The sequence below is a fragment of the Caulobacter sp. genome, assembly GCF_035254145.1.
Classification (GTDB): domain Bacteria; phylum Pseudomonadota; class Alphaproteobacteria; order Caulobacterales; family Caulobacteraceae; genus Caulobacter.
On record NZ_DATFAV010000169.1, the window covers coordinates 1 to 50,077 of the forward strand.

Here is a 50,077-nt window from a genome sequence, read left to right on the forward strand (position 1 = left end):
CGGGGCGAGCGGGCGGCGTGGGTTTCGGTCTGGCTCATGAGATCAAAGCATGAAGCCGCTGGGAGCACCGGGGATAAGAAACGTGCGTTTTTGTCTAAGCCATTATCGAGGAACGGAAACGTTCGTTTCCAGGCGGGGAAAGGAACGGGAATATCCCCTCTCCCCTTGCGGGAGAGGGTGGCCCGCGAAGCGGGGCGGGTGAGGGGTCGCACCGACAGGCGCGGCGATGGCGGACAGGTCAGGCGGCGGGGAAGGGTCCATCAACCCCTCATCCGGCCCTTCGGGCCACCTTCTCCCGCAAGGGGAAAAGGGCGGGGCTGTGGATAACTTTCAGCGGCGACGCGCGGCCCGGACCAGCGCGGCGGTCGACAGCAGGACGCCCGCGACCAGGGCCCCGTAGACCAGCAGGCCCAGCGGCGTGACGCTGACCTCGGCGCGGGCGCGGACGGGGCCGGCCTCGAACTCGGCGACGGCGGTCTGGCGCTCGCTTAGCGGACTCATCGGATCGGACATGGGGGCCTCCGCGCGGTCAGCCCTGTGGATAACCTCGCGCGCCGCGCAAAGCAAAAGCCCCGCGCCTTGAAGGGCGCGGGGCTTTCGAATTCAAACCCGCCGAAAGGATCAGGCGATCTTTTCGACCTGGGCGTATTCCAGTTCGACCGGGGTGGCGCGGCCGAAGATCGAGACGGTGACGCGCAGGCGGGCCTTTTCCTCGTCGACCTGTTCGACCGAGCCGTTGAAGCTGGCGAACGGACCGTCGATGACGCGGACGTTCTCGCCCACCTCGTACAGCACCACGGCCTTCGGAGCGGCGACGCCCTCCTCGATCGTGCCGATGATGCGCTGGACTTCCTTTTCGGAGACCGGCATCGGCTTGGAGCCGCTGCCCAGGAAGCCCGTGACCTTCGGGGTGTTCTTGATCAGGTGGTAGGCTTCGTCCGAGAGGTTCATCTTCACCAGGACGTAGCCCGGGAAGAACTTGCGCTCGGCGTTGACCTTGCGGCCGCGGCGGATCTCGACGACCTCCTCGGTCGGCACCAGGATCTCGGAGAAGTTCTCCTCGAGGCCCTGGTTCTTGGCCTGCTCGCGGATGCTTTCGGCCACCTTCTTCTCGAAGTTCGAGTAGGCGTGGACGATGTACCACTTGTGGTTCGGGTTCGACGCGGTTTCGGTGCTCATCGTCTCTATCTTATCTCGCTGTGGCGAGCTTCAGAAGCTGGTTCACGCCAAAGCCCAGCCCGCCGTCGACGGCCAGGAAGAACAGCGACGCCATCACCACCATGATGAAGACCATCACCGAGGTGATCCAGGTCTCCTTGCGGGTGGTCCAGGTGATCTTGCGGGCCTCGGCGCGAACCTCGCGGAAGAACTGCACCGGCGTGGTGCGCTTCTTGGGTGCGGCGGGAGCGGCCGAGCTCGCGGCGGCGCCGGCGGGCGCCATCGCCGCGGCCGTCTTGGCGGCGCGGGTCTTCATCGCGGACGGGCTGGATCCCGGTTTCCTGGCCATGCTCTTGAGGCTCACGACTTTCATATACGAGCAGGCCGGAAGGCGGCCCGTCGGAAACTATATAGTGGCAGGAGTGGGGGGACTCGAACCCACGACTTTCGGTTTTGGAGACCGACGCTCTACCAGCTGAGCTACACTCCTGCAGACCGACCGCCCTTTCGGGCCGACGGACATCCAGAGACAGACAGCGCGCCATAAGGCTTGAAGCCTCGGCGCGCCGTGTTCTGTCGCCAGAGCCGCGCCATTTAGCAGGGTCGCATCCGCCGGGCAAGCGGCGCGCGGGAGATTGCGCGGTTCGCGGACGCGGCGGATCCCGGATCTTGGCGGGAAAAGGCCCGGCGCGGTCGCCTGCCTCCCGCCAACTGCCTCCCGCCAAAAGGGGGCCGAGAAGGATCAAAGCCCGCCCGCCAGGCGTTAGACCGCCATGCCCACGATCTCGAATCCTCCGCAGACCTCGGACCGCCCGTCGAATCGGGAGGTCGAGCACGAAGACCAGCAGAAGACGCATCGGGACGGACAGCCGCCGCGTCCCGCCACCGAGCCGCCCGGCGCGGCCGACAGCGCCCGTTCGCCGAAGACCCGGACGGATCCGGGCTCCGGCGAGAACTGAGCGCCCTGAAGGCCGGTCAGCCGGCCTTTTCTTTGGCCTTGGCGTCCTTGTCCGTCGCGGTGGAGGCCGTTGACGGCAGGGTGGCGCCGCACTGGATGCCCAGATAGGACCACTTCACGTCGGTGAGCTGGCGCCCGCACTGGGTGTTCTTGCCGTTGTCCTTGCCACGCAGCGAGATCGCCACGCCCTTGGAGAGGTCGGGAGCCGGGCTGGCGGTGCTGATGTCATAATATCCGCCGCCGCGTCCCTTCACGACGAGGCAGTTGGTGTTCTCCACCGGGCGGACGCAGCCCGACGCCGTCACCGGCGTGGACTCGACGACCACCTGCTGGGCCTGCGCGACCTTCGTCTTCGCGCCGCCGTCGCTGCAGCCAGCCAAACCAAACGCTACTAAACCGGCCGCCGCGGCGGCCCCTACGAACCAAACCCGCATACGTTCCTCCGTATCGTTGGCTTCGCGAACGAAGCAAAGGGAAGTCTGCGCCCGGTTTCCGATAGCGGCAATCTTATTTTTGACACGTTCGAAAAAGCGGTTCGCCGTTTTCGACAAAGTCGAAAAAACCTGCCTTTCAGTCATCGTCGACGTTAATCTTGTTTCCACGCGCCCCAGCGATGCGAAGCAATCTCATCCCGACCTTCAACGTCGACTCGACGACTGAAGAACAGCGGCATTCTCGCGTCGCCTTGAAAGACGACAGACTGTCCCCGAACCGGAGATTTTCGGGACCACGCTTTAGACAACCGTCATTGACAGGGAGACTTCGTTGCTTCCATGAGACGCACGCCGCCTCGGGGCCGTGGCGGCTTTACGTCTTTCCCGCGCTCCTGCGCCCAGGATCAAAGAGTTCAGATGACGGCCACCGCCACCGCCGCCGCCCCGCCCAAGGAATCGCCCTACTTCATCGAGAAGGTGCTGTGGGTGAAGCACTGGACGGACCGCCTGTTCAGCTTCGCCATCACCCGCCCGGCCAGCTTCCGCTTCCGCTCGGGCGAGTTCGTGATGATCGGCCTGCCGCCGCGCGAAGAGCTGGGCGAGAAGAAGCCGATCCTGCGCGCCTATTCGATCGGCTCGCCCAGCTTCGCCGAGGAGCTGGAGTTCTTCTCGATCAAGGTTCCCGACGGCCCGCTGACCTCGCGCCTGCAGCAGATCCAGGAGGGCGACGAGATTCTCCTGGGCAAGAAGCCGACCGGCACTCTGGTGCTGGACGCCGTGCGCCCGGGCAAGCGACTCTTCCTGTTCGGCACCGGCACGGGCCTGGCGCCCTGGCTGTCGGTGGCCCGCGACCCCGACGCCTACAGCCGCTTCGAGCGGGTGATCGTCTGTCACGGCGTGCGCGAGGTGAAGGAACTGGCCTATCGCGACCTGTTCACGGCCGAGATCTTCGACGACCCGCTGGTCGGCGACGAGGCCCGGGCCCAGCTGACCTATTACCCGACCGTGACCCGCGAGCCGTTCGAGCGCCAGGGCCGCTTCACCGACCTGATCGCCAGCGGCAAGCTGTTCAGCGACCTCGGCATCGAGGGCGGCAAGTTCGACCCCGAGCACGACCGCGCCATGCTGTGCGGCTCGATGGCCATGATCAAGGACACCGCCGCCATGCTCGAGGCCCAGGGCCTGAAGGAAGGCTCCAACGCCGAACCCGGCGACTTCGTGATCGAGCGGGCGTTCGTGGGGTAGGGGACTGAGATCCCTCTCTCTGAGAGAGAGGGAGGGGCCCACGCGCCAGCGTGGGAGGGTGAGAGGTTACGCCCTCCCAGAACGAAACCCCGTCGAAACGAACAAGGCTGCGATCTCATTGAGATCCAGGACTTGCCGGCTAAAAGTGAAACCTCTCACCCTCCCACCGCTTCGCGGCGGGCCCCTCCCTCTCTCCAAGAGAGAGGGATTTCGTCCCGACCGGCTTATGAGGGGATGGACGCATGACTGACCTCAAGAACCTCACCGTCGAAGACGCCCGCGCCCGGATCCTGGAGGGCGCGGTGGGATCGGGCGTCGAGCGTGTCGCCCTGGCCGACAGCCTGGGCCGCGTGCTGGCCGAGCCCGTCATCGCCAGTCGCGCCCAGCCGCCGTTCGACGCCTCGGCCATGGACGGCTGGGCGATCCGCCGGGCCGACTATGTCCCCGGCAAGGCCTTCGCCGTGGCCGGCGAGAGCGCGGCGGGCAAGGCCTATCCGCGTGAGGTCCAGGCCGGCCAGGCGGTCCGCATCTTCACCGGCGCCCCCGTCCCGGCCGGCGCCGACCTGGTGATCATCCAGGAAGAGGCCGAACGCGACGGCCAGACGGCGCGCTTCCGGGCCGGCGACCATCCCAAGTCCAACATCCGGCCGGCCGGCGGGGATTTCCGGTCGGGCGACATCCTGCTGGACGCGGGGGTCGTCATCGATCCCTGGCGGCTGTCGCTGGTCGCCTCGGCGGGCCTGGCGACGGTCGCGGTCGCCCGCCGGCCCCGCGTGGCGATCCTGGCGACCGGCGACGAACTGGTCCCGCCTGGCGCCACGCCGCGGCCCGACCAGATCTTCGAGAGCGGCTCGTTCGCCCTGGCGGCCCTGATCCAGGCCTGGGGCGGCGAGGCGTTCCGCCTGACGGCCGCCGCCGACGACGCCGCCGCCATCGCCGCCGTAATCCAGCCTGTGGAAGCCGACCTGATCGTCACCGTGGGCGGCGCCTCGGTCGGCGACCATGACCTGGTCAAGCCCGCCCTGAAGACGCTGGGTCTCGAACTGGCCGTGGAGACCGTGGCCGTGCGCCCGGGCAAGCCGACCTGGTTCGGACGCCTGGGAGATGGCCGCGCGGTCCTGGGCCTGCCCGGCAATCCGGCCTCGGCCCTGGTCTGCGCCGAGCTCTTCCTGCGCCCCTTGCTGGCGGCGCTAACGGACGGCGACGCCGAGGTCCGCCTGGTCGCCGCGCGCCTGGCCGCGCCCCTGCCCGCCACCGGCCCGCGCGAGCACTGGATGCGCGCGGCCCTGTCGGTCGACGAAGAGGGCCGGATGACCGCCCAGGCCTTCCCGGATCAGGATTCCTCGCTGGTCGGGGTGTTCTCGCGGGCCGACGCCCTGCTGCGCAGACGGGCCGGGGCGCCCGCCCTTTCGGCGAACGCCGTCGTCGAGGTTCTGCCCCTGCGTCGTGGTTGAAACCGCGACGGCGACGAATTGGCGTGCTACTCCGAGGCGACTCTATCCCGGGCGATGACCCGGCCTTCAGGCTCAAGAGGCTCGTTTCATGGGGCATGTAGGCAAGATCGCGACCCACGTGTTGCTGGCCTTCCTGGCCCTGCTGATCGGCCGCTACCTCGTCATCGACATGCCCTTCACGGGCGACACCCTGCTGCAGGCCGGCTACTACGCCCTGGGCGCCCTGATCGTGGAGCTGGTGTTCCGCGTCGAGCGGGCGCCCTGGCGCTTTGTCTCGGCCAGCGACCACCTGCGCCTGCTGCGCTCGGCGGTGCTGACGGCGGCGGCCTTCATGGTCATCACCCGTCTGGTGCATCCCGGCGTCGACGGCGGCCTGCGGACCGTGGCCGGCGCGGCCCTGATCCAGGCCACCCTGATGTCGGCCCTGCGCGTCATCCGTCGCAGCCTGCATGAGCGCCAGTTACTGGATTCGTTCCTGCGCCTGGGGCCGGCCTCCATGCACCCGGCCCTGCCGCGCCTGCTGATCGTCGGCTCGACCGCCGAGGCCGAGGCCTTCCTGCGCGCGCCCGCCGGCCTTGGCGAGCGCTACGCCCCGATCGGCGTGGTCTCGCCGCTGGAGCGCGAGACCGGCGACGAACTGCGCGGCGTGTGCGTGCTGGGCTCGATCGCCGGCTTCGACAACGTGCTGGCCCGACTGCGCGACAGCGGCCTGCCGCCCTCGGCCATCCTGTTCCTGACCGACAGCGCCATGAGCACCTTCGGCGCCGAGCGCCTGGGCCGGCTGAAGACCGAGGGCGTGCGCCTGCTGCGCCGCCATGGCGTGGTCGAGATGGGAACCGGCGCCGCCGTCGGCCCGGTCCTGCGCGAGATCAGCCTGGAAGAGCTGCTCAGCCGTCCGCCGGTCCGCCTCGACCCCGAACCGATCCGGGCCCTGGTCTGGGGCCGCCGGGTGCTGGTCACCGGGGCCGGCGGCAGCATCGGCTCGGAGCTGTGCCGCCAGATCGCCGCCAGCGGCTGCGCCCAACTCACCCTGGTCGACGCCTCCGAATACAACCTCTTCCATATCGACCGCGAGATCGCCGAGTCCCATCCCGCCCTGCCGCGCGGCGAGGTGCTGTGCGACGTGCGCGACGCCGCCCGCGTCCGGCGCGTCTTCGACGAGCACAAGCCCGACATCATCTTCCACGCCGCGGCCCTGAAGCACGTGACCCTGGTCGAGAACCACCCGTGCGAGGGCGTGCGGACCAATGTGCTGGGCACCCGCAACGTCGCCGTCGCCGCCAAGGCCTGCGGCGCGGCGCACCTGGCCTTGATCTCGACCGACAAGGCCGTGGCGCCGACCAGCGTGATGGGCGCGGCCAAGCGCGTGGCCGAGGCCGTGGCCCGCCAGTACGGCGGCGGCGGCCACATGCGGGTCAGCATCGTGCGGTTCGGCAACGTCCTGGGCTCGGCCGGTTCGGTCGTGCCGATCTTCCAGAGCCAGATCGCCCGCGGCGGCCCCATCACCCTGACCGACGCCGAGGTCGAGCGCTACTTCATGACCATCCCGGAGGCCGTGCAGTTGGTGCTGCGAGCCGTGGCCCTGTCGATGATCGCCTCGGATGGCGACGAGGACGGGGTGCTGACCCTGGAGATGGGCGAGCCGGTCAAGATCATCGACCTGGCCCGGCGGATGATCGAGCTGCAGGGCCTGACGCCCGGCCGCGACATCGACATCCAGATCACCGGCCTGCGCCCCGGCGAGAAGCTGACCGAGACCCTGGTCGACGTGAACGAGGTCGCCCGCGCCAAGGCCCCCGGCATCATGGAGGCCGTGCGCATGTCGCCGGCCCCGGTGATCGCCGACGAAAGCCTCGCGACCCTCGACGCCCTGGCCGAGGCCGGCGACGAAGCCGCCGTCCGCGCCGAACTGTTCGGCCTGGTCGAAGCGTTGCGCCAGGTCGGGCCGTCCAAGGTGGTGAAGATCCGGGCTTCGTAGGGCTGGCGCCTTAGATGCTCCCCCCGCGATGCGGGGGAGCTGTCGCGGTAGCGACCGAGGGGGCGAGCTGGCCGCATGCCGCATTAGCCCCCTCCGGCCCTCTGGGCCACCTCCCCCGCGGCGCGGGGGAGGATCTTCAGACCCCCACCAGGCCCAGCAGCCCGCGCAGCGTCGGCGCGTCATCATCCCGTCGCCACACCAGCCCCGTCTCCAGCACCGGCGGCGCTTGAAGCTCGACATAGGCCACGCCCGCCCGCGCCAGGTTCCGCAGCGAGGCCGGCACGAGCGCCAACCCCAGCCCCGCCGAGACCAGGCTGATAATGGTCTGCATCTGGATCGCCTCCTGGACGATCCGGGCCGGCTGGCCCCGGGCGCTGAAATAGCCCGTCACCAGATCATGGAAGGCCGGGGCCACCGTTCGGGGAAACAGGATCAGCGGCGCGTCCAGCAGGGCCTCGGGCGCGAGAACGCCGTCCTTCACCGGCAATCGCCCATCCTCGACCCAGGCGGCCGGCGCGACCGCCACCAAGGGCTCGGACACCAGCCGGCGATAGGCCAGCGTCTCCGGCAAGGCGCGGTCGGGCGGCGGGATGATGATGCCGGCGTGACGCTCGCCCGCGACCACCGCCGGGATCTGCACGTCGCTGGTCGCCTCGACCAGGCGGATCTCGACGTCCGGATAGGCTTCGGCGTAGCGCCGCACGAGGTCGGGCAGGACGCTGTAGTCGGCGGTGCTGACGAAGGACAGGGTGAGATAACCCGACTGGCCGTCGCGCAGGCGCCGCGCGGTCTCGGGCAGGGCGTCGACGGCGGCCAGGGCGCCCTGCACATGCGGCAGCCACTGCTGGCCCAGAGGCGTCAGCGCGACGTGGCGCTTGGTCCGCGCGAACAGCGGCGCGCCCAACTCCTTCTCCAGCGCCAGGATCGACTGGCTGAGCGGCGGCTGGGTCATGCCCAGGCGCTCGGCCGCCCGTCCGAAGTGCAGGGTTTCGGCGACGGCGGCGAAATGGCGAAACTGCCGGATGTCCATGGCGATAGGCTTAGCGACTTAATGCGCGCGGACTAATATATTTTTCCAACGCCTCGGCCTGGCGTAAAAGATCCTACAGCCGACACTGGAATATCCCCATGCCTCCCTATCGCTCGCGCACCTCCACCCATGGCCGCAACATGGCCGGCGCCCGCGGCCTCTGGCGCGCCACCGGCATGAAGGACAGCGACTTCGGCAAGCCGATCATCGCCATCGCCAACAGCTTCACCCAGTTCGTCCCGGGTCACGTGCATCTGAAGGACCTGGGCCAGCTGGTCGCTCGCGAGATCGAGGCGGCCGGGGGCGTGGCCAAGGAGTTCAACACCATCGCCGTCGACGACGGCATCGCCATGGGCCATGGCGGGATGCTCTACTCCCTGCCCAGCCGCGACCTGATCGCCGACAGCGTCGAGTACATGGTCAACGCCCACTGCGCCGACGCCATCGTCTGCATCTCCAACTGCGACAAGATCACCCCCGGCATGCTGATGGCCGCCATGCGGCTGAACATCCCGGTGGTCTTCGTCTCGGGCGGGCCGATGGAAGCCGGCAAGGTCACGGTGAAAGGCGAGATCCGCGCCCTGGACCTGGTCGACGCCATGGTCGTGGCCGCCGACGACAAATATTCCGACGAAGAGGTCGCCGCGATCGAGAAGGCCGCCTGCCCGACCTGCGGCTCGTGCTCGGGCATGTTCACGGCCAACTCGATGAACTGCCTGACCGAGGCGCTGGGCCTGTCGCTGCCCGGCAACGGCTCCGTTTTGGCCACCCACGCCGACCGCGAGGCGCTGTTCAAGGAAGCCGGCCGTCTGGTCGTCGACCTGTGCCAGCGCTGGTACGAGCAGGAGGACGCCACCGCCCTGCCGCGCGGGATCGCCACCCGGGCCGCGTTCGAGAACGCCATGAGCCTGGACATCGCCATGGGCGGCTCGACCAACACCGTGCTGCACCTGCTGGCCGCCGCCAGCGAGGGCGGCGTCGACTTCTCGATGGCCGACATCGACCGGTTGTCGCGCCGCGTGCCCTGCCTGTGCAAGGTCGCCCCGGCCAAGGCCGACGTCCACATGGAGGACGTCCACCGCGCCGGCGGCGTCATGGCCATCCTGGGCGAGCTGGAGCGCGGCGGCCTGATCGACGCCAGCCAGCCCACCGTCCACGCCGCCACCCTGGGCGAGGCCCTGACCCGCTGGGACATCGGCCGCACCAACAGCAACACCGCCCACGAGCTGTTCCGCGCCGCGCCGGGCGGCAAGCCGACCCAGGTCGCCTTCAGTCAGGCCGCCCGTTGGGAAAACCTCGATCTGGACCGCACCGCCGGCGTCATCCGCTCGGTCGAGCATCCGTTCTCCAAGGACGGCGGCCTGGCGGTGCTGTCGGGCAATCTGGCCCCCGAGGGCTGCATCGTGAAGACCGCCGGGGTCGACGAGTCGATCCTGACCTTCCGTGGGTCCGCCAAGGTCTATGAGAGCCAGGAGGCGGCGGTCAGCGGCATCCTGGGCGGCAAGGTCGCGGCCGGCGACGTCGTGGTCATCCGCTACGAGGGCCCCAAGGGCGGGCCGGGCATGCAGGAGATGCTGTATCCGACCACCTATCTGAAGTCGAAGGGCCTGGGCGCGGCCTGCGCCCTGATCACCGACGGCCGCTTCTCGGGCGGCACCTCGGGCCTGTCGATCGGCCACGTCTCGCCCGAGGCCGGCGAAGGCGGCCTGATCGCCCTGGTCGAGGACGGCGACTCGATCCTGATCGACATTCCCAACCGCGGGATCACCCTGGAGGTGTCTGACGCGGTCCTGGCCGAACGCCGCGCCGCCCAGCTGGCGCGCGGCGCCGACGCCTGGAAGCCGTTGAACCGCCAGCGCGAGGTCAGCCCGGCCCTGCGCGCCTATGCGGCCATGACCACCAACGCCGCCAAGGGCGCGGTGCGCGACGTCAGCCAGGTGGAGCGGCGGTAGGCTGCGGCCGCCGCGCCTCGAATGGGAGCGGTACCAAAAGTTTGTTGACGCGGCCGGTTCGGCCATGAAAGCTCAAGGCTCAGCCCGGAGACACATCCGGGGAGGGAGAGCGTTCATGAAGGTCTTGCCGCGTTCGTTGGCGACGCTCGCGCTGGTCGCGAGCCTGATGACGGGGGCCGCGCCGGCCGCCCTGGCCCAGGCCGTCAAACCCCCGCCCTCCGGCCTGAAGCTCAACGCCAAGGGCTATCTCGAGACCCCCGGCCTGAACGTGCTGGTGTTCAGCAACGGGTCCGAGGACCTGTTCAACGACGCCAAGATGAGCGGGGTCGAGCTGATCCAGCACGGGGTGCGGACCGTCACCAACGGCGACGTCCGGCTCAGCCCTACCCCGGGCCAGTGGGACCCGATGGCGCGGCTGGTCGAGCGCCGGGTCGATCCCGCCACCGGGGCGATCACCGCGACCCTGGAATTCCCGGACTACGCGTTCCGCTACCAGATCCAGGTCGAGCCGCGCGGCGGCGCCTTCCGGGTGCGGGTCGTCCTCGACAAGCCGCTGCCGGCGGCGCTCGCGGGCAAGGCGGGCTTCAATCTCGAGGTCCTGCCCTCGGCCTATTTCCACAAGAGCTTCCTGGCCGACGGCCGCGCCGGCGGCTTCCCGCTCTATCCCAGCAGCGCGATGGAGGCCGCCCCGCCCGGAGGCCGCGCCGAGCCCCTGCCGCTGGCCAGCGGCGCGACCTTCGTCCTGGCGCCGGAGGAGCCCGCCCGGCGGATCACGGTGAAGGCCAGCGCGCCGGTCTTCCTCTATGACGGCCGCAACCAGGCGCAGAACGGCTGGTTCGTGCTCCGCGCCCCGATCCCGGCCGGCAAGACCGGCGCGGTGGTCGACTGGACGGTCTCGGCCAACGCCCTGCCGAACTGGACGCGTCCGCCGTCGATCGCCCATTCGCAGCTCGGCTACGCCCCCGCCCAGCCCAAGGTGGCGATCATCGAGCGCGATCCCGCCCAGCCGCCGCAGGCCCAGGCTCGCCTGCTGAAGGTCGGGGCGGACGGAAGCTTCACGCCGGTCCTGACCGGCCCCCTGAGCGGCTGGACGCCCTATCTGCGCTACAGCTACGCCAAGTTCGACTTCTCGTCGGTCAAGACGCCAGGCCTCTATGTCCTGGCCTATGGCGACCACCGCACCGCGCCGTTCCGGATCGATCCGGCGCTCTATGACGACGCCTGGCATCCGACCCTGGACGTCTATTTCCCGGTCGCCATGGACCACATGTTCGTCGAGGAAGCCTACCGCGTCTGGCACGGCGACTCGCACCGCGACGACGCCCTGCAGGCGCCGCTGAACCACGAGCACATCGACCTCTACCGCCAGGGACCGACCACGGACACGCCGTTCAAGCCGATGGAGCACATCCCCGGCCTGAACGTCGGGGGCTGGTTCGACGCGGGCGACTTCGACATCCGCACCCAGACGCACTACGCCGTGGTGCGGACCCTGGTCGAGACCTGGGAGCAGTTCCGTCCCACCCGCGACCAGACCACGATCGACCAGGCCCGCCGCCATGTGGAGATCCACCGCCCCGACGGGACGCCAGACATCCTGCAGCAGATCGAGCACGGAACCCTGCAGCTGCTGGCCCAGCACAAGGCGGTGGGCCACGCGATCCACGGCATCGTCGAGCCCGACGTCGGCCAGTACACCCACCTGGGCGACGCGGTGACCAAGACCGACGGCCTGGTCTACGACGCCAGCCTGGGTCCCGACGAGATCAAGGACGGCCGCAGCGGGGTGAAGGACGACCGCTGGGCGTTCACCAGCCGCTCGACGCCGCTGAACTATGGCTCCATCGCCGCCCTCGCCGCCGCCAGCCGAGCTCTGCGCGGCTATCGCGACGCCCTGGCCGACGACTGCCTGGCCACCGCCCAGCGGGTGTGGGACGAGGAGCACAGCCACGCGCCCGACCTCTTCCACCATGGCAACACCACGGGCGGCGACATCGTCGACGAGGAGTTCAGCGCCGCGGTCGAGCTGCTGATCGCCACCAAGGACCCGAAATACGCCGCCCGGATCGACGCGATGTGGCCCAAGGTCGAGCCGCGCTTCATCCAGAACGCCGACCTCGCCGCCCGCGCCATTCCGTTCATGCCGCCCGCCTTCAAGGCGCGGGTGGCCCCGGCGGTGCGCGACTACAAGGCCAAGAGCGACGCCCTCCTCGCCCAGAACCCGTTCGGCGTGCCGATCGCCATGGGCGGCTGGGCCGGCAGCGGCGGGGTGGCCGAGTTCGGCCTGACCCACTGGGCGCTGCACAAGGCGTTCCCCGAGATCGTCGACGGCCGCGCGGTGTTCCGGGCCCTGGACTACCTCTATGGGACCCATCCCGGCTCGGACATCTCGCTGGTCTCGGCCGTGGGCTCGGTCTCCAAGGAGGTCGCCTATGGCAACAACCGCGCCGACTTCAGCTTCATCGCCGGCGGCGTCGTGCCGGGCATGCTGATCGTCAAGCCCGACTTCCCCGAGAACAAGGAAGACTGGCCCTTCTTCTGGGGCGAGAACGAGTACGTCGTGAACGTCGGCGCCAGCTACATCGCCCTGGTCAACGCCGCCAAAGCGTTGAGCAAAGAGGTGAGCGCGGGGGTTAAGTAGGGCCTTTCGTCCAGCCCGACAAACGCCGGGGCTCGGGATGAAGTCGCGGGACTATGATCGCCCCTTGGCGGACATTTATCCCTCTCCCCTTGCGGGAGAGGGTGGGCGCCGAAGGCGATCGGGTGGGCGGCGTTGCCGTCGAGAATGCTCGACTAGCAAGGTCAGGCGGATTCCAGGCCGCGCGAGCGCGCCTGATCCCAACGGCAGAGGCCCTCACCCTCAGTGGAAATCCCGGCTTCGCAGCAGCCGCCCCGACACCTTCTGGCGCACGCGCGGGGCCGGTGATCCCGGTTCGTCGCGCAGCGTCGACAGGTGCGCCGAGAGGTCGGTGAAGGCTTCGGCGACGATGTGGATCACCCCCTCGGCGCGCTGGACCCGGCCGTGGACGATCAGGAACGAGGCGGTCATCACCACGTTTCGGTCGGCCTCGAAGCGGTCTTTCCAGACCACGGCGTTGGCCACGCCCGTCTCGTCCTCCAGGGTCACGAACACCACGCCCTTGGCCGTGCCCGGCCGCTGGCGGATCAGGACGAGGCCGGCCACCGAGACCTTGGCGCCGTCCTTCACCGTCATCAGCTGTTCGGCCGTGATCACCCCGCGCCGGGCCAGCATCGAGCGGTAGAAACCGACCGGATGGGCCTTCAGGGACAGGCTGGTGGTGCGATAGTCCTCGGCCACCTCCTGGGTCACGGGCATGGTCGGCAGGGCGACTCCGTCCTCGAACAGCGGCAGGCCGGCCAGCAGCGGCGCCTGGACCGGAGCCTTGTGCTCGCCCTTCAGTCCCTTGACCGCCCAGAGGGCGTCGCGGCGCGAGAGGCCCACGCCGGCGAAGGCGTCGGCCTCGGCCAGGAGCTCCAGGGCCCGCTGCGGCACGCCGCCTTGCGCGAACTCGGCGGGCGTGCGCGCGCCCTCGGCCCGCGCCTTCAGGAGCGGAGGGATGTCGGACTTCTCCTTCAGCCCCTTGATCTGGCGAAAGCCCAACCGGACAGCCTTCCAGCGGTGGCGGTTGGCGTGATCGGCGATCTTGTCGGAGCGAGGTTTGAAACCCTCCCTCCCCTTTGCCGTCTCCAGCGTGCAGTCCCAGTCGCTGGCCAGGATGTCGGGAGGCAGCACCTCGACCCCGTGCTCGCGCGCGTCGCGCACCAGCTGGGCCGGCTGGTAGAAACCCATCGGTTGGGAGTTGATCAGGGCCGCGCAGAACACGTCCGGCCAGGCCCATTTGATCCAGGCCGACACATAAACGAGCTTGGCGAAGCTGGCCGCGTGGCTTTCGGGAAAGCCGTAGTGGCCGAAGCCCTCGATCTGCTTGAAACAGCGCTCGGCGAAGTCGCGCTGATAGCCCCGCCGAACCATGCCCTCGACGAACTTGTCGCGATACTCGGCCGGCGTGCCCAGGTTGCGGAAGGTGGCCATGGCCTTGCGCAGGCCGTCGGCCTCGTCGGGCGTGAAGTGGGCGGCCTCGATGGCCAAACTCATGGCCTGCTCCTGGAACAGGGGCACGCCGTAGGTGTTGCCCAGGATCTGCTCCAGTTCGTCCGGCGGGCCGTGCTCCGGGGCCGGCGCGGGCATGTCGGCCTTCTCGATCCCGCTGCGGCGCTTGAGATAGGGATGCACCATGTCGCCTTGAATCGGGCCGGGGCGGACGATCGCCACCTCGATGACCAGGTCGTAGAACCTGCGGGGCTTCAGGCGCGGCAGCATCGACATCTGGGCCCGGCTCTCGACCTGGAACACCCCGACGCTGTCGGCCACGCACAGCATGTCGTAGACGCCGGAGACCTCCTTGGGGATGTCGGCCAGGTCCTTCAGCCAGGCCAGGCCGTGGTCCTCGCGCAGCATGGTCATGGCCCGCTGGATGGCGGTCAGCATGCCCAGCGCCAGCACGTCGACCTTCATCAGCGACAGGCTGTCGATATCGTCCTTGTCCCACTCGATGAAGGTGCGGTCCTTCATCGCCGCGTTGCCGATCGGCACGGTCTCGTCCAGGCGGCGCTTGGTCAGGACAAAGCCGCCCACGTGCTGCGACAGGTGGCGCGGAAAGCCCATCAGCTCGGTGGCGAGGGCCACGGCGCGGGCGATCTGCGGCGCCTCCGGGTCCAGGCCCGCGTTGCGCAGGTGCTCCTCCGGCAGGCCGTCGCCCCAGCTGCCCCAGACCGTGCCGGCCAGCAGCGAGGTGACGTCCTCGGTCAGGCCCAGCGCCTTGCCGACGTCGCGGATGGCGCTGCGCGGACGGTAATGGATCACCGTGCCGCAGATGGCGGCGTATTCCCGGCCGTAGCGCTCATAGACGTACTGCATCACCTCCTCGCGCCGCTCATGCTCGAAGTCGACGTCGATGTCGGGCGGCTCGCCACGGTTTTCGGAGATGAAGCGGGTGAATAACAGGCGGTGCTCGGTGGGATCGATCGCCGTCACCCCTAGGCAGAAGCAGACCGAGGAGTTGGCCGCCGAGCCCCGCCCCTGGCACAGGATCCCCATCTCCCGCGCCTTGCGTACGATGTCGTGCACGGTGATGAAGTAGTTGGGATAGTCCATCTTGGCGATCAGCCGCAGCTCTTCGGCCAGCTGGCCCCGCACCTTGTCGGGGACCCCGCCGGGATAGCGCCAGGCGGCCCCGGCCCAGGTCAGGTCGGTCAGGTGCTGCATCGCCGTCTTGCCGGGCGGAACCGGCTCGTCGGGATATTCCTCCTTCAGTTGGCCGAGGTCGAAGCCGATGCGCTCGACGATCTCGACCGTGCGCTCGATCGCGCGCGGCCAGCGTTCGAACAGGCGGGCCATCTCGCCCGGGGACTTGATGTGCCGCTCGGCGTTGGCCTCCAGACGAAAGCCGGCCTCGTGGATGGCGCAATGCTCGCGCACGCAGGTGATGACGTCCTGCAGCGGCCGCCGCTCGGGGCCGTGATAGAGCACGTCGTTGGTCGCCACGATTGGCGCCCCGGCCGCTCGCCCCAGGGCGTCCAGCCGCGAGAGGCGCTTGAGGTCCTGGGCGGCGTAGGCGCGGCTGGCCGCCAGCCAGGCGCGTCCGGAGAGGTCGCCGGCCATGCGGGACAGGTCGCGCTCGAAGGCCTCGTCCAGCGTTCGGGGCGGGACGATCAGGCCCAGCTGGCCGTCCGAATGGTCCAGGAAATCCCGCCAGCTCAGGTGACACTCGCCCTTGCCGGCCCGGCGCTGGCCGAGCGTCAGCAGTCGCGTCAGCCGGCCGAACGCCTCGCGGTCGGTCGGGTAGCACAGCAGGCTGGGCGTCCCGTCCATGAAGTCCAGCCGGCAGCCGCTCAGCACCCGGACATCGCGCGTCTTGGCCGCCGTCCAGGCGCGGACGACGCCGGCCAGGCTGTTGCGGTCGGTGACGCCGATGGCCGAGAGGCCGAGGGCCTCGGCCGCGATGGCCAGCTCCTCGGCGTGCGAGGCCCCGCGCAGGAACGAGAAGTTGGTGGTGGTTTGGAGCTCGGCGTAGGCGGGCATGACTAAATCCTCCCCCTAGCGGGGGAGGTGGTCGCGAAGCGACCGGAGGGGGAAGACTTGAAGCCTTGCCCCTCCCCCCTCCGGCGCTGCGCGCCGCCTCCCCCACGGGGGGAGGATTTCGGAGTCTCACCCAAACAGGCCATGGATCCACCATTTCGGCGCCTCGTCGCCGCCGAACAGTCCCTGCCGATAGATCCAGAACCGCCCGCCCGTCTCGTCCTCGACGCGGTAGTAGTCGCGCACCTTGCCCGGCCCGGTCTCGCCCTCGCCCACCCCGGCCCGCCACCATTCCTGGCCGATGCGCTCGGGTCCCTCGGCGCGGCGGACACGGTGAGCTCTTCCCCGCCAGGTGAACGACACGGGCGGATCATCGGGCACCTTGGCCAGGGCGGTGATCGCCTCGGGCCGCTTGAACAGCCGCACCGGGCGCGGACGGTCGGGGTCCCAGTCCGTGGCCGACGGCGGGTCCAGCGGCCCGACGCGGACCGCCGAGCGTTCGGGCACATGGCTCGGATAGGGATCGGCGCGCCAGACGCGGGCCTCGCCCAGGCGGTTGACCAGCCGGTCGACCAGCGGGGCCAGGGTCTCGTCCAGGCTGACGCCGGCCGCGTTGTCCAGCCGCGCCTGGGCCGCCGCCAGAGGCTCCACCCCGGCGGCGTGGACGGTGACCACCTCGATCCCGAAGCCCGGATCCACCTTGTCCAGCTTGGGAACGATCAGCTTGGTCAGCCGTCGAGCGTCGCGGCCGATCCGCGCCAGCCCCGCGCGGACGGGATAGGCCTGGCCGTCCAGGCGGTGGAACACCACCTCGAACCGCTTGGCGCCGCGACCTTCGGCCTCCAGCCGGGCGCAGATCAGATCCAGGGCGTCGCCGGTCACCCGGGCCAGGTCCTCGGGCGCGCTGATCGGCTCGAAGAAGGCCAGACGGTCGAACCAGGGACTGGCCGGACGGCGGAAGGTCAGGGCCTCGGCCGCCATTCCCAGGGCCTGGTCCAGCCGCACCGTGAATCCCAGTCCGAAGCGCTTGGCCAGCTGGGCGCGCGGCAGGCCGTAGAGCTGGCCGACGCGGTGCAGGCCAAGGCGCGGCAGCTGGGCTTCGGCCGCGTCGTCCAGGCGCAGGGCCGCGACAGGCAGGCTCGCGAGCGCCTCGCGCTGGCCGCCCGGCGGGACAACCGTGAGATCCGCTCCATAATGCGCCGCCCCCCAGGCCGCCCCGGCGGTGTCGGCGATCGCCGCCCGGGCCGGCACGCCCCAGCGCGCCAGCCGCGCGACCAGGTCGGCCAGCATCGCCGCCTCGCCGCCCCACAGGTGGTCGGTCCCGGTGATGTCCAGCAGGAGGCCGTCGTCGCCGTCGATCGCCACGGCCGGCGAGAACCGCACGCACCAGTCGCAGAGCGCCTCCAGCGCCGCGCGATCGGCGGCCGGGTCATGGTCGAAGGTGACAAGGTCCGGGACCAGGGCCAGGGCGTCGGCGGCCTTCTGGCCGGGCATGAGGCCCAGGGCCCGGGCGGCCTCGTTCACGGCGGCGAGACGGCGGGTTCCGCGTTCGGAGACGAGCAGAGCGAGAGGAGGAGGCGTCAATCCTCCCCCTAGCGGGGGAGGTGTCCGCGCAGGCGACGGAGGGGGAAGTCCTACTGGCCTTGCCCCTTCCCCCTCCGGTCCTTCGGACCACCTCCCCCTCTGGGGGGAGGATTGGTCACCCGACCCGCCGCAGGGGTTCCGCCGGCGCCACGTCGTGATCGGCCAGTTGGGACACCAGACGGAAAGGATGCGGGCCATGGCCGGCCTCCTCTGCTTGCAAAATCCAGCCGCCGGGACGTCCGCCCCGGCAGCGCTCGAGTTCAACCCGCCAACGCGGCGGGCCAAGTCCAATGTCGTCGGGCGCCGCCCCGCTGGGCTCCGGCGCCACCCGCCAGCGGCTGAACGAGGCCGAGCCGGAGACTGTCCGGGAACCCGCTCCGGCTCGCCCGCCATAGGGTCGGCGATGCAGCAGCACCCCCAGCCCGTCCCGCTTCTCGCAGGCCAGTTGCAGGCGGCGGCCGGCGGTCAGGTCGGGAGCCTCGGCCTCGCCGACCGCCGCCACCACGCCCTGGGTCGACAGGGCGTCCTCCAGCACCGACAGCACCTCGGCCTCGTCCCGGGCCCGGACCTGGATCAGCCGCTCGGCGGGGAAGCCGAGCCCGGCCAGGCCCGGCGCGAACAGGTCGGCGCGGCGCGCCACCCAGACCACCGCCCCCGTCTTGGCCAGCGGACGCAGCAGCAGGCCGACGAAGGCGGCCGGGGCCGCGCCGGTCTCGCCCTCCAACCCGGCGCCGGTCACCTCGTGCCAGGCGCCCAGCGGCAGGCCGCCGCCCGGAAAGCAGCCGTCGATGGCCGCATCGCCGAACGGCAGGACCGGAGTCGGAGTCCGAGTCCCCGCTTCGATCGCGGCGATCCGGCCTCTCAGGGCCGCAAGACGCGCCTCGCGCGATCCGGCCATTCTCCACTCCATGTTCCACTTTTGTTCTGATCTTTCGGCCCGGGGGAGTCAAGCCTTGGAGAGTCGGGCGCGACCGGTCAAAGTGCCTCAAACGGCCGTATGAAGTGAGCCTCTCATGTCCCTGTCCCGCGTCCTGATCGCCAACCGTGGCGAGATCGCCGTTCGCATCGCCCGGGCGGCCGCCGAGGCCGGGATCGAAAGCGTGGCGGTGTTCGCCAGCGACGACGCGGCCAACCCCCACGTCGCGGCCGCCGACCGCGCCGTGGCCCTGGCCGGAACCGGCGCCCGGGCCTATCTGGACATCGACGCGATCGTCGCCGCCGCCAAGGCGCGGGGCTGCCAGGCCCTGCACCCCGGCTATGGCTTCCTGTCGGAGAATCCGGCCCTGGCGCGGGCCTGCGCGGCGGCGGGGATCGTCTTCATCGGCCCCTCGCCCGAGCACCTGGCGACCTTCGGCGACAAGGCCGCCGCCCGCGCCCTGGCCGCCGAGCGCGGCCTGCCGCTGATCCCCGGGACCGGCCCGACCACCCTGGAGGAAGCCCGCGCCTTCCAGGTCGAGCATGGCGCGATCCTCTTGAAGGCCCGGGCCGGCGGCGGCGGGCGCGGCATGCGCGCGGTGCTGGATCCCGGCGAGCTGGATGCGGCCTTCGCCGCCTGCGAACGCGAGGCCCTGGCGGCGTTCGGCGACGGCGGGCTCTACGCCGAGAAGCGCATCGAGCGGGCTCGTCACATCGAGGTGCAGATCGTCGGCGACGGCGCCGAGGTGCTGGCCCTGGGCGACCGCGACTGCTCGCTGCAGCGGCGCAACCAGAAACTGGTCGAGATCGCCCCGGCCATCCTGCCCGACAATCTGGCCGCCGCCCTGGCCGGCTGGTCCGAGCGGCTATGCGCCGGCTACCGGGGTCTGGCGACCGTCGAGTTCCTGATCGACGTCGAGACGGGCGAGCCCTACTTCATCGAGGTCAATCCGCGCCTGCAGGTCGAGCACACGGTGACCGAGGAAGTCACGGGCCTGGATCTGGTGCGGTTGCAGTTGGACCTGGCGGCGGGGGCGAGCCTTTCGGACCTGGCCCTGACGAGCGCCCCGCCGGCCTTCGGCGTAGCCATCCAGGCGCGGATCAACGCCGAGACCCTGACCGCCGAGGGCCTGGTCAAGCCGTCCAGCGGGACGCTCACCACCTGGGCCCCACCGGGCGGTCCGGGCGTGCGGATCGACGCCGGCGCGGCGGCGGGCCAGAGCATCGGCGCGGCCTATGACGGCCTGCTGGCCAAGGTGATCGCCCGCGGCCGCACGCCGCGCGAGGCCGCCGCGCGTCTGGACCGGGCGCTGGCGGAGTTCGAGATCGGCGGCGTCGCCACCACCGCCCCGCTGATCCGGGCGATCCTGGCCCATCCGGAAGCCACCACCGGCGAGGCCACCACCGGCTTTATCGTCCGTCACGCCGCCGACCTGGTGGTCCATGCGCAGGGGCTGTCGCCCGCCGTCGCCGAGGCCCGGAGCTTCGAGACCGGAGCCTTGGAAAGCCCGGAGGGGGCGTCGGCCGCTCGCGCGCCGCTGGCGGCCACGGTCGGCGCGATCAGCGTGGCCGAGGGCGATCTCGTGCGTCCCGGCCAGCCCCTGGCCGTGCTGGAGGCGATGAAGATGGAGCACCTGGTCTGCGCCGAGGCCGGCGGCCGGGTGCTGGCGATCGCCGTCCAGCCCGGCCAGACCGTGGCCGAGGGCCAGCCGCTGATCCTGCTGGAGCCGGCCGAGGTGGGCGACGCCGACACCGTCGAGACCGCCGCCGAAGACCTGGACGCCCTCCGTCCCGACCTGGCCGAGGTCATCGCCCGCCACCGCTTCACGCTCGACGAGGCCCGCCCCGACGCGGTCGCCCGGCGCCGCAAGACCGGCCATCGCACGGCGCGGGAGAACATCGACGACCTCCTCGATCCCGGCAGTTTCCTGGAATACGGCGCCCTGGCCATCGCGGCCCAGAAGCGCCGGCGCTCGACCGAGGACCTGATCGCCAATACGCCCGCCGACGGGCTGATCACCGGGATCGGGACCGTCAATGGCGCGCTTTTCCCGCCGGACAGGGCGCGGACGGCGGCCCTGGCCTACGACTTCACGGTGCTGGCCGGCACGCAGGGGGCGATGAACCACAGGAAGTCCGACCGGCTGATGAGCGTCATCGCCGACCAGAAGCTGCCGGTGGTCTGGTTCGCCGAGGGCGGCGGCGGGCGGCCGGGCGACACCGACACCACGGCGGTGGCGGGCCTGGACGTGCCGACGTTCCGGAGCTTCGCCCAGCTGTCGGGCCTGGTCCCCAAGATCGCCGTCGTCGCCGGCCGCTGCTTCGCCGGCAACGCCGCCATAGCGGGCCTGTCGGAGATCATCATCGCCACACGCGACAGCAACCTCGGCATGGGCGGGCCGGCGATGATCGAGGGCGGCGGCCTGGGCGTCTTCCGGCCCGAAGAGATCGGTCCCTCGGCCCACCAGTGGAAGAACGGCGTCATCGACATCCTGGCCGAGGACGAGGCTCACGCCACGCGGCTGGCCAAGCAGGCCCTGTCCTACTTCCAGGGCCCGCTCTCGACCTGGACCGCGCCGGACCAGCGGCGGCTGCGGAGCGCGATCCCGGAGAACCGGCTGCGGGTCTATGACGTGCGGGCCCTGATCGCGGGCTTGGTCGACGAGGGCTCGTTCCTGGAACTGCGCGGCGGTTTCGCCCCTGGCATGGTCACGGGCCTGATCCGCATCGAGGGTCGCCCGATGGGGCTGATCGCCAACGATCCGCGCCACCTGGGCGGGGCGATCGACTGCGAGGGGGCCGAGAAGGCCGCGCGCTTCCTGCAGCTGTGCGACGCCTTCGCCCTCCCGGTCCTGAGCCTGTGCGACACCCCGGGCTTCATGGTCGGCCCGGACAGCGAGGACGCCGCCGCCGTGCGCCGCGTCAGCCGCCAGTTCATCGCCGGCGCCAAGCTGCGCTCGCCCCTGTTCACGGTGGTGACCCGCAAGGGCTACGGCCTCGGCGCCCAGGCCATGGCCGGCGGTAGCTTCCACGCCCCGGCCTTCATCGCCGCCTGGCCGACCGGCGAGTTCGGCGGCATGGGGCTCGAAGGAGCCGTCAAGCTGGGCTATCGCAAGGAGCTGGAGGCCGAGACCGATCCGGTGAAGCAGAAGGCGCTCTACGACCAGTTGGTCGCCAGGCTCTACGCGGCCGGCAAGGCCACCAGCATGGCTGCGGCGCTCGAGATCGACGCGGTCATCGACCCGTCCGACACGCGGCGCTGGATCGTCGGCGGACTGGACGCCGCGGCGGGGATCAGCCGGCCCTGGGCGGTCAGGGTGGATAGCTTCTGATCGATCCTCCCCCCAGCGGGGGAGGTGGCGCGCAGCGCCGGAGGGGGAAGTCCTGCTGACCTTGCCTCTTCCCCCTCCGTCGGCCGCGCCGACACCTCCCCCGCTGGGGGGAGGATTTTCGTCCTAAGCTTCCCGGCTCATCCACTGGCTGACGATGATGGGCCCGAAGAAGAACCCCGCCCCCAGGGTGTCGGCGACCACGTCGAAGACATCCGCGTCGCGGCCGATGATCGGCAGGCCCTGCAGGATCTCGATGGCGATCCCGAAGCCCACCAGCACCACGGCGATCTTCCACCAGCGACTCTTGGGCAGGGCCACCGTGGCCAGGAAGGTCAGGCCGTAGAAGACGATGAAGTGCTTGGCCTTGTCCCACGGGATCAGCCCGGCCGTGTCGTCTCCGGGCGCTAGGGCGGCGTAGAGCGTGAACGCCACGGCGGCCAGGAAGGCGGCCAGGCCCGGCCAGTTGATCTTGCGCGGAATGAGCAGGGACATGGCTCCCCTTATGGCCTTCCGAAGGCCCAGGCCAGCATCTCGACCCACTGATCCTGATAGAAGGTCGCCCCATGCCCCGAAACGGGCGTCTTCAGCACAATCTCATCACCGGACTTCGCGGCCCTTTCAGCGATCGAGCGCGAGCGCGGCAGGAACGGATCGAACAGGCCCGTGACGATCCAGAGCCGAGGACGGCCGGGCCTTTCGACGCCCTCGGCGCTGACACTGGCGATCGCCGCTGGCGCGGCCTGGGCGAAGAGATCGGGATGGCGCAAGGCAGTGTCCAGCGCCCATGAGCCGCCTGCGGACTTGCCCGTGATCAGTCGCTGCTCCCGCTTCGTCGCCGCGCCCCAGAGAGACTCGGCGCGCGGCATGACCTCTTCGATCAGGAAGCGTTCGTGAGCCACAAATGGAACGCTCGTATCGCTCCAGCCCAGCACATAGTCCCGGTTTCGCCGCTCACCGCCGCCCGCGTGCAAGCCCACCAACACCAGGGGCGGCAGGCGTTTGTCGAGGATCGCCGGTTCAGTGACGTGAGCGTAGTAGGAAACGCTTGCGCCATCGGCGACGTAGACGACGGGATAGCGCTTCCTGGGATCGAATTTCGGCGGCAGGTAGATCGTCAGCTTCCGCTTGGCGCCCAAGGCTTGGCTGTCGATCTCGTCCTGAAGAACCTGGCCTTGCAGGTCTGCCTGGGTCACGGCGGCGGGCGGCGCTTTCGGACCGCGATACAGGACAGCGCGGAAGGGGCCGGGCGCTGGCGGGGTCGGAAAAACGTCGAGGTTCGCCTCATCTAGGCGGGGAATGTCGAGGACCAGCGACCACAGATCGGCCGTGCCGTCGATCTTGGCGAGGGGCGCGAACAATGCCCCAGCGACACCAGCTTGCGGCGCGGCGCTGCACGAGACGAGCAGCAGGCGGTTTCCCTCGCGCCACAAGGCCATGTGGTCTTTGCCGAGGTGGCTGGCGGCGTCCTCCGGTCGCACGGCCTGACGCACGCGGCAGATGTCGGGATTGGCTTTCGGCGACCCGCAGTCCTGGATCGGTTCCTTGGGATCGATGTCCGGGAAGTGCGTCTGTGCTTCAGCGGTGGTCGCCAGGACAGCGCAAAGCGCCAGGGACCTCCAAACCAGAAGCTTCGGACGCTTCACCATGCGTATGTTCCCCCCCGCTCACCTGTACCGCGTTAGGCCGCAGCATTTCGGCCAAGATTGGGCAAGCGTGCGCCGGGGCTTTTCCAGGCCCCGGCGCTATTTCTCAGAACGTCAGCGCGCGCGCTTCCTTGACGTGCGGCAGGGACTGGATCTTGGCCAGCAGGTCGGCGCTGGGGGCCTGGTCGATGCCCACGAGGGCGATGGCGTCCTCGTCGGCGGCCACGCGGCCAAGGTTGAAGGTGGCGATGTTGACGCCCGCCTCGCCCAGCAGCATGCCCAAGGCGCCGATGAAGCCCGGCTTGTCCAGGTTGTTGATGTAGAGCATGGCCGGCGAGAAGCCCGCGTCCAGCTCCATGCCCTTGACCTCGACGATACGCGGCGCGCCGGCGATCACCGTGCCGGCGAAGGCGCGCTTGCCCTTCTCGGTGGTGATGGTCACGCGCATCAGGCTGTCATAGGTGGGGCTGACTTCCTGGCGGCTCTCGGAGACGGTGATGCCCCGCTCCTTGGCCACGGCGGGCGCGGAGACCATGTTGATCTCGGCCAGCATCGGCTTGAGGATCCCGGCCAGGGCGGCCGAGGTCATCGGCTTGACGTTCAGGTCCGCGACCTCGCCCTCGTAGGCGATGTCGATGGCCTTGATGCCGAAGTCGACCATCTGGCCGGCCAGGGCGCCGATCTTCTCGGCCAGGGCCACGAACGGCTTCAGCTTGGGGGCTTCTTCCGCGGTGATCGAGGGGCTGTTCAGGGCGTTGGTGACAGCGCCGGTCAGCAGGTAGTCCGAAACCTGTTCGGCGACCTGCAGGGCCACGTTCTCCTGGGCTTCGCTGGTCGAGGCGCCCAGGTGCGGGGTGGCCACGACCTTGTCCGAACCGAACAGCGGGTTTTCCTTGGCCGGCTCGACCGTGAACACGTCGAAGGCCGCGCCGCCGACATGGCCGTCGTCCAGCAGCTTGCGCAGGGCGACCTCGTCGACCAGGCCGCCGCGGGCGCAGTTGACGATCAGCACGCCCTTCTTGGTCTTGGCCAGGTTCTCGGCCGACAGGATGTTGCGGGTCTTGTCGGTCAGCGGGGTGTGCAGGGTGATGACGTCGGCGCGGGCCAGCAGGTCTTCCAGCTCGACCTTCTCGACGCCCATCTCGACGGCGCGTTCGGGCGACAGGAAGGGGTCGTAGGCCACGACCTTCATCTTCAGGCCCAGCGCGCGGTCGGCGACGATGCCGCCGATGTTGCCGGCCCCGATCAGGCCCAGGGTCTTGGCGTAGAGCTCCACGCCCATGAAGCGGTTCTTCTCCCACTTGCCGGCCTGGGTCGAGGCGTCGGCCTGCGGCAGCTGGCGGGCCAGGGCGAACATCATGGCGATGGCGTGCTCGGCCGTGGTGATCGAGTTGCCGAACGGGGTGTTCATCACCACCACGCCCTTGGCGGTGGCGGCCGGGATGTCGACATTGTCGACGCCGATGCCGGCGCGGGCGATGACCTTCAGGCGGTTGGCGGCGGCGATGACATCCTTGTCGAGCTTGGCGCCCGAGCGGATGGCGATGCCGTCATAGTCGCCGATCACGGCGATCAGCTCGTCCTTCGAGAGGCCGACCTTGATGTCGAAGTCGAGGCCGCGGTTCTTGAAGATGTCGACGGCGGCGGGGCTGAGCTTGTCGGCGATGAGGACGCGGGGAGCGGTCATGGAGTCAGTCTCCGGATATCGGGCCCTTCCCCCTCGATGGGGGAAGGGTTGGGATGGGGGTGCTTGGGAGGCGGCGGGGGATCACCCCCCACCCCTATCCCTCCCCCATCAAGGGGGAGGGAGGGCGCGAGTTAAGCGGCGGCCAGTTCGGCCGAGACGGTGGCGAAGGCCCAGTCGAGCCAGGGCGTCAGGGCCTCGAGGTCCGAAGCCTCGACCGTGGCGCCGCACCAGATGCGCAGGCCGGCCGGAGCGTCGCGATAGCCGCCGATGTCGAGGGCCGCGCCCTCCTTCTCGAGCAGGCTGGCCAGCTTCTTGGCGAAGTCGGCCTGGGCGTCTTCGGGCAGGGCGCAGATCTTGGGATCGACGACCTTCAGGCACACCGAGGTGTTGGAGCGGATCTCCGGCGTGGCGGCCAGGAAGTCCACCCACGGGGTCTTGGCGACCCAGTCGGCCAGGACCTTGAGGTTCTGGTCGGCGCGGGCCTGCATGGCTTCCAGACCACCGATCGAGGCGGCCCACTTCAGGGCGTCCAGGGCGTCTTCCACGCAGAGCATCGACGGGGTGTTGATCGTCGCGCCTTCGAAGATGTCGGCGGCGATCTTGCCGTTCTTGGTCATGCGGAACAGCTTCGGCATCGGCCAGGCCGGCGTGTAGCTTTCCAGGCGGGCCACGGCGCGCGGCGACAGGATCAGGATCCCGTGCGCGCCCTCGCCGCCCAGCGCCTTCTGCCAGGAGAAGGTCACGACATCGAGCTTCTCCCAGTCCAGGTCCTGGGCGAAGGCGGCGCTGGTGGCGTCGCAGATCACGACGCCTTCCCGGTCGGCCGAGATGAAGTCGGCGTTGGGCACGCGCACGCCCGAGGTCGTGCCGTTCCAGGTGAAGACCAGGTCCTTGGCCGGATCGACCTTGGAGGTGTCGGGCAGCTGGCCGTACGGGGCGCTCAGCACCTCGACGTCGGGCAGCTTCAGTTGCTTGGTGACGTCCGTGACCCAGTCCTTGCCGAAGGACTCGAAGGCCAGCAGTTGCACGGGACGCGCGCCCAGCATCGACCACATCGCCATTTCGACGGCGCCGGTGTCGGAGCCGGCGACGATGCCGATCAGGAAGTCGGCGGGGACCTCCAGCACTTCGCGCGTCTGGTCGATGGCGGCCTTCAGGCGCGCCTTGCCCAGCTTCGACCGGTGCGAGCGGCCCAAGACGGCGTTCTGGAGATTTTCGGGGGTCCAGCCTGGGCGCTTGGCGCAGGGGCCGGAAGAGAACTCGGGGCGAGCCGGGCGGATCGCCGGCTTGGCGAGGGTCGTGGTCATAGCGATGTCTCCCATCCTTACAGATGGACTGCGCCCCGTTGGGAGGGCGTGGCCCGCCGGCGACAAACCGTGTTTCGAGCCAGATTGCAAGAAGAGATTTGCCGCAGGGCGGCCTTGCGGGCGCATGGCGTGGAATATTCTTGCCCGCGCCTCGCAGGCTCAAGTTCCGTTAGGTCAAACAAAGATCGCCCAGAGCGACGCATGGATTGCGACGCCGCTCTCGGTTGTATAAATCGGGCCCTATTCTCGCATAGCGGGAAAGATTAAATTTGCGACACAAGCGTGCGCAAACCATTTCAGGTAGAGACAGTCGTTAACGACCTGTTAAGCTTTACGTCTTGTTAACCGGTCGGGGACCCTCCCATGGAAAACGTGTTTTTGGCTTCCGCCGCTCAAACCAAGCTGCACCGGCTTGAAGCGGCCCTCGAAGACGTCAAGTTGCTCGCCGGCGCGCTCGAAGGCGATCTGGTCCAGCTGCGGCGCGAGTTGAACGTCTCGGCCACCGTGGCTCAGAGCGTGATGAACCACATCCATGGCGCGCAAGCCGCCGTCGGCGCGGCTCAGAAGGAGATCGCCGCGGGCCACCTGAAACTGGACGCCCTGCGCGACCGCTTCGCGATCCCGGTGACCGACACCGGCGTGTGGAAGGAAAGCGACGCGCTGGCCGGCTGCGCCGAAACCGGCCCGATGTCTCAGGTCGGCTAATTACCGTGGGTTTACCATCGGCATCCTATTGAGGTCGCCGATGGTAAACTCAGTAAACCTTATCGCCCTGCTTTTATTGCCGCTGACGGTTCTGGTCAGCGGATTCGCGATCTGGAAAGGTCGCGCCGCCGAGCGGATGAGCGGGATCGCCCTGCTCGGCACCCTGATCTTTCAGATCGCCCTGATGTCGGTCTTCCGCGCCCTAGGCGTCACGGCCCGGGTTTCGGCGCCGATGCTGGACGTGGCCATCAGCCTCATCCTGGGTCTGGTCTTCCTGTGGGCGGCCCTGAAGCACAACAGCCGTTGGCTGGGCTTTGCGTTCATCGTCCAGGGAGCGGAGCTGACCATCTCGGCCTATTTCCTGGGGCCCGACGTGCCCCTGACCGCGAGCGTCTATTTCCGGCTGCTGAACGTCATGACCCTGCTGACGGTGAGCCTGCTGGCCGTCGCCACGGTCCACGCCATCCTGCTCAGGCGACGCGAATCGACCCAGGCCGATTGAGGTGGGCGTAGCGGGCTTCCTGCAACTTTTGGAAGTAAACCGTTAGGAACATGGCGCTAACTTGACGCCGATCATCTTGCGTGGACGCTTCATGAACGACCGTCGAAAACAGGCCGCGTCCACGCACGCTCCCCTGCAGGGACGGATCGCGCAGGTCGCCCTGGTCACGACCGTGATCGCCCTGGTGGCGGCCTGCCTGTGCTTCATGCTGCAGCAATGGAGCGTGGCGCAGCAGGAATCGCGGGCCAACCACGAGATCCTGGTCGAGATGATCGCCTCGGGCGCGGTCGCGCCCCTGGCCAACCAGAACCCGATCGCCCTCTACCGGACCCTCGAACCCGCCGCCAAGGCCCGCGACGTGCGCGGCGTGCGGGTCACCGACAGCCAAGGCCACGTGGTGGCCGAATGGGGCGGCCCGCCCGTCAAGGGCGGCGGCGTCCTGACCCGTCCGATCCAGCGCGGCGCCCAGACCATCGGCCAGCTGACGGTGTACACCGCCCCGCCCGCGATCAGCCAGATCCTGGCCCGCGACCTGGCCCTGACCGGCGCGCTGTTCTTCGGTTCGGCCGGCCTGGCCATCCTGCTGGCCAACAGCCTGGCCCGCCGCATGGCCCGCCCGCTGGAGCGCCTGTCGGAAGCCATGCACGAAACCGCCGTGGCCGGCCGCTTCATGCCCGTGGAGCAGACCGTCGACGACGACGTCTTCCAGAGCCTGATAGACAGCTTCAACCACCTGGTCGCGCGGCTGCGCAGCAACGACAAGGACCTGCGCGGCGCCATGGCCGAGCTGGTCAAGGCCCGCGACGCCGCCGACGCCGCCAACGTCCTGAAGTCGCACTTCCTGGCCAATATGAGCCACGAAATCCGCACCCCGCTGAACGGCGTGCTAGCCATGGCCGAGGTCATGGCCATGGACGAGCTGAACCCGGCCCAGCGCGAACGCCTGGCGGTGATCCGCGAATCCGGCGGCCTGCTGCTGGGCGTGCTGAACGACGTGCTGGACCTGTCGAAGATCGAGGCGGGCCGCCTGGAGATCCAGGATCGCCCGTTCGACATCGTCCAGCTGGCCCAATCGATCCGCGAGACCTTCACGCCCCAGGCCCGAGACAAGGGCTTGGCCTTCGAGGTGGCCGTGGCCCCCGAGGCGCAAGGATTGTGGCGCGGCGACGCCGACCGGCTGCGCCAGATCCTGGGCAACCTGATCTCCAACGCGCTCAAGTTCACCCTGGAGGGCGCGGTCGCCGTCCGCTTCGCCTCGGCCGAGGATGGCTCTGGCCTGCGGATCGACGTGGCCGACACCGGCATCGGCATCGCGCCCGAGATCCTGCCGCGCCTGTTCGACAAGTTCGTCCAGGCCGACAGCTCCACCACCCGGCGGTTCGGCGGCTCGGGCCTGGGGCTGGCGATCTGCCGGGAGCTGGCCACGCTGATGGGCGGCTCCATCAAGGTCCAGAGCCGCGAGGGCCGCGGCTCGACCTTCACCGTGCTGGTCGCCCTGCCGCGCGAAGAGACCCAGACCGACGTCCACTATATCGACGACGACGCCCCGGCCGTGGCGCGCGCGCCGGCTCGCTCCAAGGGCCGCGTCGCCAAGGCCGCCCCGCTGCGCGTGCTGGCCGCCGACGACAATCCGACGAACCAGAAGGTGATCGAGGCCGTGCTGGCCCCGATGAACGCCGAGGTCGTGCTGGTCCCCGACGGGGCGACCTGCGTCGAGGCCTGGAAGGCGGCCAAGTTCGACATCATCCTGATGGACATCCACATGCCCAACATGGATGGCGTCGAGGCGGCCCGCGCCATCCGCGCCCTGGAGGTCCAGGAGGGCCGCACCCGCACGCCGATCGTGGCCGTGACCGCCAACGCCCTGGCCCACCAGGTCGAGGACTACCTGGCCGCCGGCATGGACGGCCACGTCGCCAAGCCGGTCGAAGTCAGCAAGCTCTACGGCGCCATCGAAGAGGCCGTGGCCGCCGCGCGGATCGCCAAGGCCGCCTGAGCGGTCTCGCCCTTCCTTCCCGCCGACCTCCCTTCGCGAGATGAACGCGACACAACGACCGGCTCAGAACCGCTTCAGCCGTCGCGTGTTTCTCTTGGCTCAACGTCGTCCTTCCCGGCGACGGAGATTTCGAGAGGAACCGAACCGATGAAGAAGATCCTGATCTCGATCGCGACGGTCTCGGCCCTGGCGGCCGCCACCGTTCCCGCTGTCGCCTCGGCGCAGTCGATCAACCAACGCCAGGACCAGCTGGAGCGCCGGATCGACATCGGCCTGCGCAACGGCTCGCTGACCCGCTCGGAAGCTTATCGCCTGCGCGCCGAACTGCGTGACGCCGAGCGTCTGGAGCACCGCTATCGCCGCGGCGGCCTGAGCGGTTGGGAACGCGCCGACCTCGATCGTCGCTTCGACCGTATCGGCGCCCAGATCCGCTATGAGCGCCATGACCGCGACTACGGCTATGGCTACGGCGACCGTCGCGACTACCGCGACGACGATCGCCGCTGGTAGGCCTTCCCGCTAGGCCGGCTCCACCCGGAGCCGGCTCTCCACCACCGTGAGGCCGCGGCCGCGCAGCAAGACGCGCGCGCTGCGGCTTTCGCATTCCAGGTCCCCGCCGCGGCCGGGATAGGCTTGGTGGAACTTCAGGACATCCGCGCCCAGTTTGTCGCCGTACAGCGGCATGAGGATGCAGTGGGCCGAGCCGGTGGTCGGGTCCTCCGGAATGCCGAAGCTCGGCGCGAAGAAGCGGCTGACCACGGCGTATGGCTGGCCGGCGTCGGCCAGGGACACGGCGACCACCTGGCCTGGCCCGCCGCGCGCTTCGCCGTCGATCGACTTCAGGGCGAGAAAATCGGGCTTGAGCCCGCGCACCGTCGCCTCGTCCTCCAGCACCGCGACCAGATAGGCGCCCGCCCACACCTCGACCGGCGCCGCGCCCAGCGCCTCGGCGAGGCCTTCGGGGACGCCCGTCCGACGCGGCGGGTCGGCGGGAAAGTCCATCTCCAGGCCTTCGCCGGACCGCTTCACGGTCAGGGGTCCCGACAGGGTGTCGAAGGTCACCAGGGGGACGTCGCTTCCCAGCTCGGCGAACAGCACGTGCGCCGCCGCCAGGGTGGCGTGGCCGCACAGCGGGGCCTCCAGGGCGGGGGTGAACCACCGCAGGCCAAAGCGCGCCGGGTCGTCCGTCTTCAGCAGGAAGGCCGTCTCGGCCTGGTTGTTCTCGGCCGCCAGGGCCTGCATCCAGGCGTCGGACGGCCAGGCGGCGAACGGCTCGACCACGCAGGCCGGATTGCCCCGGAAAGGGGCGCTGGCGAAGGCGTCGACGGTCCATTGGCGCATGGGGGCGATCTCCCGAAAATCCGATGGACACCGCTGTTATGCGGCCGGATCGCCGGGCGCAAAGCTTATATTGTCCCGGTGACAATCAAGGCTCGACGCTGATCTCCGGCCAGCGGGCCTTGGCCGAGCCCGTCGTCCGCTCCCAGCCGCCCGCCCCCGAGGGCCGCAGCGGGTTGGGTCGCAGCCGCAGGGCGAACAGGTCCTCGAGGCCAAAGGGCGCATGGACGCTCAGGCTGTCGTCGGCCTCCAGCCGCACGCCGACGCAGAAGGCGGTGGCCACGAAGCGCTTCAACGCCGCGGCGCTGGTCTCCAGCGGCGGATAGGGCTCGTCGCCGCCGAACTTCTGGCCGAACCACAGATGGACGCGGGCCTGGTTGCGCACCTCGACGAGGTCGCGAAGCGGCGGCTCGAACGCGGCGGCCACGCGCTGGATGACCACGTCCTCGGCCTCGTAGGAGGTGTCGCTCGCGTCGTGATAGGCGACGTCGTAGTCCTTGATGCCGTAATCGAGGGCGCGGCCGGTCAGGTGGTTCCAGACCGGCTGGTAGACCGCGCCCGAGAAGATCATCCAGTCGGGCAGGTCGAGGTCGCGCACGGTTCGCAGCACCGTCCAGGTGGTCGGCGTGGCGCGGATGACGTCGACGAGGTGGGCTTCCAGGTCCTGGCTCATCGGCGCAGCGTCCAGCCGTGGTCCAGCGGACCGTGGCCGCCGCCCAATCCTGGCGCGCGCAGCATCGCCTCGTGCACATAGTTCCAGGCCCGGGCCACGGCCTCTTCCAGCGACAGCCCTTGGGCCAGGCCCGTGGCGCAGGCGCTGGCCAGGGTGCAGCCGGTGCCGTGGGTGTGGCGGGTCTCGATCCGCTCGCCCTCGAAGGTGGTCTCGCCGCCGGGCGTCATCAGCACGTCGACGACGCGCTCACCCGCCCGCTCCCCAACCAGAATGTGGCCGCCCTTCATCAGCACCGCCTGGGCGCCCAGGGCCAGCAGCGCCTCTCCGGCCCGGCGCAGGTCGTCGGTGGTCTCGACGACGAGGCCCGTCAACGCGGCGGCCTCTGGCGCGTTGGGGGTCAGGAGCGCCGCGCGGGGGATCATCAGGGTTTTCACGGCGCCGATCGCCGCCTCCGCCAACAGCGGCGCGCCGCCCTTGGCGATCATCACCGGATCGACCACGGCCGGAACCGCGCCCGCATGGTCGAGGGCGGCCGCCACGGTCTCGACCACGGCGGCGTCGCCCAGCATGCCGGTCTTGATCGCGTCGGCGCCGATGTCGTCCAGCACCGCCCGGGCCTGGGCGGCGATCACGTCCAGCGGGATCGGATGCACGCCGGTGACGCCCAAGGTGTTCTGCACCGTCACGGCGGTGATCGCCGTGGCCGCGTAGCCGCCCAGGGCGGTGATGGTCTTGATGTCGGCCTGGATCCCCGCGCCGCCGCCGGAATCCGATCCGGCGATGACCAGGACGCGGCCGAGGGCCGCCTTTGAGGGAGCATTGGGCATGGTCGGTGTGTAGGCGGGAATCGGCCCGATGGGGAGACGGCGTTTGACGATCCGAGGCTTGCGCCTCGGAAAAACTCAGACAATATCCCACAATCCTCGGTCGCCGCTCCGGCTGGAGGGACAGATCGAAGAGCATTGGGGAGACGGCGCCTTGGCCAATCGCGTGAGTGAAGTCGGTTCGGGTTGGCGGCGACGCGACCTGATCGCCGGCGCGGGCGCCGCCGCCCTGGCGGGCGTGTTGGGATCACCCGTGCGGGCGGCCGAGACAGCGCCCGCCCCCCGCCTCGCCCCGTTCGACATGCGCGACGTCGAGCTGCTGGACGGCCCGTTCCTTCACGCCCAGCGCCGCACCGAGGCCTATCTGTTGTCGCTGGAGCCCGACCGGCTGCTCAGCGCCTTCCGGACCAATTCTGGCCTCGCGCCCAAGGCCCCGCCCTATGGCGGTTGGGAGTCCGAGGCGATCTGGGCCGACATCAACTGTCACGGCCACACCCTGGGCCACTACCTGTCGGCCTGCGCGCTGATGCACCGCTCCACGGCCGATGTCCGCTTCAAGCAGCGGGTCGACTATATCGCCGGCGAGCTGGCCGCCTGCCAGGCCGCGTCGGGCTCGGGCCTCGTCTGCGCCTTCCCCAAAGGCCCAGCCTTGGTCGAGGCCCACATCCGCGGCGAGAAGATCACCGGCGTGCCCTGGTACACCCTGCACAAGGTCTTCGCGGGTCTGCGGGACGGCTGGGAACTGACCGACAGCCAGACCTGCCGCCAGGTGCTGCTGGCCCTGGCCGACTGGACGACGGCGGCGACCGCGCCGCTATCGGACGCCCAGTTCGAGACGATGCTGGAGACCGAGCACGGCGGCATGAACGAGGTGTTCGCCGATCTCTACGTCCTGACCGGCGAGGTCCGGTACAGGACCATGGCCGAGCGGTTCTCGCAGAAGGCCCTGCTGTCGCCGCTGTCGCGCGCCCGCGACACCCTCGACGGCATGCACGCCAACACCCAGATCCCCAAGGTCGTCGGCTTCCGCCGCGTCTACGAGGTCACCGGCCAGGCGCCCTATAACGACGCGGCGACCTTCTTCTGGAAGACCGTGACGCGCACGCGTTCGTTCGCGACCGGCGGGACCGGCGACGGCGAGCACTTCTTCCCGACGGCCGAGTTCGACAAGCACGTCTTCTCGGCCAAGGGCTCGGAGACCTGCTGCCAGCACAACATGCTGAAACTGACCCGGGCCCTGTTCGCCGAGGACCCGCGCGCCGAATACGCCGACTATTACGAGCGCGGCCTCTACAACGGCATCCTGGCCTCGCAGGACCCCGACAGCGGGATGGTGACCTACTTCCAGGGCGCGCGGCCGGGCTACATGAAGCTCTATTGCACGCCGACGGACTCGTTCTGGTGCTGCACCGGGACCGGCATGGAGAACCACGCCAAGTACCGGGACTCGATCTATTTCCACGACGACCGGGCGCTGTATGTGAACCTGTTCATCCCGTCGAAGGTCAGCTGGAAAGCCCATGGCGCGACGCTCACCCAGACGACTTCGTTCCCAGAATCCGCCACCACCACGCTGAGCTGGAGCCTGGCGCGCCCCACCGCCTTGACGCTGAAACTGCGCCACCCGGGCTGGAGCCCCTCGGCGACCGTGCTGGTCAACGGCAGGGCGGCGCTTCGGTCGACCAGCCCCGGCCGCTTCCTGGAGATCGCCAGGACCTGGAAGGACGGCGACCGGGTCGAGCTTCGGCTGGAGATGCGGACGGGCTTCGAGACCGGCCCCGGGGCGCGCGACATCGCCGCCTTCACCCACGGCCCGCTGGTGCTGGCCGGCGCCTTGGGGACGGAGGGCCTGGCGCCTGGCGCCGATATCGTGGTCAACGAGCGGCTTTACGGCAAATACAACGACGGGCCGTTCGCGCCGCCGACGCTCGCCGGCGACGCGGCCTCGGTCGCAGCCCGGATCCGGCCCAGCGGCACGCCGCTGGAGTTCAGGGTCGCGACGAAGGGCGGCGGCGAGGTGCGGCTGGTTCCCTATCACCGCATCGCCCACGAGCGGTACGCGACCTACTGGCGGCTGGAGAGGAGCTAGGCTCCCGTGATCGCCGCCCGCACGTCCAGCGCCTGGACCGTCTCGCGCACGTCGTGGACCCGCACCGCCGCCACGCCCGCGTCGGCGCCGGCCAGGTGCGCGGCCAGGGAGCCGCCCAGGCGGTCGCGGGCCTCGCGGGCCGAAGGGTCGACGCCGACGATGAAGCGCTTGCGGCTGGCGCCCAGCAGGATCGGATAGCCCAGGGCCACGAACCGCGGCAGGGCGGCCAGCAGGGCAAGGTTGTGGGCGGTCGTCTTGCCGAAGCCGACGCCCGGATCCAGCCAGATCCTGTCCTTGGCCACCCCGGCGGCCATGGCCGTGAAGGCCCGGGCCAGCAGGAAGGCCTCGACCTCGGCGACCACGTCGTCATAGGCCGGCGCCTGCTGCATCGTCCCGGGCTCGCCCAGCATGTGCATCAGCACCACCTCGCAGCCCAGTTCGGCCGCGACCTCGGGGGCGTCGGGCGAGTAGCGCAGGGCGCTTACGTCGTTCCAGATCGTGGCGCCCGCCTTGACCGCCGCGCGGGCGACCTCGGGCTTCATGGTGTCGATCGAGATCGGGACGGCGCTGGCCGAGGCGATCGCCTCGATCACCGGGACGACCCGCAGGATCTCGTCGAAGGCCGAGACCGGCGTCGCGCCCGGCCGGGTGCTCTCGCCGCCGACGTCCAGGATGTCGGCGCCCTGGGCGATCAGGCGGCGCGCGTGCTCGATCCCCTCGGCGGGGTCGAAGAACCGCCCCCCGTCGGAGAAGCTGTCTGGCGTGACATTGACGATCCCCATCACACGGGGGCGCTGGGCCTGGCTCATGATCGAGTTCTAGCGCTCGCGAGGCCCGCGCGGCCAAGAAAAAAGCCGGCCCTTTCGAGCCGGCTTGATCCTTGAAGTCTTGGCGTTCGCGTCAGGCGGTGACGCTGGCGCCCGCGCCGGGGGACAGGGGCACCAGGGACGGAGCGACCACGATCTCCTTGGTCTCCTCCTCGTCGCGCTTGGGGGCCACGCCCTTCAGCACGCCGGCGATCTCCTCGCCCGAGAGGGTCTCGTACTCCAGCAGGGCCTTGCCCAGGGTATGCAGGTCCTCGATCTTCTCGGTCAGGATGCGGCGAGCCTCGTCCAGGCCGTACTGCACGAGGCGCTTGACCTCGCTGTCGATCAGGCGGGCGGTCTCTTCCGAGACGTTCTGGGTGCGCGCCACCGAGTGGCCCAGGAACACCTCGTCCTGGTTGTCGCCGTACGACACCGTGCCCAGCAGGTCCGAATAACCCCAGCGGGTGACCATGTTGCGGGCCAGGTCCGTGGCGGCCTTGATGTCGCTGCTGGCGCCCGAGGTGATGTTCTCCTTGCCGAAGATGATCTCCTCGGCCACCCGGCCGCCCATCATGATGGCCAGACGGCTGGTCATCTGCTGGTACTTCATCGAGTAGCGGTCGCCTTCCGGCAGTTGCATGACCATGCCGAGGGCCCGGCCGCGCGGCACGATGGTGGCCTTGTGGACCGGGTCGGCCAGCGGGACGTTCAGCGCCACGATGGCGTGGCCGCCCTCGTGATAGGCCGTCAGCTTCTTTTCTTCCTCGTTCATGGCCATCGAGCGGCGCTCGGCGCCCATCATGACCTTGTCCTTGGCCTGTTCGAAATCGCTCATGGTGACCATGCGACGGTTCTTGCGGGCGGCCATCAGGGCGGCTTCGTTGACCAGGTTGGCCAGGTCCGCGCCCGAGAAGCCCGGGGTGCCGCGCGCCAGGGTGCGGACGTCGACGTCGGCGGCCAGGGGCACGTTCTTCATGTGGACGCGGATGATCTTCTCGCGGCCGGCGACGTCGGGGTTGGGCACCACGACCTGGCGGTCGAAGCGGCCCGGACGCAGCAGGGCCGGGTCCAGCACGTCGGGACGGTTGGTGGCGGCGATCAGGATGATGCCTTCGTTGGCCTCGAAGCCGTCCATCTCGACCAGCAGCTGGTTGAGGGTCTGCTCGCGCTCGTCGTTGCCGCCGCCCAGGCCCGCGCCGCGATGGCGGCCGACGGCGTCGATTTCGTCGATGAAGATGATGCAGGGGGCGTTCTTCTTGGCCTGCTCGAACATGTCGCGGACGCGGCTGGCGCCGACGCCGACGAACATCTCGACGAAGTCCGAACCCGAGATCGTGAAGAACGGCACGCCGGCTTCACCCGCGACGGCGCGGGCGATCAGGGTCTTACCCGTACCCGGAGGGCCGACCAGCAGGGCGCCTTTGGGGATCTTGCCGCCCAGGCGCTGGAACTTGGCCGGATCCTTCAGGAAGTCGACGACCTCCTGCAGCTCTTCCTTGGCCTCGTCGACGCCGGCGACGTCCTCGAAGGTGATGCGGTTCTTGTTCTCGGTCAGCAGCCGGGCCTTGGACTTGCCGAAGCCCATGGCGCCCTTCGCCCCGCCCTGCATCTGGCGCATGAAGAACAGCCACACGCCCACGACCAGCAGGATCGGCAGCAGCTGGACCAGGATGGCCAGGAAGCTGATCGAGCCGCTCTTGAACTTCACGTCGGCGTTCTTGGCCACCATGCGGTTGACCAGCTCGTCGGAGTCGATCGGCGCGTTGACCGTCAGCAGCTTGCCGCTGGCGTCCTTGGCCTGCACGACCTGACCGGAAATCTCGGCCGACTTGATCTGGCCGGCGTCCACCTGCTTGAGCAGCTGCGAATAGCTGATCTCGCCGCCGCTCTTCGTGCGCGCGTTCTGGCTGACGAAGAACACGCCCAGGAGGGCCGCCACGATCACCAGCCAGATGGCTGCGTTCCGAAAATTCATACGCTTCGTCTTCCCAACGATAGGTCTTCGCCCCTCAAGATAAGGGCTCGGGAGCGGTTGCGCCACGGACGTGACATCCGGTCACGGATTCTTGGTCGAAAAGGCCGACAGCGGCCTCGAAACGACCCGGAACGAGCAGACGCGCGCGCCCTCCCCCTTCGGCTGCAAAATCCGGGCCGTCAAGCGGGAGCGACTGCGGCGCCGCGCCATGCCGCAGGATCAGCGGCAAGCTGGGCCGGACCGCGGCGGGCAGCTTGGCCAGGCGGGCGCGCTGGCCGGGCGACAGCCGCGAGCCCTGGCCCTTCAAGGCGGTGACGGTCAGCGGAGCCTCGCCGGCGGTGATCTCCCAGCGCCCGTCCCACACGTCGGCCTCGCCGGGCGACAGCGCCAGCGACGCCAGGCCGCCCCGCGCCGTCTCGCCCGCGTCGCGGCAGATCAGCACCGTGTCGTCCGCCTCGATCCGCGCGCCGGCCAGGGTGGCGGTGAAGGTCTCGCCACGTCGGAGGCGCTGGATCAGACGCTCCAGGCGCTCGCCGCGCGGAGGTCGCTCGGTCCCGGCGGCGCACAGCAGAGCGGCGGCCAGATGGGCGGCCGCGACATCGCGCGGCAGGCGGATGGCGCCGGCCGCATCGATCGCGAACGCGGGCGGCGGCCTCTCGGCTTCCGGCTCCGAGGCTGCCTCTTCGGCTCCCCCGGCGCGGGCGCGGGCGCGGGCGTAGCGCAGGTCGGCGTTGGCCGGGTCCTCCAGCCAGGTCTCGCCCTCGGCGGCCAGCGCCGTCCTGATCTCCGCGCGCGTCAGAGATAATAGCGGCCGCAGCAGGAAGATGTCGCGCCCCTCCGGCCAGACCGGCGAGGGCGCCCACTCGCGAGGATCGGGGACCGTCGAGCCTTCGGCGCGCATGGCCGCGCTCTCGGCGAGGTCGCTGGCGGTGTGTCCGAGCAGCAGGACCGAGGCCCCGGCCTCGCGGGCGGCGGCGGCCAGCAGAGCGTGGCGGGCGCGACGGGCCGCGGCGGGGAGGCCGGCGGCGGGCTTGGGACCGGTCCAGGCCAAGGCGCGAGCCTCCGCGCCCAAGGTCCTCGCCTTCTCGACCGCCTCGGCGGTCCAGCGGGCGCTGTCAGGCTGCAGTTGGTGATCGACGACCAGCGCCACGACGCGCCGGTCATGCGATCGCGCCCAGTCCAGCACAGCCTTCAGCATGAACAGGGAATCCCCGCCGCCGGAGAAGCCGACGGCCAGCGGGGCGGCGGAAGCAGGATCGAGGCGTCGGTCGAGGACGCCAAGACCTCCCTCTCTCTTCGAGAGAGGGAGGGGCCCGCCGCCAGAGGCGGTGGGAGGGTGAGTGGTTTCACCGTCCACCGGACAATCCCTAGCCCTTCACGATCGGCGTCGGTCCGCGCCTTGGTCGGCGAGACCGTACCCACTCACCCTCCCATCGCAAGCGATGGGCCCCTCCCTCTCTCCACGAGAGAGGGATCTATTTTACGAACACTTGGCCGCGACGCGCGTCGAAGCCGCGCGCGAGGTCACCTGGGCCGGCGCCTTGGGATAGCGCTTGGACAGCTCGTCCAGCGTGCGGCAGGCCTCGGTGGTCTTCTTCAGGGCCACCATCGAGCGGGCCAGCTTCAGGGTCGCGTCCGGGCCCCAGCTGGTCTGCGGCCAACCGCGGATCGCGCCGATATAGGCGGCGGCGGCGTCGGTATAGGCCTCGCGCACGAACAGGGTCTCGCCCAGCCAATAGCGAGCCTCGGGCGTCTTGGCGTTGTCGGGGTAGTTGTTGACGTAGGTCGAGAAGGCCTGCTCGGCGTTGGCGTAGTCGCCGTCCAGCAGCAGTTGGCGAGCCTGCTTGAAGGCCACGGCCGGGTCGGCCGGCGGGGCGGGCGGCGGCGGAACGGTTCCGGCGGGCGGCGCCCCGGCCAGCTGACCGCTGGCGGCGGCCGTCTGCAGGTCGGCCAGGGTCTTTTCGATCGCCGCCAGGCGCTGCTCCAGCGCGTCGGCGCGCGCCTTCTGGTCGGCGGCGGCCCGATTGGCCTTGGTAAGCTCGAAGGTGACGGTCTCGTTCTGGCCGTTCAGCTTGGTCAGGGTCTGCTCGAGGTCGGTGACCCGATCGTTCAGGGCGGCGATCTGGGCGTCGGTCTCGGCGGGCTGCACCACCACGGGCTTACCCGTGTCGCGCCCCTGGAAGACGATCGAACGCAGCTCGCGCACCACCTTCTCCATCCGCTCCACGCGCTTGGCCGAGCGGTCGTCCAGCGGATCGGCCTCCGGCAGTGGGGTCTGGGCGACGGCCACGGCGGCGCTGGACATGAACAGGACGGCGAGCAGGGCGGATTTCAGCTTCATGATGGCGATTATGCCCAGGTTGCTGACAAAAGTGGGGCGCAAAAAGCCCTCCCCCTTGATGGAGGAGGGTTGGGTGGGGGTGACAGGGCGGTTCAGCCGAACGGCCGCATCACCCCCATCCCTGCCCTTCCCCCATCGAGGGGGAAGGGTCCGATGGTCTTAGCGGGCGCCGTCCGTGATGGCCGTGTGGCCGTTACGGTTCTTGGCCCAGGCCTCCTCGGTCGTGCCCGGATCGATCGGCTTTTCCTTGCCGAACGAGATCGTCTCGATGCGCGCGGCCGAAACGCCCTGGGCGATCAGGAAGTCGCGCACGGCGTTGGCGCGGCGAGCGCCGAGCGCCAGGTTGTATTCGCGGGTGCCGCGTTCGTCGGCGTTGCCTTCGATGCGGATCTTCACGGCCGGATAGCGGTTCAGCCACTGAGCCTGGCCGGCCAGGACCGGCTGGGCGTCGGCGCGGACCACGTACTCGTCGGTGTCGAAATAGACGCGATCGCCGACATTGACGACGAAGTCCTGAACCGAACCCGGCAAGACGCCGCTCGACACCGGCGGGGGCGGCGGCGGGGTATAGGGCGTGCTGGGAGCGGCCGGCGGCGGCTCGGGAGTCGGTGCGACAGGCTGGGGCTTCGGACGCGAAGCGCAGGCCGCCAACGAAGCGGCGGCCAAGCCAACGAGCGCCAGTCTAGCGGCGCGCCGGGAGTCGAAGCTCATCCAGTTTCTCCTCAAGTCTACGAACTCTGGACCTGATCCATACCTGCGTGACGCCGGGAATGGACCCACTAAATGTCTGACCATACCTCACAATGATGTCAGATGCCTGTCAGACGGCGCCAAAACACTTCAAGTGCGAAACCCGGCCGCGCGAGCGCATCCGTCGCCTCGGCGACAGAACGCTTCCGCAAGGCTTAGGTTGCGTGGCCTCGACCCGTCAGTCCAGCAGCGGCGACCAGGCCGGGTCCGAACCCGAGCCGTTATAGGCCGCCGGGCGCAGGATCCGTCCGGTGATGTCGACGGTCCACAGCTTGGGATTGCCGCTGGCGCCTTCGCGGAAGAACATCAGCACCCGGCCGTTCGGGGCCCAGGTCGGACCCTCGTCGAGATAGCTGGTGGTCAGCAGGCGCTCGTCGCCGCCGTCGGGGCGCATGACCCCGATGTGGAACTCCCCGCCCGTCTGCTTGGTGAAGGCGATGAAGTCGCCGCGCGGGCTCCAGACCGGGGTCGTGTAGCGGCCGCCGCCGTACGAGATGCGGCGCACGCCCGAGCCGTCGGTGTTCATCACATAGAGCTGGGCCTGGCCGCCGCGGTCGGAGTTGAAGGCGATCTTGGTCCCGTCCGGCGAGAACGACGGCGAGGTGTCGATGGCCGGATCGGTGGTGATCCGCGTGCTCGAGCGGCTGCGCAGGTCCATCACATAGATGTCGCTGTTGCCGGCCTTCTCGACCGAGAACGCCACCTTGCTGCCGTCGGGCGAAAAGCGCGGGGCGAACACCATGCCGGGGAACTTGCCGACCGTTTCCTGGCGGCTGGTCTCCAGGTTCAGCAGGTAGATCGACGACCCCGTCGGCCGCAAGGCCATGTAGGTCAGCTCCTGGCTGGTGGAGCTGAAGCGCGGCGTCATCACGATATACGAGCCGTCGGTCAGGTACTGCGGGTTGGCGCCGTCCTGGTCCATGATCGCCAGGCGCTTGACGCGGGCCAGCTTGGGGCCGCTCTCGGCGACGAAGGCCACGCGGGTGTCGAAATAGCCCTTCTCGCCGGTCAGGCGCTCATAGACGGCGTCGCTGATCTTGTGGGCCACGCGCCGCCAGTTGTCCGGCGTCGAGGAGAACTGCAGGCCCAGCAACTGCTGCTGGCTGAAGACGTCCCACAGGCGGAAGTCGACGCGCAGGCCGCCGTCGGGGCCGACCGTGACCTGGCCGTTGATCAGGGCTTGGGCCCCCGTGGCTTGCCAGTCGGGGAAGCACGGCTGGACGTTGACGTCCTGCAGCTTGTCGGGGACGCCGGCCACGTTCAGCGGCTGGAACAGGCCCGAGCGCTCGAGATTGCCGGTGATGACCTGGGCGATCTCGGCCCCGCGCGTCGCGCCCGAGAAGGCCGGGACGGCGATCGGCATCGGCTTGACCGCGCCGGCGTTGATGTCGACCTCGATCTGCGCGGCGGCCGGTACGGCGAAGGCCGCGCCGCTCAGCAGGGCGGCGGCCATGAGCACGAGTGCCTTCAAGCGCATCGGGGCTTCCTTCTTCCTCTTTCCAAGCATCAACGCGAACAGGCCTGTTTTGCGTTGAAGTTGAGGGCGATTTTCTGACCGTACAGGTCAGACGGCAGATAGGCGAACGGCGAGGCGGCGAACAGCGCGCGGATGGCGCGGTCCGAGGCGGCCTTGACCACCGGGTCGGGCGAGGAGGTCCCCGGCGACTCCGGCTGGCCGACCACGCGACCGCCCGGGCCGATCACGAACACCACCCGGACATTGACATTGGCGCCGCCCTCGACCTCGCAATTGGGATTCCAGCGGTCCTGCACCTCGCCCTGCAGCCTACCGAGCGCGGCGGCGGAAAGGCCCGTGGCCGCGCCCATGGCCGGGCGGGCCGAGACCGAGGTCTCGGCGCGAGCCGGGCCCTTGGGGGCGTTCGCGGTGGGCTTGCCGGTCGCCTTCTTGGACTTGGCGATCGAGGCCTCCAGCGAGGCGAAGAAGTCGTTGTCGCTCTTCTTGGTCGGGGTCGGCTTGGCCGGCGTCGGGGTCGGCGCGGGCTTGGGAACCGGCGTCGGCGTGGGCGGCGGCGCGGGGGCCGGCGTTGGCGTGGGGGCCGGCGTCGGCGCTGGCGGCTGAGGCGTGGCCTCGGGCGTCGGCTCAGGCGTCTGGGCCGTCTGCTCCTCGGGCGCTTCCTGCGCCGGGCGGACATTGGTCGGGCCGTTGGTGACGATGGTCACCGGCACCGACTCGCCGATGGTGATCGGCTTGGACGCCTTCCACGGCAGGCCGAACGCGATCAGCGCCGCCACGGCGCCGTGCAGCGCGATCGAGCCCAGTAGCGCCGGAGAGACCTGGTGTTCGCGGCGAACGCTCATGCCGCCCCTACTGCGCCGGCCGCAGGTCGCCCGCCGGCTGGGCGTCGCGCGGCGCCGCCCCCGGAGCCGGGGAGCCCGAGGACGGACCGCCGGTCTCGGTGATCAGGTTGATCTTGTTGAAGCCGGCGTTCGACAGCCCAGCCATGACCTGGGCGACGACCTCATAGGTCGCCCCGCCGTCGGCGCGCACGAAGATCGGCTTGTCGTAGCCGTCGCCGGCGATGGCGCTGATGCGGGCCGACAGGTTCTCGAACGGGATCTGGGTCTCGCCGACGAAGATGCCGCCGTCCTTGCGGATCGACACGGTGATCGGCTGGTCCTGGTTCTGCAGGGCGGCGGCCTCGGTCTTGGGCAGCTCCAGCGGCACGCCGGCGGTCAGCAGCGGGGCGCTGATCATGAAGATGATCAGCAGCACCAGCATCACGTCGACCAGGGGCGTGACGTTGATCTCGGACAGGGCCCCGCGCGAGCGGCGGCCGCGACGGCGGCGGCCTCGACCGCCGCCGGTGGCGAAGGCGTCGTTGGAGGACATCGCCATGGGATCAGCCCCGCTCGGCCAGGCGACGCTGGATCGCGGTCGACAGGTCGTCGGCGAAGCCTTCCAGGCGGCCGGCGTACTTGCCCGCGTCGGTCGAGAACTTGTTGTAGGCGATATAGGCCGGGATGGCGGCGATCAGGCCGACGGCGGTGGCGAACAGGGCCTCGGCGATCGAGGGCGCCACGACGGCGAGCGAGGTGTTCTTCGAAATCGCGATGTTCTGGAAGGCGTGCATGATGCCCCAGACCGTGCCGAACAGGCCGATGAACGGGCTGGCCGTGGCGACGATGGCCAGGCTGCCGAGGCCTTCCTCGACCTTGGCGCTCTCGCGGGCGATCATGGTGTCCATGATGCGGTCGATGCGGGCGACCAGGAAGGCGGCCTGGTTCTCGGTCATGGCGCCGCGCGTCTTGGCCTCGCGCCATTCCTTCAGCGCCGCCTGCAGCATGCGCGGCAGGGCGTGACGCGGATTGGCGCCGGCCTCGCCCGCCACGTCCTCCAGCGAGCGCCCGCCGCCGACCTGCTCTTCGAAGCGGTCGGCCGCCCGGTTCAGGTTGGTGAAGCGGAACAGCTTGTCCAGGATCACGGCCCAGGACCCCAGCGAGGCCAGGATCAGGCCGATCATCACGCCTTTGACGACCCAGTCGGCCTGCATGAACAGGGCGAAGAACGAGAAATTGGGGGCGGCGGCCGAGGCGTCCATGCGGGTTAGGGCTCCGTTGGGGCGTCTGATCAGGACAGGTGTGCGCCGTATGGCATGAAGCGGCGCTTGGGTGAAACTATGACGAGGGTCGGATGATCCGAAAAAATGGGACGCCGAAGGGCTGCGCGGTCAGGTCTCGCCTTCGGGTCGCAGCCAGGGCGCCAGCTTGGCCAGCATCTCCGGCGTCGGCCGGCGCGGACGTCCCGAAAGACTGATGCAGACGGCGACGGCGTGCGCGTCCAGCAGCACTTCGTCACCGCGGGTGATCTTCTGATGGACGTATAGCCGCACGCCCTCGACCCGCTCATAGAGCGTGCGCACCACCAGGGCGTCGTCGATCCGCGCAGCGCGCTTGAAGTCCAGCTCCATGCGGATGATGGCGAAGCCGGTGTCCTGCTGGGCCAGTTCGCTGTGCGAGATCCCGACCGCCCGGAAAAAGTCGCTCCGCCCCCGCTCCAGATAACGCAGGTAATTGGCGTGATAGACGATGCCGGTGAAGTCGGTGTCCTCGTAATAGATCCGCACGGGCAGCTGATGCTCGCGGCCGCAAAACACGCCTGCCGTGGGCTCAGGAGCGGTCGGTTCGGACGGGGTGGTCATGGAGGTTGATTAGCGCGGGCGGCCAAGGACGTCAGCCCTCAAATCGGTTCGAGCCCTTCCTCGCGGACTCGACACGTTCTTCTTTTGTGCTAGCCTTTCGGTATGAAGATCGAGCCCGCCATCTTCGACGATATCGACGACGCGGCCGAAGCCGCCGCCGACGCGCGCGCCGAGGCCGATGTCGCGGCCGGCCGGGTGATCAGTCACGAGGCGGTCAGCCGCTGGCTGACCTCGTTGGCCGAGGGGAACCCACTACCGCCGCCCGAAGTCGGCGATTAGTGCGGCGGATTATCTGGACGGCCGAGGCGGTCGCCAATCTCCGAAGCATCTTCGGCTATGTTTCGGCGTTCAATGCGCCTGCGGCCGAGCGGCTGGCGCGGCGGCTACAGACGGCGGCTGACAGTCTAGGGGAGCATCCAGACCGTGGCCGCCGAGCGGCGCGAGGTCTCCGCGAGCTTGCCGTCATCCATCCCTATCTGATCCGCTATCGGATCAGGGACGACGCCGTGATTGTCCTGCGTATTCGCCACGGCGCGCGCGACGAGGACTAGCCCTCATCAAACAACCCGCCCTGCCCCGGCGGGGCGGCGGGCGGGGTGAGGCCAAGGTGCAGATAGGCCTTGCCGCAGGCCATGCGGCCGCGCGGGGTGCGCTGGATGAAGCCCTGCTGCATCAGATAGGGCTCGATGACGTCCTCGACGGCGTCGCGAGCCTCGGCGATGGCGTAGGCGATGGTCTCGACCCCGGCCGGGCCGCCGCCGTAGTGCTCGATCAGCGCGCGCAGATAGCGGCGATCGAGGCTGTCCAGCCCCACCTCGTCGACCTCCAGCCGCGCCAGGGCCAGGCCCGCGGCCTTGCGGTCGATCACGCTCGCGCCGTCGGCGGTGGCGAAGTCGCGGACCCGGCGCAGCAGGCGGCCGGCGACGCGCGGCGTGCCCCGGGCGCGCTTGGCGATCTCGTCGGCCCCGTCGTCGGTCAGCGGCGCGCCCATCTTGCGGGCGGCGTGCTGCAGCACGTGGCGCAGCTCGGCCGCGGTGTAGAACTCCAGCCGGATCGGGATGCCGAACCGGTCGCGCAGGGGCGTGGCCAGCATCCCCGCCCGCGTGGTCGCCGCCACCAGGGTGAAGGGCGCGAGATCGATGCGGATCGAGCGGGCCGAGGGCCCCTCGCCGATCACCAGGTCCAGCACATGGTCCTCCATGGCCGGATAGAGGATCTCCTCGACGTTCGAGGACAGGCGATGGATCTCGTCGATGAACAGGACGTCGTTCGGCTCGAGATTGGTCAGGATGGCGGCCAGATCGCCGGGCTTGTTCAGCACCGGGCCCGAGGTGGCGCGGAAGTTCACGCCCAGCTCGCGGGCGACGATCTGGGCCAGGGTGGTCTTGCCCAGGCCCGGCGGGCCGAACAGCAGCACGTGGTCCAGCGCCTCGCCCCGGCCCTTGGCGGCCTCGATGAAGACGCGGAGATTGCCCTTGGCCTGCTCCTGGCCGACGAACTCGGCCAGGGTCTGCGGCCGCAGGGCGCGGTCGGTCGCAGGGACCTGGTCGCCGTGCTGGGGCTCGCCGGAGATGACGCGGGTCATCGTCCAAGCTCCTGTAGCCCGGCCTTGATCAAGGCCTGCACCGTCGCCTCCTCGCCGAGACGGTCGGCGGCGGCCTCGACGACGCGGCGCGCGTTCACCTCGGCCACGCCCAGGCCCATCAAGGCGGCGACAGCGTCGCCGGTGGGCGCGGGCTTGGCGGGCGAAGGCGACGCGGACGAGGCCGGGGCGCTCATCAGCACCGGTCCGTCGATGATCGGCTTGTCCTTCAGCTCGGTGACGATGCGCAAAGCCAGCTTGGGGCCCACGCCGTTGGCGCGGCCGACCGCGGCCTTGTCCTCGCGCGCCACCGCGCTGGCCAGCTCGGCCGGCGACAGCACGTCCAGCACCGCCATGGCCGCCTTGGGGCCGACACCCTGGATCGCCTGCAGCAGCACGAAGGCCTTGCGGTCCTCGCGCGTGGCGAAGCCGTAGAGCCGCAGGCCCGCGCTCTCGCTCCACTGGCTCTCGATGTGCAGCAGGGTCTCCTCGCCCAGGGCCGGCAGGCGCTGGAGGGTGCGGTGGCCGCAACGGACGACATAGCCGACGCCCATGACGTCGATCAGCGCCTCTTCCTCGCCGACCTCGGCGACGGCGCCCCTCAGCCTTCCAATCATGCCACCCTCCGATTGGCGACGCGCAGGTTGGCGTGGGTGATGGCGACGGCCAGGGCGTCGGCGCAGTCGGCCGTGGTCTTGCCGGCGGTCGGCAGCAGGCGGGCGATCATGAAGCCGATCTGGGCCTTGTCGGCCGCGCCGGTGCCGACCACCGCCTTCTTGACCAGGCGGGTCGAGTATTCGGCGACCACCAGGCCGGCGCGGGCCGGGGCGATCAGGGCGGCGGCGCGGGCGTGGCCCAGCTTCAGCGTCGACTGGGCGTTGGTGTTGAGGAAAACCTCCTCGACCGCCGCCTCGTCGGGCCGGTGCTGCTCGATCACCGCGCAGATGCCGTCGAACAGATGCAGCAGCCGCTCGGCGAAGTCGGCCTTCTCGTCGGGCGCGATCACCCCGTGGGCGACATGGCTCATGCGTGAGCCCTCGACCGTCAGCACGCCCCAGCCGGTGCGGCGCAGGCCCGGATCGAGGCCAAGAATGCGGATGGGCGTGCGATTCGCGTTCATCATGTGTTCTCGCACTTTCCTCGGTTCCGCCCCCGAGGAAAAGCCCCGTCTTCCCTAATGAGTCGTAAACGCGCGCCCTTGCGCACGCCCTCGCTCCGGGCTCTCCTACGGTCCAGTTCCTTGGGGGAGAAAATTCATGAAGCGGACGGGATGGATGATGGCGGGCGCCGTGATGGCCCTCGCGACCGGAGCGGCGGCGCAGACGGCAGAGCCGCCCAAGACCGTCCGCCCCGACCAGCTGGCCTTCCGCGACCTCTACAAGGAGTTGGTCGAGATCAACACCACCCTGTCGGTCGGCAGCTGCACCGCCGCCGCCGAGGCGATGGGCGCGCGGCTGAAAGCGGCGGGCTTCCCCGAGGGCGACGTCAAGGTCGTGGTCGCCGACGGCCATCCCAAGGAAGGCAGCCTGGTCGCCGTGCTTCACGGAACGGACGCCAAAGCCAAGCCGATGCTTCTGCTCGCCCACATCGACGTGGTCGAGGCCAACCGCGCCGACTGGACCCGCGATCCGTTCAAGCTGGTCGAGGAGAACGGCTACTTCTTCGGGCGCGGCACGTCGGACGACAAGGCCCAGGCGGCGATCTGGGTCGACAGCCTAATCCGCCTCAAGTCGTCGGGCTTCAAGCCCGCGCGCGATATCAAGCTGGCCCTGACCTGCGGCGAGGAGAGCGAGGCCTATAACGGCATCGAGGACCTGGTGAAGAACCACCGCCCGCTGGTCGACGCCGAGTTCGCCCTGAACGAGGGCGCCGACGGCCTGCTGGACGAGCACGACAAGCCGGTGGTGCTGGAGGTGCAGGGCGGCGAGAAGGTCTATCAGGACTTCACCCTGACGGTGACCAATCCCGGCGGACACTCCAGCCGCCCCGTGCCGGCCAACGCCATCTACCAGCTGTCGGCGAGCCTTTCCCGCATCGGCGCCTACGGCTTCCCGCCGCGTTTCAACGACGCCACCCGCGGCTACTTCACGCGGATGCAGGCGCGGGTGAACCCCGAGCAGGCGGCGGCGATGAAGGCCCTGGTGGCCGACATCAACGACCCGGCGGCGCTGAAGACGGTGACCGCCGATCCGATGTGGAACTCGATGCTACGCACCACCTGCGTGGCCACCATGGTCAGCGCCGGCCATGCGCCCAACGCCCTGCCCCAGCGCGCCACCGCCAACGTCAACTGCCGCATCCTGCCGGGCACGCCGGTCGAGGAGGTCCGCGCCAAGCTGGCCGAACTGGCGGGAGAGCCCGTGGCGGTCACCCTGGCCCACGAGTCCAAGCCCGTCTCGCCGCCCCCGCCCCTGACGCCGGCGATCATGGGCCCGATCGAGAAGGAAGCCGCCAAGCTGTGGCCCGGCGTGCCGGTCGTGCCGATCCTGCTGACCGGCGCCACCGACGGCGTCCACACCAACGCCGGCGGCATTCCGACCTACGGCGTCTCGGGCATCTTCGGCAGCTCGGACGGCGACGGCATCCACGGCCTGAACGAGCGCGTGCGGGTCAAGTCGCTCTATGACGGGCGGGATTTCCTCTACGCCCTGATCAAGGACTATGCGGGCGGGAAGTGAACGCCAGGCCTCCCTCTCCCCTTGCGGAAGAGGGCGCGGCCCGCCTCTGGAAACTCTCCCCGGCCTTCCTATCTCCCCGTCAACCACGAGGGAGACGCCGATGGTCAGTACGTCGGACGATGGGATCCTGACCGAGTACATGGTCAGCTACTGGTCGATGAAGCACGAGAAGCTCGACCGCCCCACCAAGCTCCTGGAGACTCTCCACATCGTCGAGCGATACCGGGCCGGCGAGGATTTGCGAACGGCGCGCACGACCTACGACCACGCGGTCTGGAACGGCGTGCCAGTGTCGGAGATGGACCGCCGCCTGGCCGATCTCGACCAGTTCATGCGCGACCTGGTCCGCGAGCGCGCCGCGCAATGGGGCCAGCCGCACTAGGCCGCGGATCGGCGTTCAACACAGCGCTCGCAATCAATAGCTCGCCTTCCTGGGCCTTGTGCCCAGGACCCATGCTGGCGGCAGGCTGTGGTTTTGAAGTGAGCTGGGGCTGAATGACCCAGGACGCCGATCAAACTCAGCAGCTGCGGAACGATGGTCCTGGGCACAAGGCCCAGGAAGGCGGGAGTTGTTCTCCGCCTTGAATGTCGAGGTCTTAAGCCGCCTCCACCGCACCCTGACCGAACAGGCCGCCGACGATCAGCCGCCTCACCGCGCCGACGTCCAGCCCCGTGCAGACCTCGGCGTTAGGCGGGCCGTCGACGCGTTCGATGCGGCCCAGGCGTTCGCCGTCGACGATCACCCGCAGGCGGGCAGGCTCGAAGGTGAAGAGCTCCGGCGCGATCAGGCTGGCGGCGGCCACCGCGTCGTGCGGCCGGCAGCCTTCGCCGCCCCAGACGTTCTGGTGAAAGGCGATGTAGGCGCCCGCCGCCTTGATCAG

At 69.7% G+C, this 50,077-nt stretch carries 44 protein-coding genes, 1 tRNA gene and 1 pseudogene; 16 read left to right on the forward strand and 30 right to left on the reverse strand.

All coding sequences use genetic code 11. The features are described from left to right. Positions 1-330 precede the first annotated feature (330 nt). The 4 genes from VJ655_RS10100 to VJ655_RS10115 form a co-directional block, all read right to left on the reverse strand. Positions 331-513 carry a hypothetical protein gene (locus VJ655_RS10100; protein ID WP_324110930.1) on the reverse strand — a complete coding sequence of 61 codons (183 nt, stop codon included), beginning with the start codon at positions 511-513 and terminating at the stop codon, positions 331-333. 108 nt (positions 514-621) lie between these two features. Beyond that, positions 622-1,179 carry a transcription termination/antitermination protein NusG gene (gene nusG / locus VJ655_RS10105; protein WP_324110931.1) on the reverse strand — a complete coding sequence of 186 codons (558 nt, stop codon included), beginning with the start codon at positions 1,177-1,179 and terminating at the stop codon, positions 622-624. 10 nt (positions 1,180-1,189) lie between these two features. Next, positions 1,190-1,507, reverse strand: a complete 318-nt coding sequence (secE, locus tag VJ655_RS10110; protein ID WP_324110932.1) for a preprotein translocase subunit SecE — start codon at positions 1,505-1,507, stop codon at positions 1,190-1,192. Between the two features lie 65 nt (positions 1,508-1,572). Then, positions 1,573-1,648, reverse strand: a tRNA-Trp gene (locus VJ655_RS10115). Positions 1,649-1,931: 283 nt separating this feature from the next. Between VJ655_RS10115 and VJ655_RS10120 the strand changes: the two genes are divergently transcribed. Continuing rightward, positions 1,932-2,117, forward strand: a complete 186-nt coding sequence (locus VJ655_RS10120; RefSeq protein ID WP_324110933.1) for a hypothetical protein — start codon at positions 1,932-1,934, stop codon at positions 2,115-2,117. 16 nt (positions 2,118-2,133) lie between these two features. Here the strand turns inward: VJ655_RS10120 and VJ655_RS10125 are convergent, their stop codons facing one another. After that, the gene (locus tag VJ655_RS10125) at positions 2,134-2,550 is read right to left on the reverse strand and encodes a hypothetical protein (protein WP_324110934.1); all 417 of its coding nucleotides are present in this window, start codon (positions 2,548-2,550) and stop codon (positions 2,134-2,136) included. A gap of 339 nt (positions 2,551-2,889) precedes the next feature. Between VJ655_RS10125 and VJ655_RS10130 the strand changes: the two genes are divergently transcribed. The 3 genes from VJ655_RS10130 to VJ655_RS10140 all read left to right on the forward strand — a co-directional run bounded on the left by VJ655_RS10130 (position 2,890) and on the right by VJ655_RS10140 (position 7,227). Then, the gene (locus tag VJ655_RS10130; RefSeq protein ID WP_324110935.1) at positions 2,890-3,795 is read left to right on the forward strand and encodes a ferredoxin--NADP reductase; all 906 of its coding nucleotides are present in this window, start codon (positions 2,890-2,892) and stop codon (positions 3,793-3,795) included. 242 nt (positions 3,796-4,037) lie between these two features. Further along, the gene (glp, locus tag VJ655_RS10135) at positions 4,038-5,249 is read left to right on the forward strand and encodes a gephyrin-like molybdotransferase Glp (RefSeq protein ID WP_324110936.1); all 1,212 of its coding nucleotides are present in this window, start codon (positions 4,038-4,040) and stop codon (positions 5,247-5,249) included. Between the two features lie 88 nt (positions 5,250-5,337). Further along, on the forward strand, positions 5,338-7,227 hold the full coding sequence (locus VJ655_RS10140) for a nucleoside-diphosphate sugar epimerase/dehydratase (protein WP_324110937.1): 1,890 nt from the start codon (positions 5,338-5,340) through the stop codon (positions 7,225-7,227). A 136-nt stretch (positions 7,228-7,363) separates the two neighbouring features. Here the strand turns inward: VJ655_RS10140 and VJ655_RS10145 are convergent, their stop codons facing one another. Next, complete coding sequence (locus VJ655_RS10145; RefSeq protein WP_324110938.1) at positions 7,364-8,257, reverse strand: LysR family transcriptional regulator; 894 nt, start codon at positions 8,255-8,257, stop codon at positions 7,364-7,366. Between the two features lie 98 nt (positions 8,258-8,355). On the opposite strand from VJ655_RS10145, the gene ilvD reads away from it, so the two are divergent. Next, positions 8,356-10,209, forward strand: a complete 1,854-nt coding sequence (gene ilvD / locus VJ655_RS10150; RefSeq protein WP_324110939.1) for a dihydroxy-acid dehydratase — start codon at positions 8,356-8,358, stop codon at positions 10,207-10,209. A 115-nt stretch (positions 10,210-10,324) separates the two neighbouring features. Beyond that, positions 10,325-12,850 carry a glycoside hydrolase family 9 protein gene (locus tag VJ655_RS10155; RefSeq protein WP_324110940.1) on the forward strand — a complete coding sequence of 842 codons (2,526 nt, stop codon included), beginning with the start codon at positions 10,325-10,327 and terminating at the stop codon, positions 12,848-12,850. Positions 12,851-13,069: 219 nt separating this feature from the next. Here the strand turns inward: VJ655_RS10155 and VJ655_RS10160 are convergent, their stop codons facing one another. The 3 genes from VJ655_RS10160 to VJ655_RS10170 all read right to left on the reverse strand — a co-directional run bounded on the left by VJ655_RS10160 (position 13,070) and on the right by VJ655_RS10170 (position 18,803). Further along, positions 13,070-16,312 carry an error-prone DNA polymerase gene (locus tag VJ655_RS10160; protein WP_324110941.1) on the reverse strand — a complete coding sequence of 1,081 codons (3,243 nt, stop codon included), beginning with the start codon at positions 16,310-16,312 and terminating at the stop codon, positions 13,070-13,072. A 126-nt stretch (positions 16,313-16,438) separates the two neighbouring features. Then, positions 16,439-17,812 carry a DUF6504 family protein gene (locus VJ655_RS10165; RefSeq protein ID WP_414646970.1) on the reverse strand — a complete coding sequence of 458 codons (1,374 nt, stop codon included), beginning with the start codon at positions 17,810-17,812 and terminating at the stop codon, positions 16,439-16,441. A gap of 196 nt (positions 17,813-18,008) precedes the next feature. Continuing rightward, positions 18,009-18,803 (reverse strand): protein imuA, encoded by a 795-nt coding sequence (locus tag VJ655_RS10170; RefSeq protein ID WP_324110943.1) that lies wholly within the window; start codon positions 18,801-18,803, stop codon positions 18,009-18,011. A 103-nt stretch (positions 18,804-18,906) separates the two neighbouring features. Here VJ655_RS10170 and VJ655_RS10175 point away from each other — a divergent pair, with 103 nt between their 5' ends. Continuing rightward, entirely contained in the window at positions 18,907-22,140 is a 3,234-nt protein-coding gene (locus VJ655_RS10175) for an acetyl-CoA carboxylase family protein (protein ID WP_324110944.1), read from the forward strand. Between the two features lie 123 nt (positions 22,141-22,263). Here VJ655_RS10175 and VJ655_RS10185 read toward each other — a convergent pair whose 3' ends face one another. The 4 genes from VJ655_RS10185 to VJ655_RS10200 form a co-directional block, all read right to left on the reverse strand. Further along, a complete protein-coding gene (locus tag VJ655_RS10185) occupies positions 22,264-22,632 on the reverse strand; it encodes a VanZ family protein (protein ID WP_324110945.1) in 369 nt (122 codons plus the stop codon). 8 nt (positions 22,633-22,640) lie between these two features. Further along, entirely contained in the window at positions 22,641-23,786 is a 1,146-nt protein-coding gene (locus VJ655_RS10190) for an alpha/beta hydrolase (protein ID WP_324110946.1), read from the reverse strand. Between the two features lie 103 nt (positions 23,787-23,889). Continuing rightward, complete coding sequence (gene serA / locus VJ655_RS10195; RefSeq protein WP_324110947.1) at positions 23,890-25,470, reverse strand: phosphoglycerate dehydrogenase; 1,581 nt, start codon at positions 25,468-25,470, stop codon at positions 23,890-23,892. A gap of 131 nt (positions 25,471-25,601) precedes the next feature. Then, the gene (locus VJ655_RS10200; protein ID WP_324110948.1) at positions 25,602-26,777 is read right to left on the reverse strand and encodes a phosphoserine transaminase; all 1,176 of its coding nucleotides are present in this window, start codon (positions 26,775-26,777) and stop codon (positions 25,602-25,604) included. Positions 26,778-27,140: 363 nt separating this feature from the next. Between VJ655_RS10200 and VJ655_RS10205 the strand changes: the two genes are divergently transcribed. The 4 genes from VJ655_RS10205 (at position 27,141) to VJ655_RS10220 (ending at position 30,490) form a co-directional block, all read left to right on the forward strand. Then, on the forward strand, positions 27,141-27,482 hold the full coding sequence (locus VJ655_RS10205; protein ID WP_324110949.1) for a hypothetical protein: 342 nt from the start codon (positions 27,141-27,143) through the stop codon (positions 27,480-27,482). 40 nt (positions 27,483-27,522) lie between these two features. Continuing rightward, positions 27,523-27,984: a hypothetical protein gene (locus VJ655_RS10210; RefSeq protein WP_324110950.1), complete on the forward strand. Its 462-nt coding sequence runs from the start codon at positions 27,523-27,525 to the stop codon at positions 27,982-27,984. A gap of 91 nt (positions 27,985-28,075) precedes the next feature. Then, positions 28,076-29,980 (forward strand): ATP-binding protein, encoded by a 1,905-nt coding sequence (locus VJ655_RS10215; protein WP_414646969.1) that lies wholly within the window; start codon positions 28,076-28,078, stop codon positions 29,978-29,980. Between the two features lie 147 nt (positions 29,981-30,127). Beyond that, positions 30,128-30,490 carry a hypothetical protein gene (locus VJ655_RS10220; protein WP_324110951.1) on the forward strand — a complete coding sequence of 121 codons (363 nt, stop codon included), beginning with the start codon at positions 30,128-30,130 and terminating at the stop codon, positions 30,488-30,490. Between the two features lie 9 nt (positions 30,491-30,499). Here the strand turns inward: VJ655_RS10220 and VJ655_RS10225 are convergent, their stop codons facing one another. From VJ655_RS10225 to thiD, 3 genes are all read right to left on the reverse strand, one after another. Then, on the reverse strand, positions 30,500-31,321 hold the full coding sequence (locus tag VJ655_RS10225; RefSeq protein WP_324110952.1) for a PhzF family phenazine biosynthesis protein: 822 nt from the start codon (positions 31,319-31,321) through the stop codon (positions 30,500-30,502). Positions 31,322-31,406: 85 nt separating this feature from the next. Further along, positions 31,407-31,991, reverse strand: coding sequence for a nucleotidyltransferase family protein (locus tag VJ655_RS10230; RefSeq protein ID WP_324110953.1), 585 nt, complete (start codon positions 31,989-31,991; stop codon positions 31,407-31,409). Then, positions 31,988-32,818: a bifunctional hydroxymethylpyrimidine kinase/phosphomethylpyrimidine kinase gene (thiD, locus tag VJ655_RS10235; protein ID WP_324110954.1), complete on the reverse strand. Its 831-nt coding sequence runs from the start codon at positions 32,816-32,818 to the stop codon at positions 31,988-31,990. The genes VJ655_RS10230 and thiD overlap by 4 nt, the downstream gene beginning before the upstream one ends. Positions 32,819-32,969: 151 nt before the next feature. Between thiD and VJ655_RS10240 the strand changes: the two genes are divergently transcribed. After that, complete coding sequence (locus VJ655_RS10240; protein ID WP_324110955.1) at positions 32,970-34,904, forward strand: glycoside hydrolase family 127 protein; 1,935 nt, start codon at positions 32,970-32,972, stop codon at positions 34,902-34,904. On the opposite strand, the gene folP is transcribed toward VJ655_RS10240, so the two are convergent. The 10 genes and pseudogenes from folP to ybgC all read right to left on the reverse strand — a co-directional run bounded on the left by folP (position 34,901) and on the right by ybgC (position 44,936). Continuing rightward, on the reverse strand, positions 34,901-35,713 hold the full coding sequence (folP, locus tag VJ655_RS10245) for a dihydropteroate synthase (protein ID WP_324110956.1): 813 nt from the start codon (positions 35,711-35,713) through the stop codon (positions 34,901-34,903). The genes VJ655_RS10240 and folP overlap by 4 nt on opposite strands. 91 nt (positions 35,714-35,804) lie before the next feature. Beyond that, on the reverse strand, positions 35,805-37,685 hold the full coding sequence (gene ftsH / locus VJ655_RS10250; protein ID WP_324110957.1) for an ATP-dependent zinc metalloprotease FtsH: 1,881 nt from the start codon (positions 37,683-37,685) through the stop codon (positions 35,805-35,807). A gap of 34 nt (positions 37,686-37,719) precedes the next feature. Then, positions 37,720-38,958: pseudogene (gene tilS / locus VJ655_RS10255) on the reverse strand (tRNA lysidine(34) synthetase TilS); the annotation flags it as partial. Between the two features lie 207 nt (positions 38,959-39,165). After that, positions 39,166-40,026 carry a tol-pal system protein YbgF gene (ybgF, locus tag VJ655_RS10260; RefSeq protein WP_324110958.1) on the reverse strand — a complete coding sequence of 287 codons (861 nt, stop codon included), beginning with the start codon at positions 40,024-40,026 and terminating at the stop codon, positions 39,166-39,168. 159 nt (positions 40,027-40,185) lie between these two features. Then, positions 40,186-40,752 carry a peptidoglycan-associated lipoprotein Pal gene (gene pal / locus VJ655_RS10265; RefSeq protein WP_324110959.1) on the reverse strand — a complete coding sequence of 189 codons (567 nt, stop codon included), beginning with the start codon at positions 40,750-40,752 and terminating at the stop codon, positions 40,186-40,188. A 202-nt stretch (positions 40,753-40,954) separates the two neighbouring features. Continuing rightward, positions 40,955-42,253, reverse strand: a complete 1,299-nt coding sequence (tolB, locus tag VJ655_RS10270) for a Tol-Pal system beta propeller repeat protein TolB (RefSeq protein ID WP_324110960.1) — start codon at positions 42,251-42,253, stop codon at positions 40,955-40,957. Positions 42,254-42,282: 29 nt separating this feature from the next. Next, complete coding sequence (locus VJ655_RS10275; RefSeq protein WP_324110961.1) at positions 42,283-43,095, reverse strand: energy transducer TonB; 813 nt, start codon at positions 43,093-43,095, stop codon at positions 42,283-42,285. A gap of 7 nt (positions 43,096-43,102) precedes the next feature. After that, positions 43,103-43,633, reverse strand: a complete 531-nt coding sequence (locus VJ655_RS10280) for a biopolymer transporter ExbD (protein WP_324110962.1) — start codon at positions 43,631-43,633, stop codon at positions 43,103-43,105. A 4-nt stretch (positions 43,634-43,637) separates the two neighbouring features. Then, positions 43,638-44,336 carry a protein TolQ gene (gene tolQ / locus VJ655_RS10285; protein ID WP_324110963.1) on the reverse strand — a complete coding sequence of 233 codons (699 nt, stop codon included), beginning with the start codon at positions 44,334-44,336 and terminating at the stop codon, positions 43,638-43,640. Between the two features lie 129 nt (positions 44,337-44,465). Beyond that, positions 44,466-44,936 carry a tol-pal system-associated acyl-CoA thioesterase gene (ybgC, locus tag VJ655_RS10290; protein WP_324110964.1) on the reverse strand — a complete coding sequence of 157 codons (471 nt, stop codon included), beginning with the start codon at positions 44,934-44,936 and terminating at the stop codon, positions 44,466-44,468. A 102-nt stretch (positions 44,937-45,038) separates the two neighbouring features. Here ybgC and VJ655_RS10295 point away from each other — a divergent pair, with 102 nt between their 5' ends. Beyond that, positions 45,039-45,215: a CopG family transcriptional regulator gene (locus VJ655_RS10295; RefSeq protein ID WP_324110965.1), complete on the forward strand. Its 177-nt coding sequence runs from the start codon at positions 45,039-45,041 to the stop codon at positions 45,213-45,215. Further along, positions 45,215-45,487: a type II toxin-antitoxin system RelE/ParE family toxin gene (locus VJ655_RS10300; RefSeq protein ID WP_324110966.1), complete on the forward strand. Its 273-nt coding sequence runs from the start codon at positions 45,215-45,217 to the stop codon at positions 45,485-45,487. Before VJ655_RS10295 ends, VJ655_RS10300 begins: the two co-directional genes overlap by 1 nt. Here VJ655_RS10300 and ruvB read toward each other — a convergent pair. From ruvB to ruvC, 3 genes are read right to left on the reverse strand one after another with little or no spacing between them, the layout of a single operon-like run. Further along, entirely contained in the window at positions 45,484-46,521 is a 1,038-nt protein-coding gene (ruvB, locus tag VJ655_RS10305; protein ID WP_324110967.1) for a Holliday junction branch migration DNA helicase RuvB, read from the reverse strand. The two genes, VJ655_RS10300 and ruvB, sit on opposite strands and share 4 nt — an antisense overlap. Continuing rightward, a complete protein-coding gene (gene ruvA / locus VJ655_RS10310) occupies positions 46,518-47,135 on the reverse strand; it encodes a Holliday junction branch migration protein RuvA (RefSeq protein WP_324110968.1) in 618 nt (205 codons plus the stop codon). The genes ruvB and ruvA overlap by 4 nt, the downstream gene beginning before the upstream one ends. Continuing rightward, positions 47,132-47,653 (reverse strand): crossover junction endodeoxyribonuclease RuvC, encoded by a 522-nt coding sequence (ruvC, locus tag VJ655_RS10315; protein WP_324110969.1) that lies wholly within the window; start codon positions 47,651-47,653, stop codon positions 47,132-47,134. Before ruvC ends, ruvA begins: the two co-directional genes overlap by 4 nt. A gap of 121 nt (positions 47,654-47,774) precedes the next feature. On the opposite strand from ruvC, the gene VJ655_RS10320 reads away from it, so the two are divergent. Both VJ655_RS10320 and VJ655_RS10325 read left to right on the forward strand, forming a co-directional pair. After that, positions 47,775-49,196: a M20/M25/M40 family metallo-hydrolase gene (locus VJ655_RS10320; protein WP_324110970.1), complete on the forward strand. Its 1,422-nt coding sequence runs from the start codon at positions 47,775-47,777 to the stop codon at positions 49,194-49,196. 100 nt (positions 49,197-49,296) lie between these two features. Further along, complete coding sequence (locus VJ655_RS10325) at positions 49,297-49,578, forward strand: hypothetical protein (RefSeq protein WP_324110971.1); 282 nt, start codon at positions 49,297-49,299, stop codon at positions 49,576-49,578. 214 nt (positions 49,579-49,792) lie between these two features. Here the strand turns inward: VJ655_RS10325 and VJ655_RS10330 are convergent. After that, positions 49,793-50,077, reverse strand: a 285-nt coding sequence (locus tag VJ655_RS10330; protein WP_324110972.1) for a nucleoside hydrolase, incomplete at its 5' end; no start/stop codon positions are given.

What these genes read in the sequence shown, in the direction of transcription:
- VJ655_RS10100 (WP_324110930.1), bottom strand. Translation starts at nt 513, where the DNA reads ATGTCCGATCCGATGAGTCCGCTAAGCGAGCGCCAGACCGCCGTCGCC.
- nusG (WP_324110931.1), bottom strand. Translation starts at nt 1,179, where the DNA reads ATGAGCACCGAAACCGCGTCGAACCCGAACCACAAGTGGTACATCGTC.
- secE (WP_324110932.1), bottom strand. Translation starts at nt 1,507, where the DNA reads ATGGCCAGGAAACCGGGATCCAGCCCGTCCGCGATGAAGACCCGCGCC.
- VJ655_RS10120 (WP_324110933.1), top strand. Translation starts at nt 1,932, where the DNA reads ATGCCCACGATCTCGAATCCTCCGCAGACCTCGGACCGCCCGTCGAAT.
- VJ655_RS10125 (WP_324110934.1), bottom strand. Translation starts at nt 2,550, where the DNA reads ATGCGGGTTTGGTTCGTAGGGGCCGCCGCGGCGGCCGGTTTAGTAGCG.
- VJ655_RS10130 (WP_324110935.1), top strand. Translation starts at nt 2,890, where the DNA reads ATGAGACGCACGCCGCCTCGGGGCCGTGGCGGCTTTACGTCTTTCCCG.
- glp (WP_324110936.1), top strand. Translation starts at nt 4,038, where the DNA reads ATGACTGACCTCAAGAACCTCACCGTCGAAGACGCCCGCGCCCGGATC.
- VJ655_RS10140 (WP_324110937.1), top strand. Translation starts at nt 5,338, where the DNA reads ATGGGGCATGTAGGCAAGATCGCGACCCACGTGTTGCTGGCCTTCCTG.
- VJ655_RS10145 (WP_324110938.1), bottom strand. Translation starts at nt 8,257, where the DNA reads ATGGACATCCGGCAGTTTCGCCATTTCGCCGCCGTCGCCGAAACCCTG.
- ilvD (WP_324110939.1), top strand. Translation starts at nt 8,356, where the DNA reads ATGCCTCCCTATCGCTCGCGCACCTCCACCCATGGCCGCAACATGGCC.
- VJ655_RS10155 (WP_324110940.1), top strand. Translation starts at nt 10,325, where the DNA reads ATGAAGGTCTTGCCGCGTTCGTTGGCGACGCTCGCGCTGGTCGCGAGC.
- VJ655_RS10160 (WP_324110941.1), bottom strand. Translation starts at nt 16,312, where the DNA reads ATGCCCGCCTACGCCGAGCTCCAAACCACCACCAACTTCTCGTTCCTG.
- VJ655_RS10170 (WP_324110943.1), bottom strand. Translation starts at nt 18,803, where the DNA reads ATGGAGTGGAGAATGGCCGGATCGCGCGAGGCGCGTCTTGCGGCCCTG.
- VJ655_RS10175 (WP_324110944.1), top strand. Translation starts at nt 18,907, where the DNA reads ATGTCCCTGTCCCGCGTCCTGATCGCCAACCGTGGCGAGATCGCCGTT.
- VJ655_RS10185 (WP_324110945.1), bottom strand. Translation starts at nt 22,632, where the DNA reads ATGTCCCTGCTCATTCCGCGCAAGATCAACTGGCCGGGCCTGGCCGCC.
- VJ655_RS10190 (WP_324110946.1), bottom strand. Translation starts at nt 23,786, where the DNA reads ATGGTGAAGCGTCCGAAGCTTCTGGTTTGGAGGTCCCTGGCGCTTTGC.
- serA (WP_324110947.1), bottom strand. Translation starts at nt 25,470, where the DNA reads ATGACCGCTCCCCGCGTCCTCATCGCCGACAAGCTCAGCCCCGCCGCC.
- VJ655_RS10200 (WP_324110948.1), bottom strand. Translation starts at nt 26,777, where the DNA reads ATGACCACGACCCTCGCCAAGCCGGCGATCCGCCCGGCTCGCCCCGAG.
- VJ655_RS10205 (WP_324110949.1), top strand. Translation starts at nt 27,141, where the DNA reads ATGGAAAACGTGTTTTTGGCTTCCGCCGCTCAAACCAAGCTGCACCGG.
- VJ655_RS10210 (WP_324110950.1), top strand. Translation starts at nt 27,523, where the DNA reads ATGGTAAACTCAGTAAACCTTATCGCCCTGCTTTTATTGCCGCTGACG.
- VJ655_RS10215 (WP_414646969.1), top strand. Translation starts at nt 28,076, where the DNA reads ATGAACGACCGTCGAAAACAGGCCGCGTCCACGCACGCTCCCCTGCAG.
- VJ655_RS10220 (WP_324110951.1), top strand. Translation starts at nt 30,128, where the DNA reads ATGAAGAAGATCCTGATCTCGATCGCGACGGTCTCGGCCCTGGCGGCC.
- VJ655_RS10225 (WP_324110952.1), bottom strand. Translation starts at nt 31,321, where the DNA reads ATGCGCCAATGGACCGTCGACGCCTTCGCCAGCGCCCCTTTCCGGGGC.
- VJ655_RS10230 (WP_324110953.1), bottom strand. Translation starts at nt 31,991, where the DNA reads ATGAGCCAGGACCTGGAAGCCCACCTCGTCGACGTCATCCGCGCCACG.
- thiD (WP_324110954.1), bottom strand. Translation starts at nt 32,818, where the DNA reads ATGCCCAATGCTCCCTCAAAGGCGGCCCTCGGCCGCGTCCTGGTCATC.
- folP (WP_324110956.1), bottom strand. Translation starts at nt 35,713, where the DNA reads ATGAGCCAGGCCCAGCGCCCCCGTGTGATGGGGATCGTCAATGTCACG.
- ftsH (WP_324110957.1), bottom strand. Translation starts at nt 37,685, where the DNA reads ATGAATTTTCGGAACGCAGCCATCTGGCTGGTGATCGTGGCGGCCCTC.
- ybgF (WP_324110958.1), bottom strand. Translation starts at nt 40,026, where the DNA reads ATGAAGCTGAAATCCGCCCTGCTCGCCGTCCTGTTCATGTCCAGCGCC.
- tolB (WP_324110960.1), bottom strand. Translation starts at nt 42,253, where the DNA reads ATGCGCTTGAAGGCACTCGTGCTCATGGCCGCCGCCCTGCTGAGCGGC.
- VJ655_RS10275 (WP_324110961.1), bottom strand. Translation starts at nt 43,095, where the DNA reads ATGAGCGTTCGCCGCGAACACCAGGTCTCTCCGGCGCTACTGGGCTCG.
- VJ655_RS10280 (WP_324110962.1), bottom strand. Translation starts at nt 43,633, where the DNA reads ATGGCGATGTCCTCCAACGACGCCTTCGCCACCGGCGGCGGTCGAGGC.
- tolQ (WP_324110963.1), bottom strand. Translation starts at nt 44,336, where the DNA reads ATGGACGCCTCGGCCGCCGCCCCCAATTTCTCGTTCTTCGCCCTGTTC.
- ybgC (WP_324110964.1), bottom strand. Translation starts at nt 44,936, where the DNA reads ATGACCACCCCGTCCGAACCGACCGCTCCTGAGCCCACGGCAGGCGTG.
- VJ655_RS10295 (WP_324110965.1), top strand. Translation starts at nt 45,039, where the DNA reads ATGAAGATCGAGCCCGCCATCTTCGACGATATCGACGACGCGGCCGAA.
- ruvB (WP_324110967.1), bottom strand. Translation starts at nt 46,521, where the DNA reads ATGACCCGCGTCATCTCCGGCGAGCCCCAGCACGGCGACCAGGTCCCT.
- ruvA (WP_324110968.1), bottom strand. Translation starts at nt 47,135, where the DNA reads ATGATTGGAAGGCTGAGGGGCGCCGTCGCCGAGGTCGGCGAGGAAGAG.
- VJ655_RS10320 (WP_324110970.1), top strand. Translation starts at nt 47,775, where the DNA reads ATGAAGCGGACGGGATGGATGATGGCGGGCGCCGTGATGGCCCTCGCG.
- VJ655_RS10325 (WP_324110971.1), top strand. Translation starts at nt 49,297, where the DNA reads ATGGTCAGTACGTCGGACGATGGGATCCTGACCGAGTACATGGTCAGC.